The following is a 52909-nucleotide window of genomic DNA, read 5'->3' as shown; positions in this document are numbered from 1 at the left end:
GAAGATCCGTCGCTATTTTTTAGAGGAAAAAGTGGGTCCCTATCCTTGCGAACCACCGGGTCCCTATCATGCGTACAGGTGGGGCCCTATCATGCGAACTCCAGGCTCCCTGTCATGCGCGCTGACACTGATGGCCTGTGTGCCAAAGCTCGGATTAATCTTTGTCCCTGCGATTGCTGCCGCTGAGTTGATGTCCGCATTCACAATCTCATCATCCTTAATCTTCGCACTCGTCACCGAATCCGTCGTCAAATCCCCCGCTACAATACTATTCCCAAGATTCAACTTCGAGTAGACTATCCCCGCAGTGTCACTGATATCCACATTTGCAATCGTGCCATCAAGAATGTTAGTTGTGGTAACAGAACCTGCACCCAAACCACTTGACACCGAGGCCCCCGAAGCCCACGAAAAATTTCCAACTCCATCATTGGTGAGTACACCCGAGGCATTATCCGCAGGCAACGTGTAAATCACATTACCCGTCATCGCTCCACTCGGTTGAAGCGTGACACTATAATCACTTCCTCCCTCTTTTGAATTAATCTTGATCGAACCACTACTCATCCCCCCCGTACCAAAACTCACTTGCCCGCTCACTCCCAGGGTCCCTGCCACCGTGGTGTCACCTGACGATCCCGTCACTACAAATTTATTCGTATTGACTTTAAGATCCTGACTCCCAAAGTCCGGTGATATCTTCGACCCCGCTATCGCTGCATTGCTGGCGATATTCGCATCCACAATAGTCGTATTCGCTATCTTCGCTGAAGTCACCTGGGCATCCCCTATCTTTACCGTCGTCACTGCATCATCCGCAAGCTTCACAGTCGTTACATTCGAATCGGCAACCTTTGCCGTCGTTACTGCATTATCCGCAATCTTCGCGCTTGTCACCGCGTTATCATTAATTTTTGTGGTGCTTACCGTCGCGTCATTGATCTTTGCTGTTGTTACATTTGCATCCAAAATCTTCGCTGTGGTCACTGCACTATCATTGAGCTTTGCAGTTATCACCGCAGAGTCGTTAATCTTTGCACTGGTCACCGCTGCATCATTAATTTTTGCTGTAACCACTGCAGAGTCTGCCAATTCAGTTGAGGAAATCCCTCCCACTGCAACTCCTAAAGTGACAGCCCCACTCGCTCCTCCCCCGCTCAGGCCTGTCCCTGCAACAACTCCGGTAATCCCTCCCGCTCCAGCATTTGACCAACTCAATACTCCGTTTCCATTGGTGCTCAATACCTGCCCCAATGTTCCAGCATCCACAGGCAAGGTTAAAGTATAATCCGCTGCCAAGGGAGGCACTGTTAGAGTGACTCCACTGGAACCCTCATTGCTGTTTTCTTTAATCACCACTATGCCCGCCGAACTCGATCCGTTACTCACAGTCAAACCCGCATTCAGAGTCGTGACCCCAGTTACTAACAAACTACCACCCACTGCCGTATTTCCAGAACTTCCAGTCACTACAAATTTATTCGTATTAATTTTAAGATCTTGATTTCCAAAATCTGGGTTGATCTTCGACCCCGCTATCGCGGCATTCGTATCGATGTTTGAATTCTTAACATCCGTTCCAATCTTCACCGAAGTCACCTGAGCATCTGCTATTTTTGCAGTGGTAATTGAGTCATCGGCTATTTTTGCGTTGGTCACATTTGAATTCAATATCTTCGCCGTCGTGACGGCATCCTCTGCCAGATTTGTACTCCTCACCGCTCCAGCGTTAATTGTGGGATTAGGATAAGTTCCCGTCAGATCTCCGCCAGCCGATCCTCCGGGGGCAACACCACTGATAGTTGTATTTCCCGCAGCCGTGAGTCGACCTTGGGAATCGACGGTGAAAGTTCCCACCTGGGTAGCAGAACCATAGCTTCCCGCCGAGACCGTTGTATCAGCCAGTTTTGACGCAGTCACCGCGCCAGTTGCTATCTTTGCGTTGGTCACTGCATTGTCTGCAATTTGAACCGTATCCACACTGGGAGTTGCCCACGATAAAGTTCCAAAACTGTTGGTGGACAAGAACTGGCCGTTTGTTCCATCGGCACCGGGTAGCGTAAAAGTAACATTGGAAGTCATTGTGCCAGGGGCTTTTAGGGCCACATAATAACCGTTGTCGTTGTCATAAAAAGCCAGATCAACGGCCGCTGCACCTGCACCAGAGCCTTTAATGCCAATGAGACCATTGGTAAAAGCCAGTAAAGGATCATTCGTTCCCGAGGCGTTAAAGGTCCAACTAAAATCCGAGTTGCCTGAACCAAAAACAGTGTTTCCAATCTCGGTGGTATCCAAATTAAAGGTGATCGTGTCCCCGCTGCGAACCGTATCAATACCATTGCTGCCTCCTGCTAAAAGGACTGAGGAGCCTGTTGGCCCTGCCGTTCCATCATCTGCCATGAGGGCAGTAATTCCAGAAGTGGCTCCTGCTCCGCAGCTGAGCAACCCGCTGGAGCTGGTGCTTAAGGAGCTACAACCAGAGCCCGAATTGGTGTAACTGCCCAAAGTCACTGTGCCAGCTGCGTAGAAATTTCCGCTGTTGTCTACGGTTAAAAGGTCTGTCGAAGCATCTTTTTTTACCGCAAAGAATTTTCCAAGTGCTGTAGAACTTGCGGGTTGAACAAGAAAAGCGGCAAATGCTGAAGAGTTGCCTATCGGAGAGTTTGAAGCAATCACCTGACCGCTATAAGTATTGGCCCCCGACCAAGAAAAGTTGGAAGAAGTAGACAACTGTAAAGTTCCGTCTAAAGCTGTTAAACCTGGGCCTGCCAAAGTAGAAGCGATGCTTGTAGTACTGCTTAAATTGCTACAGCTGTTGGCGGTTTCTGCCACATCTGCTACGTTTGCGTGGATAGAATAAACTCCCATCTGATATTCACTTCGCGGGGTCATTTCAGAATCATCCGCCACCTGGGCCGACAGACAAAGGCCCGTCGCGGCCCGGATGGCCGCCTGCTTTTCGGCGCTTAAACTGGAAAGATCCAGGCCGCTTTGGTAAATTCCTGAACTGAAACTCAGATTCTGCACAAAGGTTGCCAGGGGAGTACTATCTCCACAAGCCGCATAAAGTCTAAAGGTCATTTGTATCGTAGAATTCAACTCGTTTCCCCTGCTGTCCACGATGTAGCCCTGCACGGGCAAGACAGTAGCTGAAGCAAAAAGCGGATTTGCTGTGAACAGAGAATATAAAAACAAAAGGCAGTAAGACTTTTTTATTTTTTTGAAATTGAGCATAATTCCACTTTCCTAATCTACTTTTTGAGACCCTAAAGTATTGGTTGGTAAAGTAGCCTTCACCGATGCTACAGAATTGACTTTCCTTTTGTGCAATTCTAAAAAAGGATCCATTTGCTGATAGTGCTCACTCGTCTGTTTTCCTTGAATTCCCATGGCATTACTGACAGTAAGCCCCCCATAGTTTTCAGACTGCACCACTTGTACCTGTGTGCCGGTGGAGGAACCGAGAATGCTCTGACTCTCAGTTGCAGTGGTATTTTGATGATCGGAGTCCAACTCCCCCCCGCAGGCAGCCAGAAACAAGGCAGACGATAATAGCAAGAATAGCAGGTTTTTTGCCAAGCCTCTCATAAGCAGCTCCCATCTGTTATCAAGACACAACAACGCACTGCCATCATGGATATAAACGGATGTTAGTGTTTAAACTTGAGGGATTTTTCTTCTGATGAGCTAAATTTTAAATCAAAATCAAAACGTTGATCAAATTTATCCCTTTACATAAGGACGTTATTATACAATCATATCCCTATATAGAGGGACTAAATATGATTGAACTTATCAAGATTCTTCAGGGCGAATTTCAGGAAAAAGATTTTTCAGGCTCCATTCCTCGGGAGGTAGATATTCGATCCTTGAGTGGGCGTGTGAGTGTACTGATGGGAATGCGCCGTGTGGGAAAAACTTATTGTCTTCATCAATGCATTGATCGCCTGCTTAAAAAAGGCATTTCAAAAACACGGATCTTATACATCAATTTTGAAGATGAACGATTGCTCCCCTGCGATGCCATGATGTTTGGGCAGTTGGTTGAAAGTTTCTTTACCCTCTACCCTGAAAATCATGATCAACGTTGCTACCTTTTTTTTGATGAGATACAAAATATTGACCATTGGCCTGTTGTCATTCGACGATTGCTTGATCAAAAAAATATTGAAATAACTATCACTGGCTCTTCAGCCAAGATGCTCAGCAAAGAAATCGCAACCTCTTTGCGTGGGCGCGCCGTCGCCACCGAAATTTGGCCCTTTTCCTTTCATGAATTTCTTCAAGCTCAGGGAGAGGAGTTTCCTGGAAAAGTTTTGGGACCTAAAAAACGAGACCATTACCTCCAGCAGTTTCAGAATTATCTCCGCACCGGAGGCTTTCCTGAAGTCGTTATGACTGAAGGCGAACATCATAAAATAATTCTTCAGGATTATGTGAACACCGTTGTTTACCGGGATATTGTGGAGCGGCATGGGGTGACCAATCTCACACTTCTCAAACAATTCATTCGCACACTCCTCAAATCTACAGGCGCTCGTTTGGCAATTCAAAAAACATTTCGTGACTTTAAAAGTCAGGGCTATGCCGTCAGTAAGAACACTCTGCACAGTTATTTGGAGATGATTGAAGACGCTTATTTGTGTTTTGCGGTACCTTTGTTTACTGACTCCATTCGAAAACAAAACGTAAATCCAAGAAAAATCTATACCATTGATACAGGGCTCGTGCTGGCTAACACTCTTCAGTTCAGTGATCAATATGGGGCTCTTTTTGAAAATCTGATCTATCTCGACCTCAGGCGTCAGGGCTGTGAAGTTTATTATTTTCAGATGGAAGATCAGATTGAGTCCGACTTTGTGGCAAGTTTTCCTGACGGTAGAAAAGAAGCTTTTCAGGTCTGTTTTAATCTTGGAGAAAAAACCACTTTGCAAAGAGAAAAACGAGGAGCCTTGGCAGCTCAATCCAAGCTCAAAATCAAATCTACAATTGTGGATCCTTTGTCCTATATCACTCAGGAGTGGGTGAAAGGATAAACCCTTGACAAGAGTTGGATTTTTTACCTAGGGTGCCGCCGCTCACAGTTTTTTTATTACTCTTAACCCTTTGGACTAATTTTTATGAAAAAATCTACTTATTCGGCGAAAGCCGATGAAGCTCAACGGAAATGGCTTTTGGTTGACTTAAAAGGAAAAATTTTGGGTCGAGCAGCCACAGAAATCGCGAACATCCTTCGTGGCAAGCACAAAGCCACTTTTACCCCCCATGTAGACACGGGAGATTTTGTCGTGGCTATCAATGCGGCACAGATTAAACTTACCGGAAACAAGCTCCTGGATAAAAAATACTACAATCACTCCACCTACATTGGTGGGATGAAAATTAAGAGTGCCGAACAGATCATGGAACGAAAACCCGAAGATCTTATTCGTCGAGCTGTAAAAGGAATGATTCCGCACAACAATTTGGGTCATCAGGTCATCAAAAAATTAAAGATTTTCTCGGGAGCCGAGCACACTCATGCTGCTCAAACTCCTGTAAATTATGAATTGAAAAATTGACTCACTCCCCTCTCCCCAACCCTCCCCCTCCAAAGGGGGGAGGGGGCTGGATAAAAAAGGAAAAAATTATGGCAAGCCCCAAACGATTTTATGGTACCGGCAGAAGAAAAAATGCCACCGCTCGTGTGATTATCAATCCCGGTACTGGAGTTTTCAAAGTAAATACCCGCGAAGGGCTTGAAAGCTATTTTGGCCGACCTACCCTGCGCATGATTATCCTTCAGCCTTTTGAATCTACCGGTAATGTTGGAAAGTTTGACGTCACCGCTAGTGTAGAAGGCGGAGGGCTTTCCGGCCAGGCGGGGGCCTTAAGACACGGAATCGCCCGAGCTCTTTTGAGCTTAAATCCCGACTATCGTAAACCCCTTCGAAAAGGTGGCTATCTGACTCGTGATAGTCGTAAAAAAGAACGTAAAAAATACGGTCTGCACGGAGCGCGTCGTTCAACTCAGTTTAGCAAACGTTAATTTTGTTTAACACTGATTACAAAAGCCTCCGATTTTCATCGGAGGCTTTTTTGTTTATTCCCCCTCTTAAGCTAAGAGGGGGTCAGGGGGCGTTATGGTAATTGGATTCAAAGTGGCCATAACCCCTCCCGACCTCCCCTTAGCTTAAGGGGAGGTGAAGCCATGAAAAACATCGCCATCATCGGAGCTACCGGTTACACTGGAATAGAACTGGTTCGAATTCTGCTGGGTCACCCGGAAATAAAAATCACCCAGGTCACTTCAGAAAAAAATGCCGGAGAAAATTTCTCAAAAGTTTTTAGTGCCTTCCAAAATTTACTCGATCTAAAACTTGAAAATTTTAATGCCCAACAATGCGCGCAAAAAGCAGAGCTGGCCTTTGTTTGTTTACCTCATCACTCCGCTCAAAAGGCCGTCAAAGACCTTCTGGAGGCTGGCGTAAAAGTGATTGATCTTTCCGCTGATTTTCGACTCCACTCTCAAAGCGTTTACGAAGAATGGTATGGGAAACACGAACATCCCCAACTCCTTGCAGAAGCGGCTTATGGTCTGCCGGAGTTGTTTCGAAATCAGATCCAGGGCAAGAGGCTCATTGCAAATCCAGGCTGCTACCCCACCAGCGCGGCACTGGCTTTAGCTCCTCTCATTAAAAATCAATTAGTGAAACTAGATTCTTTTATTATTGATAGCAAGTCGGGCACCTCGGGTGCCGGACGTACTGCCAGCACCGACATCCTTTTTTGCGAGGTGAATGAAGGATTCAAGGCTTACAAAGTGGGCTCGCATCGACACACACCAGAGATTGAACAAACTTTGTCCTTACTTTCAGGATCTAATATTCAAGTCACCTTCACCCCTCACCTGCTTCCTTTAGACCGAGGGATTTTGAGCACGACCTATTCGCAAAGTTCTAAAAAAATCGACAGTGAGGAACTGCATCAACTCTTTCAAAAATTTTATGAACACGAATATTTTGTGCGAGTGAAGCCCTTAGGCACTTTCCCCAATGTAAAAGAGCTGCGAGGCACAAACTTTTGCGATATCGGCGTTCACGTCGAGAAAAAAAATGGCCGCATCATTGTCATTTCGGCCATCGACAACCTCAGCAAAGGCGCATCAGGACAGGCTGTGCAGAACATGAATATTTTGTTTGGTTTTGAGGAAGCTTTAGGCTTGAAAATTTTACCCTATCTCCCGTAAGGTAAAAAATAATTTTAATCTTTCCAAAGTTCTCCTCCCCTTAAGCTAAGGGGAGGTCGGGAGGGGTTATGGCCACTTTGAATCCAATTGCCATAACGCCCCCTGACCCCCTCTTAGCTTAAGAGGGGGAAAAAGAATCTATGAAAACAAAATTTATCTTCGTGACCGGCGGTGTCGTTTCATCCTTGGGCAAGGGCATCGCTGCGGCTTCCATCGCCGCCCTGCTTGAAAATCGTGGGCTTAAGATTACGATGCTCAAGCTCGACCCTTATATTAATGTGGATGCGGGGACCATGAATCCCTTTCAACATGGGGAGGTCTTTGTCTTGGATGATGGAGCGGAGACTGATCTGGATTTGGGGCATTACGAAAGATTTACCCATTCTCAACTTTGCCGCGACAACAATATTACCACCGGAAAAATTTACCATTCGGTCATCGAAAAAGAACGCAAGGGAGAATACCTCGGCAAAACCGTGCAGGTCGTGCCTCACATCACCGACGAAATCAAGGCCTCCCTGCTGCGCGTATCCAAGGATGTCGATTTGGTGATTGTGGAAATTGGCGGAACGGTGGGAGATATTGAATCTCTGCCTTTTCTGGAGGCCATTCGTCAATTTCGATACGTGGTCGGAGAAGAAAACGTGTTGTATGTGCATCTGACCTTGGTTCCCTACATTGGAGCCGCCGGCGAATTGAAAACAAAACCCACTCAACACAGCGTGCAAAAGCTTCGTGAAATTGGTATCCAGCCCGATCTGCTTTTGTGCCGTACCGACCGCCCGCTCTCCAAAGACATCAAAGCAAAGATTGGAATGTTCTGTAACATCTCCCCCAACGCCGTTTTTAATGCCCCGGATGTGGATTCCATTTATGAAGTCCCTTTGGTGTTTCATCAGGAAGGTGTGGATGAAAAAATTGTGGAGCGTTTGAATATCTGGACCCGCAAGCCTGAACTGAAGGAATGGAAAGATCTGGTTGATCAGATTAAAAATCTTTCACAAAAAATTACCATCGCTATCGTGGGTAAATATGTAGATTTGGTAGATAGTTATAAAAGCCTGAATGAGGCCCTCAAACACGGCGGCTATAAGAATGCGGTGCAAGTGAATCTGAAATATATCGACTCCGAGGAACTGGAAAAAAATGAGGCGACAGAAGTACTGGAAGGCATTGATGGCATTTTGGTACCTGGAGGTTTTGGAGATCGGGGCATCGAGGGGAAAATCGCTGCCGTCAAATACGCCCGCGAAAATAAAATTCCTTTTTTTGGAATTTGTCTGGGGATGCAGATCGCCTGCATCGAATTTGCGCGCAATGTGGTGGGACTGGAAAAGGCCAACAGCCGGGAGTTTGATCCGGAATCCCCTCATCCCGTCATCGATTTGATGGAAGGACAAAAAGCCATTCTTCACAAAGGCGGCAGCATGAGACTGGGGGCCTATCCCTGCACCCTGGAAAAAGGTTCTCTAGCGGCCCAAATTTACGGAGAACGCGAAATCTCGGAACGGCATCGTCATCGTTATGAATTCAACAATGCCTATCGGGAAAAACTCAGCCAGAAAGGTTTTAAATTTTCAGGCCTGTCTCCCGATGGATCTTTAGTGGAGATCATCGAATTGCCCGGACATCCCTACTTTGTCGCCTGCCAATTTCACCCCGAATTCAAATCGCGTCCCATGGCCGTGCATCCCCTGTTTGACGCCTTTGTGTCCCATTCGCTGGCCTATGCGAGGAGAGAAAAGTGGGAAGATTTGAAGAAAGATAAACGGGAAGCGACAATAGCGACCCCTGAGGCTTCTCAGATGAAGAAAGTGACAACGAAAAAGAAATGATCTTCCCCTCTCCCCTCAAGGGAGAGAGGGCTCATCGGATAAACTACAATTTTAGTTTCAAATACTCCGCCGCCTTCTTTGCATAACTCAAAGCCGACAACTCCAAAAATTGAATTTCCTGCGGGGTCAAATCCCGCTTCACTTTGCAGGGGCTGCCCAAGGCCAGCACTCTGGGAGGAATAATGGTATTTTCTGTCACCACAGAACCCGCCCCCACAATGCTGTTTTCACCCACCACCGCATGGTCCATCACAATAGAACCCATTCCAATCAAGACCCTGTTTTTGAGTTCACAACCGTGCAAAATTACTCGGTGACCCACGGTGACTTCCTCTCCCACCAGCGTCGGAACACGCCCTGTAGAAGTATGACACAGGGAAAGATCTTGAATATTACTGCGTCTGCCAATTTTAATGGGAAGGATATCTCCTCGCAGCACGCAGTTGAACCACACACTGGCTTCCTCTGCGATTTCCACCTGCCCAATCAAGATGGCTCCTGTGGCAACAAAGGCACTAGGATGAACTTGAGGTTTTTTTGAATCGAAAGCGATAAAAGAATTCATAAACAGGACTCCCCAAAAAAGCGCCCACCGAATCGGCCAACACATCAAAAACATCACAACTGCGGCCCGGCACATAAAATTGATGCACCTCATCGCCAATGCCATACAAAATGGTCAAGAGCATGGCAAAGGCATAGGCCTCTCGAAAGGAAAAATTGTAATTTCTAAAGCAGCGAAAAAACAAAAAGCCCATGCCGCCAAAGGCTAGAATGTGGGCAATTTTATCGTGCGAAACGTGTAGTGACGGTTTTGCAGAGAGAGAAAAAATAAGCAGGCAGTAGAGAAGGATGGGGAGGATGTTGTAAATTATTTTTTTGGGGGACATTTGCATTTCCCCCTCTTAAGCTAAGAGGGGGTCAGGGGGCGTTATGGCAATTGGATACAAAGCGGCCATAACCCCTCCCAACCTCCCCTTAGCTTAAGGGGAGGAGAAAAATCACATCTTATACTTCCCAAAATCTTCAGGAGACAAGTTTTCTAAAATTTCTGCCCATTTTTGTTTTTTACTTCCCTCTTCATCTGCCGTTTTCGAAAGATCGATACGTCGCGATTTTTCCATGACCTTCTTATCCACATAAATAGGGGCCGCCAGGCGCAAAGCTAAGGCGATGGCATCCGAGGGGCGAGAATCAAAATCTACTTTTTTCCCCGCGTGTTCCAAAAAAACACGGGCATAAAAGGTGTTGTCTGCCAAATCATTCACTTCCACCTTGAGCAGTCTCACACCAAATTCGTTCATCATGGAACGCATCAGATCATGGGTCATGGGTCGGGAAAGCTGGATTTTTTCGAGTTCCGTGGCGATGGCTGAGGCCTCAATCAAGCCTATCCAAATAGGCAAAGCGGTTTTCTCCCCCAAATCTTTTAAGATAATAATGGGCATGTTGGTAAAGGGATCAATAGTCAATCCGGTCACCTTCATTTGAATCAAACCTTCCACTTCTTGATCGAGAACTTGTTTTGACTTCATAAATCTTCCTTACGAAACTTTTTCACCAATTAAGGCACTTTGCGAGGCCTGGGTGATTTTCACGCGTACAAATTCGCCCATGCAGGAATCTGCTGACTCAAAATGAATCAGGCGGTTTTGAGAGTTGCGCCCTTGCAAACTCCCCCCCAACTTCGAAGGGCCCTCTACTAGAACATCAAATTCTTTGGCAACGCAAGACTCATGAATTTCCTGACTAATTTCAAGCTGTCTTTTTTGCAATCTTTTCAAGCGTTCTTCTTTCACTTTCAGGGGGACATCGTCTTCAAAATAGCGCCTTGCCGTCGTATGCGGACGAGGCGAATAATGAAAAGAATAAGAAAAATCAAAACGCACTTCTTCCAAAAGTTTCATCGTCTCTCCAAAATATTCCTCACTTTCCCCCGGAAAGCCAACAATAATATCGGTGCTCAGCGCCACTTCGGGGCAAACTGATTTTAACTGATAGACGATTTCCAAATATTCTTCGCGTGTATAGGTGCGATACATTTTTTGCAGTATGGCATTGGAACCCGATTGAACCGGCAAATGCAAATGTTTTGCTAAAATAGGAATATCCCGAAAAGCAAAAGTCAAATCCTGTTGGATGTCTTTTGGATGGGAGGTGGTAAATCGCAATCGCTTCAAGGCAGTCTGGCGCGAAATCTGATAAAGCAATTCTGCAAAAGTAAGTTCTCGGCTTTCTTTATTTTGCTGCTTGGTTCCATAAGAATTCACGTTCTGCCCCAGCAAAGTCACTTCCTGTACGCCTTGATCCACCAGACGTTTTACTTCCTCAATAATTTCAGTACTGGAACGAGAAACCTCGCGTCCACGCACAAAAGGAACAATACAAAAGGAACAAAAATTATCACAACCCTTCATGATGGTGACATAGGCAGAGGCCTTTGTTTCCTGTGCCTCGGGCACCAGGCTCACAAACCTGAAATCGGCAGGCTGGATTCGAGCAGTTTGGTTGACTTGCTTCTTTTTGCTTTCCAACTTTTGAACCAGCTCGGGCAAGCTGCCCACTTGATCGGGACCCAATACAAAATCGAGATAATGAAAACGCTGCAGCAGGTCTTTCCCGTCCGCTTGCGCCTGGCAACCGGCTATCCCCAAAAGAGTGCCCGGTTTTTTCTTCTTGTAAGAATAATATCGCCCCACGGCAGAATACGCCTTGTGCGAGGCCTTTTCACGCACCGAACAGGTGTTGATGAGAATCAGATCCGCATCCGCAGCATGGGTGGTGGAACTATAACCCAAAGGCGCCAGCGAACGAAGCAATCGAAGAGAATCGTCCACATTCATCTGACAGCCATGGGTTTCGATAAAGACTTTCTTGCTCATTTTGGCTTGATAGAAAATTTGATTTCTCTAGGCAAGTGCTTAGTCTTGAAGCGTGCACAGCAAATTCTTTGCCCCCTCAAAATGGGCATCGTTTTGGATGGAGTGTTCCAGAAGAGGGATGGCCTCCTCACGCCTGCCCGACAGCAGGCGTTGCCGCGCCGTGTGATAGAGCACCAGGGGAGAACGGGGAAACTGATCGTAGAGAAATTGAATCCCCCTCTCAGCCTTTTGAGGATCGCCCTCATTGAGTTGAGTCACGGCATAGGTGAACAGTGCCTCAAAGGCCCCAGGTGAACATTGAAAGGCCTTGGTGGACCAGTACATCTTTTCATCGTGAGAGGTTGCGCGATCCGCGCGAGCCACCGCATAAAGGCCAGCATCGTAGCCCGCCAGCAGGATTTGAGAGATGAGGATGAGGAAGAATAAAATCCCCCTTAATCCCCCTTTTACCAAGGGGGAAACAAGGCAAGACGCAAGTTCTGACTTTGAAAAGGCACCCAAGAGTATCGCCACAGAAATCGCGGTCGTCAGTCGTGAAAGGGGCATTTGATAATTGGTATCGAGCATCCAACTCCCCAGCGAAATGGTAATCCCCGCAAGACCCAAGAGGATTCTTTTCTTCTCGGCTTCTGTCGTTTGATCGGAGCACAAAGACTGGTATCCCTTAAAATAAAGACTTCCCCAAAAGAGAAAAAATAGAATCGCGCCGAGAAGCCCCAGCTCTGTCAGCTGATCCAGAATTTCATTGTGCGGGTGCATGAACCAGATTTTTATGGAACTCTCCGGATGAAGATCATATTGAAAATCAAATTCCGGATAAGAAAAGCGATAGCCTCCCAGCCCCCAACCCAACAGGGGCCTCGCCTGAAACATCCTGAAGGAAGCAATCCATGGATAGCCTCTGCCTGAGGAAACGCTGTCCAAGGTGGCAATGGAGGGATTCTTGATGAGGGTCAAAACCTTGCTCCATCGCTCCGCTGTATTTTCTCCGCGGCTGCTTTGAGGGTTGATCTTGTGAAGCACGACAAGGATCAAAAGCAGGAGGGTAAACAGCCCCAACATCTTTTTCCAAGAAACAGACCTGGTTTTTATCAGAAGGATGGTGCTGACAAACCCCGCACCAGCCAGCCCCACCATGCTCGATCGGGTGCCGGAAATCCAAAGCCCCGCCAGGGTCAGAAGCAACGCAATCCCCCAAAGAATTTTTCGGGAGACAGATTTTGATTCAGACAAAAGATAGACAGCCATGGGTACATGCGCGGCCATGAAGGTTCCATAATAGCTGAAATGCCCGATAGGATTCATGCTGGGCGGCAAGAGATGAACGATGCGCTGCCACAGGCTATAACCATGCAGTTCAAAAAGACTTAAAACAGCAATGAGGGCAGCGGAAACCGTAGAGAGCGTCAGGAGCACGCACCATTGCTTTTCATTCAATTGCACGAGGGCATAGGTGCCGATGGCCCAAAGAAATAAGCGACTGAGCTCCAGCACCCCTTCGTAAGAAGCCGCTCCGCGAAAAATCGAAATCACCGCAACACCCGCATAAGCGGCCAAGAGCCACTTGAGAATGGACGGAATAGGAACGAGGCGAGGGAATTTCAAAAGAGAAGCCAGGGCGATCAGCCCCAGGCCTTGGTAAAAGATGAAATTCTTGAAATCATCCGCAGGTCTTGGCCAGGCACCGCAATAGGCCCAGTGGAGGAGAAGGATCCAGAGACCGAGGAATAATAGTCGGAGGGGGGAGATCCTGGGACTTGAGGTTTGTGGCAGCAGATTCATAAATCGAACACTCTTCGCAAAGCCTCAGTAACAGAATTCATATCTGGCTTCTCACCTATTTTTTGTTCAATTTCCCGGTCCAAAACCGTGGCAACGTTGTCCATGACAATAACTGAATCCGTCAAGATACCCATAAACCTACCCTCCGAAGTATCCCTTCCAACCATGACACGCGTTGGACCCTTTCGATCAAGATTACTGGTAATCATCGCTACAACACGCTGAGGCAATCCCGTTTCAATCTCATCAGATTGAACAACCAAAGCCGGACGCTTCTTGGCAGACTGCAAATCAGAATTTGGATAAAGTACAAGTACCACGTCACCACGTTTATAGGGCATCGTAAGCCTCCATCCCAGGGGTATTCCAATCCTCTCCAAAAGACTCTAGGCGAGAACGGGTTTCTGCCGCTTGAAGTGTCGTCCATCCTTTTGACGAAAGATCCACTTCACCAGCAAGCACCTTTCCCCTTTTCTCAAGCAGGAAGCTGATAAAATCATCTACCTCCCGTCGAATGTCAGGCGGCAATTTCTCGATTTTTGTCTGAAAATTCTCCACAATTCCTCCTCTGTATTTGCATCAACGCTGCCTGGCCAGAATGCCACTTCTATCGGATAACGTCAAGATCGCATGGGCAAACAACAAAGGCCGAATCGAGTGATTCGGCCTTTGTATTTTGAAATCAGATCTAGGGGGCTCCTGGGGCAGTTGCATCAGAGTAGACTGGCCCGGTGTGATCGGAATAAGATCCACTGCTTGTGCGGCAGGCTGCTTCATCGTACATGTTGCATTCTCCTCTATAACCACCTGAAATACGATTGCTTCCACTACAACCTGCATGGAGAGAGGTACAAGCAATAAAGTTATGTCTATCATCAGTTCCCGGGATACTCCCATCCGGATCTGCCTTAATTGTGAAGTCAGTTATTCTGCCGTCGAAGTAAATGTGAAAAGTGCCGCCATTAATCATATGATCAGAGGAGGGTATACTAACACAGTGTCGAAATTCATTTCCGCTCCACACTGCCCCACGTGATCCCTCAATTAGAAGGCGGAAAGGTTCAGAAATCTCAGAATGGGGATTATAGATAGCAGACATCAAAACTTGCATATGCCCATCACTGGGATTTTGATTTGAGGGATAATAAGAAATTTCAACATCACCTCCCAGGCTAATGCTTCCTGTATCTGAACTGGTGGGCCTAGTTGGAAGATTCCAACAGCTCGATCCCCCAGCGGGTGTAGTCGGCGTAGTCACACCCGTTCCACCTCCCCTGTCAGCCAATCCTGACCCTACTACCGGACCCCAATGATAACCTTGCGTGATTCCAGGGGGCGCTTGTCTCACTACTCCTGAACCACCTCCACCACTCTTAAGCCCAGCTCCATTGGAAGAATCTGTTGCAGGAGGCGTATTTGCGGGAGGGGCTTGTACGATAGGCGTTGTTTGGGGTGGTGCTACGGGTGCTGGCGCAGGTGCTGCTGTCACTGCTGCTGGCTTGCTGAAGCTTGAGATCCATTCTGTAAATGCTGATCCGGAATTTGCTTTTTGGAGCGGCTTTGTCTGTGCAAAAGCTACTTTACCCCCCCCGCAACAACCAGGCCAAGCATGGCCATTAGCGTGAGTATTTTATTTTTCATCTTCATTCTCCTTTTTGAAAAGGTTTATCTGAAACCACCACTTTGTATTTTCGGCTCGTGCACCGAATAAAGTTGCGGAAAATCGACTCACAAAAATAGAGCAAATGCTGTTCCATGCTCAATTGTATCGAAGTATAAACAAGGCTTAACGGCCGTGATTTGAAAGGAGTCAAAATTTACTGAGGGAAGTCAAAAGGTTGACGGGAGGAGATGAACAGGTTTTATCTGTGAGCGGATTTTAGGGCTCTTGTACTTCAAGAAAATCAAAACGCTTCCTGTGTTTTCGATCATAACTCATAGATTTTACAATCGATAAAGAATTCTTGCATCAGAACTCCTTTATAGTATTGCCTGTTGAGAACCATGAAACTTCCTCAAAAAATCATCCTCACCGAAGTGGGCCCTCGTGATGGGCTTCAAAACGAAAAAGAATTTTTGAGCACTCTCCAAAAATTGGAATTCATCCAAAAATTGACTGAAGCCGGATTTCATCAAATTGAAGTCGCTTCTTTTGTGAGCCCCAAATGGGTGCCGCAAATGGGTGACAGCGAAGAAATTATAAAAGCCCTTTCCCCCTCTGCTGCAGTGAAAAATATTTGCCTGGTGCCCAATCAAAAAGGTCTTGAAAAGGCCCTGGAGCTGAATGTAAAAAACATTGCTCTTTTTACGGCCGCCTCTGAAAGCTTTACCAAAAAAAACATTAATAAGACGATTCCAGAATCGCTCAAAGATTTTGAGGCCATTGGGGTGCAAGCCAAAAAAAATAAAATGTGGGTGCGAGGTTATGTCTCCACCTGCTTTGTTTGCCCCTATGAAGGCAAAATTAAGGCAGAAAAAGTATTAGAAGTGGCTAAAGCCTTAATCAACTTGGGAGTCGATGAAATTTCTTTAGGCGACACTCTGGGTGCTGCAGTGCCCACTCAAGTGGAACACCTATTAAAACTTTTAATGCCTAAGATTTCTAGCGATCAAATTGCACTCCATTTTCACGACACCCGAGGAACCGCTCTCGCCAATGTTTTAACAGGTTTACAATTCGGAATTTATCGCTACGATTCCTCCGCAGGGGGGCTGGGGGGCTGTCCTTATGCCCCGGGGGCTTCCGGAAATTTAGCAACGGAGGATTTAGTGTATATGCTGAATGAAATGGGAATAGAAACGGGAATTGACTTGGAAAAATTAGTTGAGGCTTCCCGCTTGATGAGTGGTTTCTTGAAACGGCCCTTGACCTCGAAGTATTTGCAAAGCTGTACGGCCTCCCCAAGAAAATGAATAGACCTCTGCTGAAAATTACTTCTTATCCAACCCAAATGCCGTATGCAAAGTTCTCACCGCAAGCTCGGTGTATTTATCTTCAATCACCAGAGAAATTTTGATTTCAGAGGTGGAGATCATTTGGATATTGATCCCCTCTTTGGCCAGAACCTCGAAGGTTTTAGCCGCGACACCCGCATGGGATCTCATTCCTACGCCGATGATAGAAACCTTAGCGATATTTTCATAGCTTTCCACTTTTTCGGCGCCAATATCTTTGGCAACTGCATTGACAATCTGAAGGGCTTTTTTGAAATCGGCTTTGGGAACTGTGAAGGTCAAATCGGTAGCTCCCTTTTCACTCACATTTTGAACAATCATATCCACATTAATATTGGCCAAAGCGATAGGGCTGAAGACCTTCATGGCCACACCGGGTTTATCGGGAACCTGGCGAACAGCAATTTTAACTTCATTTTTATCATAGGCAATAGCAGTAACAACAACACTTTCCATAGTAGAATCCTCCTGACAAACTAATGTCCCTGGATTTTCGTTGAAAGATGACCTTACATGAATAGGCACATTGTATTTAGCTCCAAATTCAACCGAGCGAATTTGCAAGACCTTGGCGCCTACAGAGGCCATCTCAAGCATTTCCTCGTAAGACACCTTTTCTATTTTTTGCGCCCTTTCGCAAATGTTGGGGTCGGTGGTATAAACACCATCCACATCGGTATAGATTTCACAGCTATCGGCCTTCAAAGCTGCAGCCAACGCAACTCCGGTGGTATCTGATCCGCCACGACCTAAAGTGGTAATGTGCCCTTCGGAATCGACGCCTTGAAAACCGGCCACCACAACAACCTGCCCCTGAGATAAATATTTTTTTAAAATTTCAGCATCGATAGATAATATCCGCGCCTTGCTAAAGGCGTTATCAGTTAAGATTTTAACTTGATGGCCTTGAAGCGAAATTGCTTCTCCGCCCAGCTGATGAATACACATCGAAAGAAGCGCCGTGGTTACTTGCTCGCCGGTGGAAGCAATCACATCCAACTCACGCTCGTTGGGCATTTCACAGGCGTGATTGGCCAAACCCAACAAACGATTGGTTTCGCCAGACATCGCACTCACCACCACTACCACTTGATTTCCTGCCCTCTGGGTTTTCAAAACCCGCTGGGCAACATTCTTGATTCGGTCAATATTGGCCACGGAGGTCCCTCCGTATTTTTGAACAATAAGTGACATAAACCCCCCGATATAAAAATTGGACAGGGGGGCACTAGCAAAAAAACAAAATCTTTTGCAAGAGTCAAAAAATTTTTCACTGAATTGAATCTAGCCCAACAGCATTGCACTAATGAAAAGGAAGAGTGAAGAAAAGAGCGGAATGACGAAGTTGTCATCCACTTTATCGGCAAAAAACTCGGAGGATGCAGCGGCAAGACCGCCACAGAGAGCCAAAATCCAAACACTGCCATGAAAGGCAGGGTCTAGAATGGGATAAAGAAAAGTAAGCATGAAACAAGAAGTGAAAAAAGCCAAGCTCCCCTCTACAGAAAGATTTTTCACAAAAGGCGTCCTGCCAAAATAAACCCCAACGACAGAAGCCATCGTGTCTCCAACGGCAAGGTACAAAATAGAAAGTACCGCAATAGGCATGGGGAACAAACAACAGACAATAAAACTAGCAACCGAATAAAAGGTTTGTGAATTCAGACGAGTGGCCTCTTTTTTACGCATCATACTCTTCAAATCGTGAAGCACTCTCTGGTTGAAGCGGGGAAACACAAAGCGCATGCTGTCACAGAAAAGGCTGTATAAGGTGAAACCTCCAAAAACGGCCATTTTTTGGTTAAAAGTTCCACGCGAAAAAAGATAGATGGCGATAATACCAAAACCCGCCAACACATGCCACATCTTGCGAGCCCATTGAATTTTGCTTTGCTCCCCTAACGACTCTAAACTTTCAAAACCCAGTGTTTGAGCGGATTGGGAAAACATGGACTTGGCATCAAAGTGCGCCAAGGTAGAACGAAACTGAGAAACTCTCTCCACCACTTTCGAAAACGAAAGCCGGCTTTGCTCACTATGAAGATCTTGAAAACGCTCCGCCAAAGATTCTCTCACACAATGCGCTTGATCCAGGATTTGATTGAAATATTCCGACAAAGAAGTATCTGAAAACTTGGATTGACCTAGATGGACTTTTAAATTCTCAAGCTCTGTGGAAATGCTCTGATGGAAGCGGTCGAAGGTATAACTAATTTTCTGCAAACGAGGATATTTTCCGGAAAGAATGGCTTGATGAAAATTATCTAAAGAACGCGAAAAGCGCTCTACCACATCTTTCAGTGCATTTTGTGCAACAAAACACTGCATTAAAATTTGTGCTTCTGGCATGCGGAGTCACTAGAAGATCAATAAGCCTTTGTCGAGTAATTATTGGGCTTACTGGAAAAATATCTCACGATCTCCCAAAAACCCGGAAATGAGGTCAGCACCGACTCCACCCCTTCAATGGTCATCGGCCCATCAGCCACCCATGCGGCAATAGCCATGCTCATCGCAATGCGATGATCTAAAAAGCTTTGCACCCTTGCGCCCTTCAGCAAGGCCTTGCCTTTTATTTTCAGGCCGTCTTTTATTTCTTCTACACTCACTCCCAATTGCGAAAGCAGATTGCACATCACTTCAATTCTATCACTTTCCTTCACGCGCAATTCGGCTGCATCTGAAATAATAGTTTCCCCTTCGGCTTGTGAAGCGGCGATGCAGAGGATGGGGATTTCATCAATCAGCCAGGGAATAATTTCGCCTTGAATGGGCGTGGCATGAAGTGGAGCAAAAGAAACTCGAATATCGCCCATCTCTTCACCTGCCAAAAGGCTTTCCTTTTCAAAAGAAATTTTGGCCCCCATTTTTTTCAGCACCCCTGCCGCAGCGGAACGCGTGGGATTAAGATTAACATCGGGGATAAGAATCTCAGAACCCGGCACAATACTCGCCGCCACTATAAAAAACGCGGCAGAAGAAAAATCTCCGGGGATTTTCCAAAGTTCGGGTAGGGTGATTTTTTGAACCGCTTGGATACTCACTTTTAAAGAGTCTGCCTCTACACACATTACAGCCCGCAATATCCTCTCCGTATGATCCCGCGAAAGCGAAGGCTCCGTCACACTCGTCTCCCCTTCTGCCCAAAGCCCCGCCAACAACAGCGCCGTCTTTACCTGCGCTGAGGCGACGGGGCTTGTATAATCAATCCCTTTCAAATGGCCGCCTTTCACCGTAATTATTCGATGAGCTGTCCCCTCCCCTTCTACGCTAAACTGCGCACCCATTTGCGACAGAGGCTCCATCACCCGTTTCATGGGGCGCTTATTGAGAGAGGCATCTCCGCTGAGTTTTGATTCAAAATTTTGCGCGGCCAGAATTCCCATCAACAGGCGGGTCGTAGTGCCCGAATTGCCACAATACAAAATTTCACTCGGTTGTTTTAATCCCCGCAAACCCACCCCCTGCACCCTCCACTCGTCGCCTTGCTTTTCAATGCAGACTCCCATTTTGCGAAAACAATCAATGGTGCAAAGCACATCTTCGCCTTCCAGCAGATTTTGAATCCGAATTTTCTGCTCGCTGAGCGCCGAAAAAATAATGGCCCGATGAGAGATAGATTTGTCTCCGGGGACTTGGAGGGTCCCGGTGAGGGGAGTTTTAGTGGGATGTAGGGTAATGGTGTTCATATCTTTCCCCTCGGAGAGGGTAAAATCACTTCTCTCACCTTCTGTCCCTCTCTCAAAAACCTCTCCAAGCCCCTCGCATCCCGCTTCTTCAAAACGCACTTCAATTCCAGAATCTTTTTCTCAAACAAATCCAGGCTCCTCAAAATCTGCACTGAATTACTCAAAGCAATATCCCGCCACATCGCTACAGGGCTCGCTGCCAAGCGAGTCATATCCCTCAAGCTTGAACCTGCAAAATCTATTTTGGAAAGTAATTTTTTATGATTTAAAGAGGATGCCAAGGCAAAAGAAATCAAATTAGGGACATGAGAAAAAGCAGCAAAAAGTGCGTCATGATCTTTAGCCTTCATCACTTCTACTTTTGCACCCATTGCTGTGAGTAGTTTTTTTAAAGTGTTAAAATTTGCAGGATTGGATTTTTCTTCCGAAGTCAAAATCCATTTTTTATTCTTAAACAAACCCAGCTGAGCCGCTTTCATACCCGATTTTTCGGTACCAGCTATAGGATGACCCCCTATAAAATTCTTCAACTTTAGTTTCTTTGCTTGATCAACAATCTGCTCTTTCGTGCTGCCTACATCTGTAATGATTGTATGTTCTGAAACATTTTTTTTAAGCGGCAGCAAAATTGTTTCAATTATTTTTACCGGCGTGCAAATAAAGACGATATCCGCCGTCTGCAAAAAATCTCCCAGCTTTTTGTAAGCCACATCCACTGCTTTTTGACGGAGGGCTTCTTCGCGATTTTCAACACTGGTGGAAATGCCAATGACTTGGGAGGCCAAGCGATGCCTTTTAAACTCTAGCGCCAACGAACCGCCGATGAGACCCAAACCAAGGATGGCAACAGTGGGTTTGTTTTTCATAAGATTAAAACTTCCTCAAAATTTTATAAGCTGAGCCTTCCGCTCCCAACACACTTTCAAACAAGGAGGGGGCTTTAAATTCGAAAATCCCAAAATCTGTTTTTTCATATTCCTGAATCAATCTTCCAAGCAAAACATTTTTTTGAACTTCCTTCATCTTCGCCAGTGTAATATGGGGGCTAAAGGCCTTGTGATATTGCTGTACTTGCTGCCCATCCAACTTTTTTTCAAGCTGCAAGGCCTGATGCTTTAGTTTGAGGGTGTCCCCTTTGACGCCCAACCACAACACTCGGGGACGAGACAGGTTGGGAAACAAGCCCAGGCCCTGAAAGGAAAGTTGAAAGGGGCCAAGTTTGGAAAACTCTTCTTCAAAAACAGGAATGAGTCGCGCTTGAAGAAAATCCTCCGAGACCTCCCCCAAAAAACGAAGCGTCAGATGCAGACGCCCTGGTTTAACCCAGGCAAAATTCCGCAGGCGCTGATGCAAGGGAGAAAAAACTTGATAGATTTGCTGTTGCAAATCGTCGGGTAATTCATAAGCTAGGAAGAGTCTCATATATGAAAGTTGTCCTCTACCATCCTGAAATTCCACAAAACACCGGCAATATAGGCCGGCTCTGTGTGGCCACGCAGACGCCATTAATATTAGTAAGACCCCTGGGATTTTTTATCGATTCCAAACAAATCCGGCGCTCCGGTCTTGATTATTGGGAGCAGCTCGATTTAACTCTAGTCGACTCTTTGGACGAAGTGCGAGAAAAAAATAGAGAATCCCATTTATGGTTCTTAAGCACTCACGGTAAAGTAAATTACACGCAAGCCAACTACCGATCCAACGATATTTTGGTCTTTGGCTCGGAGGGCTCAGGGCTAGGCCCAGAAAATCTTGAGAAATATTCAGAAAACTTACTCACCGTTCCCATGTGGGGGCCTGTACGAAGCCTGAATTTAGCCACTTCAGTGGGGGTGGTGTTGTATGAGGCCTATAGGCAAATAGTAAACTCATGAATAAATTATTTTTAATTCTTTTTCTTCTCTTCCCCCTCCCCCTCCACGCCCATGTGGTGCAACAATCGTCGTCCGAATTAAAAGTAGAGGGCAAAAATCTGGAATGGACCCTGCAGGTTCACCAGAATAATTTTGAAGAAAAATTCAGAGGGGCCACTTCCGAGCAAATCAAAGATTTCATTTCGCGGAGGGTGAAGATCATTTCAGAAAATAGGGACTGCATTTTTGATTCTCTCCAAGCACAACCTCTGGCAGCCGAAGAAAAAACCCAACTTTTGATCCATTTGCATTGCCCGGTGGACATCAAAACCCTGGATATTTCTTTTGGATTTTTTTGGGGCGATATTTCTCATCAACACCTGATGAGTGTCTGGATGTTGGGAAAAACTTTTTCCCATACTTTTTCAACTAATGACAGCGAATGGACTCTTAGTTTTTCGAGGTGGAATCTGTTTTTCAACTTTCTCAAAACCGGGCTTTTACATATCTGGACCGGGCTCGATCATCTGCTGTTTGTCTTCACTCTTATTTTTGCTGCAAAAAAATTTCGTGAACTCCTATTAGTGATCAGTGCCTTTACCCTGGCCCATTCGCTGAGCCTTGCCCTGGCCACCTTTGACCTCGTCACCCTTGCCCCTAAAATCGTGGAACCCCTGGTGGCCCTCAGTATTATGGTGATGGCCTGTAAAAGTATTTTCCAAATTCCCTCCGGTGACCGTAGCTTGGGAAAGGGGTCCATACAATTTAAAACCACTTTGCTCCTCACTTTTTTCTTCGGCCTCATTCACGGCCTGGCTTTTTCAGAGGTGCTCAAAGAAACCCATTTGAGCGGCACAAATCTCATCGCTCCCCTCTTCTCTTTCAACCTTGGGGTGGAGTGCGGACAAATTTTAATCATCGCCCCACTCTTTCCTTTTTTTATTTTTCTAGAAAAGCGATTTTATGCCTTGAGCCGAGTAATAAAAAAAATGAGCTTGTCGCTCATTTTTTTAATCGCTGCGTTCTGGTTGGTTCAGCGGGTGTTTTTAATAAACAAATTCTAGTTTATCTTCCTTGGCCGAAATCTTCACCTCGCCGCCTTTGGCCAATTTTCCAAATAGGATTTCCTGCGAAAGCACGTGCGCAATTTCTGTTTCGATGAGCCGTTTCATGGGGCGGGCACCGTATTGGGCGTCGTAGCCTTTTTCGGCCAGATAGGCACGGGCAGCATCGTCTAACGAAAGGGTGATTCCTTTTGTGCTCAGGCGTTTTTCTAATTCCGCAATCATTTTTAGCGCTACTTTTTCGGCAACTTTTTTACCCAAAGGATTGAACTGAACCACGGCCGTGAGTCGATTTCTAAACTCCGGACTAAACAGGCGATCAATGGCTTTTTTGGACCTGTCCTCAAACTCCGCACTTCCAAAGCCCATCGATTTGGCCTGGCTTTCGCGAGCACCGCTGTTGGTGGTCATCATCAGGATGACCTGTTTGAAAGAAGATTTACGCCCATTGTTATCCGTCAGCGTGGCGTGATCCATCACCTGCAATAAGATATTAAAGAGGTCTTCATGGGCTTTTTCAATTTCATCAAGCAACAAAACACAATGAGGCGTGCGATGAATGGCATCGGTCAACTGCCCCCCCTGCTCGAAACCCACATAGCCTGGAGGAGAACCCAGCAAGCGTGACACCGTGTGCTTCTCCATGTATTCGCTCATGTCAAAACGAATAAATTCGATGCCTAAACGGGCCGCCATTTGCTTGGCGAGCTCGGTTTTTCCGACTCCGGTAGGCCCAGCAAACAAAAAAGAACCGATGGGCTTGTCGGCTTCACCCAGCCCGGCACGAGCCAGTTGAATAGCCTTCACCACTTGATCTACGGCTTCGTCCTGGCCATAAATGAGTTTTTTCAGTTCTTCGGCTAAATTTTGTAGAATTTTCTTATCATCCGTTTTCACCGTTTGCGTGGGCACCTTGGCCATGCGGGACACCACTTTTTCTATATCTTTTGGGGTGATAATAATCTTTAAGTTTTTTGAATGTTTAAGCTTAGCTTCTGCACCTGCTTCATCCATTAAATCAATGGCCTTGTCTGGCAAAAATCGATCGTGAATATATTTCACCGCTAAATCCACACAGGCCTTGATGGCTGAAGCAGAATAATGCACCTCATGAAATTTTTCGTAGTATTTTTTGAGGCCCTCCAAAATTTTGATACTTTCTTCTTCGCTGGGTTCGTCGATATCCACTTTTTGAAAACGGCGGCTTAGGGCATGATCTTTTTCAAAAATACTGCGATATTCTTTATAGGTGGTGGTTCCAATGCATTTGAGTTCGCCACTCGCCAGGGCAGGTTTTAAAATATTCGAGGCATCGAGGGCCCCGCCCGAAACAGCCCCGGCCCCAATAATGGTGTGAATTTCATCAATAAATAAAATCTGATTTTTTTTGGCCGTAATCGCCTTCATCACCGCCTTTAAACGCTCCTCAAAATCTCCTCTGAATTTGGTCCCTGCCAGCAAGGCCCCCATGTCCAAGGCATAAACGGTAGCCTCTTTCAAACAATCTGGGATATCCGAGGTCACAATCCGCTTCGCCAAACCCTCTGCAATCGCCGTCTTTCCTACGCCCGCATCCCCCACAAAAATGGGGTTATTCTTCCGACGTCGCGCCAGAATATGAATGGTGCGCTCTAATTCCAGAGCCCTACCAATCAGCACATCAATCTTGCCTTGCTTGGCTTTTTCGTTGAGATTGATGCAATATTTCGAAAGAGGGTCTTTCCCCTCCTTGGGTTTTGTACCCTCTTCTTTATCAGCGGGCAGAGAACGTTGAGGGAGATTCTCCGAGGAGTTTTCCAAATCTACTTTCGAAACCCCATGCGAAATGTAACGTAGCACGTCATAACGACTGATATTCTGCTGATGCAAAAAATAAACGGCGTGGGATTCAGGCTCACGAAACAGGGCCACCAAAATATTTCCACCATCTATTTTTTCTTTTCCAGAAGACTGCACATGCGTGGCCGCTACCTGCAGCACAAATTGAAAACCGATAGTGTATTGAGGATTTTGATATTGATCGGGAGGCAAAACGGGAATGGAGGTCTTAAGGAAATCATTCAGATCTTCTTGTAGTTTTTTCAAGCTGGCACCGGTATGGACTAAAATTTCAGAGGCAACAGAGTCTTCGGTAAGAGCGAAAAGTAGATGCTCCAACGTCACATACTCGTGATTTCTAGCCAGGGCTTCTTCGTAGGCCTTTTTAAAAGTTTTTTCGAGTTCCTCGGTAATCATCATGAAGATCTCTCCTCCATTTGCAATCCACAACCCCCCACTCCCATTTTAAAGCACTTCTCATACTTTTCAACAGCGAAATGATCTCAATAGAAGGAACGGGTATTAAAAACGAAAATAAAGGAGATTTTTACTATCCCTCCGACACCCTGCGGCATTTTTTTGTGCGTGTAGAAATACCTCACCCTGCCCTCTCCTACCCTAGGAGAGGGAGAAGAAGAATTTCCAAATTCTCTCTCCTAAAGGTTAGGAGAGGGTCAGGGTGAGGCATGAAAAGTTTTCGAAAGCATCCAACAAAGAAAAAATACAACAGGCATATGCCAAATAAACTGCATGAAGGTATAGCCCACCAAATCACGGGCCTTCACTTTCAAAATGGCCAGCAAGGGCAACATCCAAAAAGGGTTCACCAGATTAAGCAAGGCCTCGGCGGCGTTATAAATTTGTACCACCCATCCCAGGTGCATGTGATGCAATTTTGCGGCTTCCAGCACGTAAGGCGCTTCCATCACCCATTTACTTCCACCCGAAGGAATAAATATGCCTATTACCGTAGAGTACAAGGCAACCAAGAGAGGATAAGTTTGTGGGCTACTGATGTGGACAAAAAGATTTGCAACATAGCCTGTGATTCCTGTCCCCATGATCATCCCAAAAGTGACGGCATAAAAAGGAAATTGAATTAATACCCCACCGCAGGCAGGAACCGCCTTTAAAACAGCAGACCCAAAATTTTTAGGGCACCAATGCAATAAAAGCCCCAGTGTAATAGAAATCAGGTTGTAGGTATTCAGATCGAGAGCAGCCAATGCCCCCTTGGGAGAAGTTTTGAATTCATAAATGAGGTAAAAGCCCAACAAGGCTACCATGAACAGATTCAAGAGAGGACTGTATTCCAGCCATTCTCTTGGTCGATCTGAATGACTCAAGTGGAGAGGCTTTTCAGTAAGATCTACTCCGTAAAATTCTGCATTTCTCGCTTCGCTGGAGGGAGGGGTGGAAAAATAGGCGACGCCCAAAGACAAAAGAATCAAAACCACGGCCATTAAGGCATTTTGCCAAAGAAAAAGGGTTTGGACGAGAGGAATAAGCCCGCTGATGGCGAACAGTTTGGGTGGAATGCTTTCAAAGGTGGCCATCATGAGCGCTGCCGAAGAAGAAAGACCTAGCGCCCAGATGGCGCCCAAACCCAGATAGGCAGCAGCCCCCGCTGCACGATAATCAAGATCTTTTAAACGGCGTGCAATGGCCTTCACAAGCAAGGCACTAAAAATAAGACTAAAGCCCCAGGAAAGGAGTGACGTCATCATCGAAAAAAAAGCAATGAAGGCCACTGCCGATTTGGGTGTCTTAGGCAGACTGGCCAGTTTTTCAATCAGGCGATTAATCACCGGAGCCGTCGCCACCACATATCCACCAATGATGATCATCACCATCTGCATGGTAAAGGGAACCAAAGACCAAAAACCTTTTCCTCCTGCAATGGCCAGTTGAGCGGGCTTTTCACCAATACAAATTCCTAGAACAAAGGTAACGACGACCCCCAAAAAAGCAAACACCAGGGCATCGGGAAACCATTTCTCGGTCCAATTGGCCAAGGCAAGACCTGAGCGCTGTCCCAAGCGAACCATACTTGAAGGAGTTAATTTTTTTTCTTCCATTTTTTCTCCCATCGTTGCGGTTTCCGATTTTTGGTCGAGGACTGTATTTCCGCTGTTCGAATTTCGGACTACTTTTTTATATCTTTTCTTTTCTGTCATTCCTTTTTTTTGTAACTCCTTAATTTTTTTATTTTTTTATTATGAAATGTTTTTTGTTTTGCTTTGGCACCGGGCTTGCTTTCTCTCCAGGTAACATTTTTTAAAAAAGGAGCCCGTCATGAAAATCGAAAACATTTCACCCGAAGAACTCTTTAATGAGAGATATCCTGAACTTGATTTTTTGGATCAAATCCCCGACGAAGAATGGAATGCCAACCCAACTTCTTCCGGACAAGACCATTTCATTCCCCCGAATGAAGGCCTAGCTTGGTCAAGCACACAGCCCCTTGCCACTGAAGCAGAAAGCGCCCTCGAACTTTCCGAAAGCTATCTGGAAAGCATACGCATCACCTTACAAATGATGTCGGCAAGGCAGGTGGACCATGCCCCTGCAGCCCTAGAAGTGCGACAGCAGTTGCAAAGAATTCAGCAGGAGCTATCTCACCTCCCTTCTTCTAGCCATTTAGATGGCCATCAACGCAATCAGTTACGAGCCATTCGACTGGGCCTGGTCCAGGCACAAAGGCAGCTGGCCAGATCTGAAAGACTGGACCTTGGCACAAGTTTCATTCCCCAGGCTTTATTGGAGTCTCCTCAAATGCCCCGGGTCTTTCTAAGAATGGCTGAATTACGAGATCAATGCGCTCACTGTCATTCTTCTTCCGATGCCTGGCATTTAATAGAACAATTGCGACAATTGGAAAGCCAAACACAAGAGCTAGCCCCACAAATCATTTGGCAACAGGAACAGCAAACACAGATATTGAACGTCACTTCGCTACAGGACGAAATAAGAAATTTGAGGATGGAATTGCTGGGGAGAATTCGTAGAGGCAATTTTCAAGGCAGGGCCCACTGAAAATTTTGACATTATTGAGACACGAAGTAGATTGAGATGAGCGTTTACAAAATTTCCACGGTCTCTTTTAATTCCAGTGCTATTCGGGACAGATCGCTAGAGGAGGCTTGGGTTTCCAAGGCACTCGTGGTAACCGACTGAGCCACTTGGGCCACTCCGGTAATATTTTGTGCAATCTCGTGACTCCCCTTGGAGGTCTCTCCAATACTCCGGGCAATCTCGCTGCAGCTGGCATTTTGCTCTTCAATGGCAGAGGCTACAGTACTTTGCATGTCGTTGATCTGGCGGATGACGTGATTGATCCGTTCCACCGATTTTATCGCCTCGACGCTATCTCCCTGGATGATTTCAATGCGGCGGGAGATATCTTCTGTAGCCTTCCCCGTCTGTTTGGCCAGTTCCTTCACTTCGTTAGCCACCACCGCAAAACCCTTTCCGGCCTCACCTGCCCGGGCCGCTTCAATCGTGGCATTCAGGGCCAGCAGGTTGGTCTGTTCGGCTATGGAGCTGATCACCTTAATGACATTTCCAATTTCTGCACTGCTCTCGCCTAGTTTGACAATGGAGCGATTCGTCGATTGCGCTATCCCCACAGCCCCTTGCGCCACTTGCGAGATCTCGGAGGTATTTTTAGAAATCTCTCTAATACTCAAATTCATTTGCTCCACATTGGTAAACACCGTTTGCACATTCTTGCTCACCTGCTCCGCCGCAGCAGACACCACATTGGCCTGGGACGCTGTCTGCTCGGAACTGGAACCGAGCTGACAGCTGACAGCATTGAGTAAATCAGAAGAATTCACAAGCCCCGCTGTGGCCATTTCCATTTTTGAGACCACCTTCACAATCCGACCATAAACAAACGACAGGGGACCCAAACTCGATACAATCACTGCCAAGAAAGAAAATATAGCACTATAAAAAAGATTCTGCCCCTGCCCATGCAGATCTGCCAACATTGCATCGCGGTTGAGCATCAACGCATTCACAAAACTATCCACTTCTCCAATGCCCTTGCCGGTAGCTTGATCGAAATCTTTCATAAAAAAATCCCCTTCGGCCTGATCTCTTCCATAAGCCTCATACATTTTCGTTCCCGTAGACCACATTGCGGCCATATCCCTTTTTATTTGCGCCAGGATGCTTACTTTTTCAAAATTGTCCTCTGCTGTAAAAAGGCTAATCAATTTATCTACAGACTCATTGGCCTTGTTGAAATATTCCTTCCCATTTTTGTTGATGACATCGACATTTCTGCTGAGAGAGGCGTCTGTTAAATATTGCCAGAACATAACGGTTGAAAAACGCAGTGTTGTTCCTGCCGTTATTTTTTCCCCGGTAACAGTTATTCCCTCGATGTCCTCTTTTATGGCATGTATTTGATAGAGGTTGAACAGGGAGGAAAGCGTCATCATAAAAACGACTGCTGCAAATCCAACCGCAACCACATAACGCATTTTCATTTTGGATAATAAAATCATACCCTCTCCTAAGCTTGATGAAATCCCCCCCTCAAAGCTGCAGTACGGAGCAATAATGAAAAACTTGAGTTTAATTTTGAAGTTTTGACAAGGTTAACGAGGGGTAATGCCATTAGAATCAAAGAGCACTATGGGAAATGGGCCGCTCTGGCTTTCTTAAAATCTCTGGCTCTATAAAAACGAAAAATACTCCGCAGATTTTTGTCTCAAGCCGCGCCGATTTTCTGCATAATTGGGCATCACACTTTCAACTGTTTCCCAAAAAAAACGGGAATGATTGGGATGAAGCACATGACACATCTCGTGGAGAACCACGTAATCCAAAAGCTGAGGCGGAACCAAGATGAGGCGCCAGTTAAAACTCAGATGTTGTTTGTGGTTGCAACTTCCCCAACGCTGCCTTTGATTTCGAACACTGATTTTTTTTACTGAAACTCCTAAGTCCATTTGAAAACGATCAATACTCTCAATGATTTTTTCTCGAGCCTGCGCGTAGTACCACTTTAAAAGTTGAGCTCTTAAATGCGGCTCAATGCCATCTCCTTCTCGCAACAAGACAATCAGTTCCGTTCCGTTAAAAGAGACACTTCTTTGAGCAATACTGGCTTGTTGAATCTGCAAACAGATGCTTTGCCCCCGATAAGGAAGCTTAGCGCCCTGAGTCAAAGAATAGACCTTGAAATTTTCTTTGAAATGATTTTGTTTTGCCAAAATCCATGCTGCGCGTTTTTCAACAATTTCATCTAACTTTTTTTCGGAAAAGCGTTTGGGGATACGGAGTAAAACAGAAGAATTAGGCAGCACTTGAATCCCCACTGAACCGGTTCTGGAGGTCCGCTGAATACGATATTCAATTCTATGAGGGCCCATTTCAAAAAGTCTTAACATGACTAAACCTGTCCCACTGTCTCAACTCCCACTTCCAATCCCTTCCCTTAACCGCCAGGGCTGCTTTGTAATGAGAATGAACTGAAAGCTCCTGAATATACCACTCCGTATTTTGATTTAATCCCTCTAAAGACTCGGAAAAGCCCAACCCCAAGGCTTTGATCAGGGCTTCTTTTTGAGTCCAACAACGATAAAAAAAATCTGTCTGTTTTGCAGACGGCAAAGACAACAGCTGCTCTGCTTCACAAACAGAAAAAAAACGCCGAGCAATATTGGGAATATTGGGATTCTCTTTTATCCTTTCTACATCAATACCCAGAGAAGTATTTTTTGCAAAAGCAATCAAAGCCAATTCGTGAGAATGAGAAAGATTAAATTGCAGAGAATTTTTTGCAAGAAAGGGCTTTCCATACTCGTTTTCTGTAAAAACGAAGGGATATTCAGAGTCCAGATAATTTTTTAAAAGACATTGCAAGGCCGCATGGGAGACGACAAAACGTCTTTGATCTTCACGAGAATAAAACTTTTCGCTTCGAAATTTTTCTTTTTTGTTGAGATACTTTTTCAATCTTTCGAGTTCAGATTCCTGAACTTCTAAGGAAACACACCATAGATGAATCTGATTTTCGTCTAAAATAAAATCCATAATTGAGCCAATAACTTTTACGGAGCATTGTCCACAAAAGTTATTCGGAAGGAAACCGCTGACAAGCCTCCAGAAAAGCTTGTTGCAGATATTTTTGCACATCAAATCGTCTTATCGCCGGGTCTTTACGGGCAATGGCCTTCAAGGTGATATAGGCCTTTAGCAAAAAAGTGAATTCCGATCGGACGTAAAAGTGCGATTCGAAGGCTGCCTTAAAGCAGGCATCCAAAGTTTCAAAAATCTCATTCAACTCAGTAGAACGCTTAAATATTGCATCTAATTTTGCCTTCAGTAGGGCAGCGCTACTATTGGCACCGGCTTCTGTCATTGCCATCAAAATATTTTGAACTTCTTGCACGTCCCCTGACAAAATGTGCACGATGAGTTGCACCAAATTCTTTTTTGAGGCCTGACTCAAATGGCCCAGGCGTCCAAAATCGAGTAGAACCAAAGCCCCGTTTTCATCGATCAAAACATTATGAGGTTGAGGATCTTCAAAATAAAGCTCTTCTTCGCCAAAGGTATGCTGGGCCAGCATGTGGGCGACGGCGTCAAAATGTTGGATGCGGATTTTATCGCTTGGACATTCATCGAAAGGTGCTGCCTGCACCCAATCGAGAATGAGAATTTGAGCACGGCTGAGATTTTTATAGTAGCCAGGCATTTGCATATTTTCTGGCAATTGTTTGGCAAAAATTTCAGCATTTTGAAGTTCATTTCTAAAATCCAGTTCAACCCGATAAGTCGCTTCAAAATCGGCAAACAATTGCCTAGGGCTAAAGGGTAGGCCAAAGCGCTCTTTATTTTCATCCAATTCTTCTGCCATGGCCCTTAAGGCCTTCAGATTCTCATTGGCTCCCGTCAAAGTGGCGTTGGGAATGAGTTTTACCGCCACGAAGCGTGCTTCGCTTAAAGTAAGTTCTTCCATTTTTCCCTGGGGATTCAAATAAGAGACCTTGGTTCCTCCCTTTAATTTTGCCTTGTAGATTTTACCAATGGAACCCGCCCGCCTCATGTCATAATCGAACTCTTCAAATATTTGTTCAGGCAAGGCCCCATAAGTTTGAAGAAAAAGCTGTTGCACTTCTTCTTTTCGCGGGGCTTTATTTTGACCTCTAAATTTCTTTAAGGCCAAGAGATAGCTCTCGGGCAAAACGCCATCCAGCAAACTCAGGAACTGGGCGAGTTTCTCGTTTCCGGTCCTTTCCAAAAAGGAAACCAGGGATTGCTCGGGGCTTAACCCTTCCTCATTCAAACTCGTTACCAGATCTTCCTGCTGCCCAAGAGGCAGCTGTTTCAAATACGTCAACAGACTAAATTGAATAAGACCCGGGAGTTTCAAAAAATTTTGAGGCAACTGCAACGTCGTTTGAGAAATCTGTTCCCGAGCTTCTTGGGCCTGTTGAATAAAAACACTTCCTGCGGCTTCAAAATCCTGATGAAGTTTAGTCCCTGCGCGGGCTTCCACATCAAAATACAAAACCCAGATTCCATCGCTGATATCTACCGCACCTCTCGCCTGAGTAAGGCGTAGCGCCATTTGCGCAAGAATTTGTTCAGGTTTCAATTTTTTCTTACAGAGTTTGGGAAAGATTAAAAATGAAAAAATCGCTAGGTCCAAAACATCGCTACAGTCTCCATTCCATTTTTTAGTTTTTGGATCTTTCAAGTGAGAGAGTGCCGCCTGGTAAGAATGGAAAAAGTTTTCTGTTTCCTGTGGATTTTGAAAGAGAAAATAAATAAAAAAATCATCCGGTTTTTCCCCGGCAGCAAATTCGCTTAACCGAGAAATTAAACTCATGAAGGCTTCGCGGGCAGACTGTTCTTTCTGGCACAAATTCTTCAGATAAAATTGATACACATAGTTGCTCAAACGCCCCGCAAAATAGAGCCCGGCCACGGCCTTTTGTTCCAGGGCGTCCGGAATATTCCATTTCAAAATTTCCTGATAAAGAGGCGTGAAGGCTTCTGCAATGGATGCCTCTTCGGCCTGAACTAAAGTTTGCAGCCATTGCTGGGTAAAGGCATTTGGATCTTTTGCGGCTAAGGCCTGGCGGAGCAAGGAGAGTGTTTGGTCTAAGAACGCTCGCGCTTCGGCCTGATTGAGATTTTGCACCGCGTTTCGAAGCAGGGCTTGATGGATTTGGATGAATTCTTGAACTTCTCCTATTGCCAGGCTTCGTCTCCCCCGAGAAATCGGGGGGCCATTTTCACTCGCAGTTACAATGGATTCCCGATTACTCTGGAATGACGACGAGAGACAGGAAATATATTCCCCATAAGCACTCGCCGGATAATCTTTCGCGTAAATTTCACCCAAGCGATAAGCAAAACCTCCCAGATTATTTTGTCCCAGATGCTTCAATCCCCGTTGCGCTTGAGGCCCAAAAATTTGTAGCAAATGCTGGTGATGCACATAGCTTGCGCTTAAGCGGGCGCAAGCTGGCAAGTGATCTGGATGCAATAGCTCTGGCCGCTTTTTCGCAATCACCTGAGAGAGGGCGGACAAGGCCATCAGCAAACTCGTGTTGGCCGCAGGTTTCTTAGCATCCAAAACAAGTCCTGTGGTCGCAGAGTCGAGTTTTTCAATGAGATAGGCTTCTACTCGGGGATAATTCCACTCCTCGAAACGGTTCAAAAGAAAATGAAAACTTTTGGGGCTGAGATCCCACAATTGAGTCCAGCCCTGGGCCTGGCGGGGCAGCATGCGTTCTAAAAATTCCAGATAGGTATCTTCTTTTTCTTGTGCAGAAAGGGCAGTGTCTTGGTCTTCTATTAAATCAAAAAATTGTTTGAGTTGCTGATATTGTTGTTCGTCCGTCGCTAATTCCTGAGCGAGGCTGGATCCTCTTGCATAAGTTTCAAAGGCCGCATCACGGGCTCGGGCAACATTTAACCCCAAAGGATCTTCTTCTGAAAGATTTGTGGATCCGAGCAGATAATCCGAAACAGGTTGGATGGCCTGTTCCGCTCTCTCTTTTCCCTGCCTGGCCTTGAAGGCCTCTTGTTTTCCGCGCTGTAAGGCAAAGTAGCGTATGAGGAGTTGGATGACGCGAGAGCGGATTTGTAATAAGTCCTGCGTGTGAAAATGATTCCCCGTTTTCACGGGGATGACGAGCTGCAAGGCCCTCAACAAACTCTGGGGGGAGATCTGATTCTTGCGATGATCCAAATCATCCGCCACCGCATTTAAACAGGCCTGCATTTGATCAAAAAACTTTTTTCGTTTGGCCGCATCCGTTTTTTGAGCGCTGCCGGCGATGGCCTGGCTGCGTCTGAAATTTGTTTCAAACTCAAAGGCAAATTGCGCATCCAGACTCCTGCCCCACACGGGCACTTCCCCCTGTTCACAAAATTGAAAGAGACGGCGCTGGAGTGCCCGATAGGGGGCATCCTCCACAAATCCCTCTACTGCAGCACCTGCCAGCCATTGTCGCAGGGGATGTTGCTCATCCAAGCTTTGCCAGAACTCCGAGCCTTGTCTGAGCATCTTGCGAACTTGTGCCTCGTATTCGCTGCGAAGTTCCTGCTGCTTTTTGAAAAGCCTCTCAGCCGATTTTAAATCACCTTGTTCCAAATAAGCCCGAATCAATTGATCTCTCAATTTCAGACACAGCTCGACTTCAGGAAGTTCAGCAAATTTGACAAGACCTTCGTGTTTCAAATGGGCTTCGGCCCTCTTTAAAAATTCAGGCGCACGCTCCGGCCATTGTTGGGCAAGAGTGAGATAGCTATGGGCCATTGCATAATGGGGATGAAAGAAGTAGTGCCGCTTGGCCTCTTTGCCTGCAAACTCTTTCTCCATGGCCATTATCGCCTGAGCGAGTAAGCTGAAATCAGAAAAAGAAAATAAAGAGGACCAAATGGGATGTGCCAAGCAGATCCTCTCGTAATCTCTCAATTTCGCCTTTTCTAACCTCTCTAAAAAAGCGAGCGAGGCCTCCCTCAACGCAGGGCAATGAAGCAGGCCAGACAAGTAGCTGTAATTATCCTTATCCCATCCACGGGTTGATTGAGACTGAAGGCTGTGCTCACTCGATTTTGGGTCTGTGAATTTAGAGCTCCCTTGGGAGAGCAGCCTTAAGTAAGAGGCAAAACCCGACACAAAATGATAGCGTTTCGTTTCGCCTTTATTTTTTTCCTCTTCTTCTACGTCGGATACATTTGCTTTTTGATAGGCCTCTATTTCCAGGGCGCTGGGATTGCGGGTTTGTTGAAAAAGAAAAACAGGATCAGCAGGATCAACACATTCACCACTATAAAAATTTTCAGCTTCAGATCTTCCTACAGGTAAGGAGAAATAAATTTGTTTATTTTCAAAATCACCCCAATATCTTCCTCTACAGCGATATTCAATATCTTCCCAATAGGCCTTAAATTTTTCTTCAATCTCTAGGGCAAAACTTGGCCGTGATTGGCGTAGTTCTGCCATGAGGTTAAAAACGACGAGTAGAGTGTCGTCGGCATTGGAAAATGCTAAATGTTCTTTGGTGAAATCCAAAACCCTTTTAAGAATAAAGAAAAATGATTTTTTGGATACCGCACTTCGAAGTAAAATCGCCAGAAGCCGCAGCTGTAAGTGAGGAGAGTATTCTAAAGTTATATCCAAGTCATCAGTTATAAAAAAATCGGTATCCAACACATAGGCCAAGCTTCGCTCAAGGGAGGGCTTTGCCTCTTCCTCAAATCCCCGTTCATACAAAGACAGCCCCAATTGATACGAGAGCTTCATGGCGGCTTCGTATTGTTCCCCCTGCGCCAGGTTTTGAACGAAATCATTGGCCCGCAAAAAGGCCTCTTGAGCGGCTTCCAGGGGCAACTGCTCTCCCAGGGCGAGCAGGCTGTAAAAGTAACCGACATCTTTTGGATCTGCCCTTTCGACCAGGGCATAAAAGTGACCCAAAATAGCTTGGGCTTTTAGACTTGTTTCGGAATCTTTTGCAATGCGATTGGGGCTTCCCGAATTTTGCGGAGGGCAGAGGCTTTCGAAAACCAGATCTGTTCCCTGCCAAAAGGCCTCTGCAGAAGTTTGCCTGCCACCCCCAAACGCAACAGATAAATGTTGCCGCGCGCGGCCGAGCAAAGCTATAACGGCCGCAGGATCTTGTGCAGCCAGTTTTTGCAGATCCAGGCCACCTTTCATCTTGAGCTGCTTAAAATGATGGTCCACCTCAAAGCCCAATTGTCCCAGGCTGGAGGCGATGGCCAGGTTGCGTAAATATCCATTTCTAAAATCGGGCACGGCCATGGCAGCAGCCATTTTCCAACTCTGGCTAATTTCCAGACAGCGATATTCCTGGGAGTATTTTTTAAGCTCTTGGTAGATACCTTCCACCCCGGCGTCTTCATAAAGCTTCACCAGTCCTGGTCTTTCCCCTTTGGGCCACATTTTTTCGCGGGCCCTGAATTTCATTCCGCCCAAAAACTTTTTCAGGGCCAGCTCGCAGAGGACCTGCCCCGCGTGACCCCAGGCTTCTTCAAAAAAGAAACAGTCCATGATATTTTTCTGGCGTGCGAGGGCAAGTTTGATCGGATCTTGTCCCGAAAGATTCAAAGGATTTCGAATGTCCATTTTTCTGCGAAGGGTCTCATATTGCTTGGCGAATCCTTCTTCGAAGGCCTCAAAAGGCAGGGCATGGAAAAGCTCGTGGGCCAAGGTGCTGAAAGGGGCCCCGGGTGAAATAAAGACCCTCCCCGGGGCTTCTTTATTTGCCTCACACATTTCTTGTAACGAAGGGGTCGCATAAGAATTTTGTGGGCCTTCGTCCAAGTCGGCAAGAATAGAGATGAAAGGCGCCATCTTATCCAGGGCCCCTTTTCGCAAAATCCCCAGGCCTTCGGGTTCGGGGCCCAGGAGGTGATCCAGCAGTTTTAAGGCCAAGGGAATTTTGGCTTCAAGATCTCTCTGGGCAGTAGCATACTTTGAGCTGGCCGTGGCCTCCAAATTTTTCAATGCAGATTCATCTTTTGCCGCAAGTCTGCTCCTATCAAAGGCAGCCCCTTGGGCATGACGGATTTGAAATTGAATCACTCCCTGCCGTGCTCGATTGTATTCCTCAATATAAAAACTATAAAAACCATCCCTTAATATTCTATAGGCCTCAGCAGTTTTGTCCTTTTCGAACTCGTGTCCCTCTTCAAAAATTTCTGTCTCAAATAAAATGCCACAGATTTCCTCCTTAAAAGAAACATCAAAAGGCTCTTTTTTATCCTCTCCTTTAATTTCTCTTACAATCTCCAAAAGGGCATTCTCATCTACCCCCCAGGCCTCTGGAACCGAATACTCCTCTGCTTGTCTTAATTGTTCTTTCAAGGCTTCTACTGAGACAGGCTTTTCTTCCGAAGAGGGATTTAAGAAAGGGCCCTCATCTGCTTGATGGGAATAGAGCCTGGTGACTTCGTCTGGAAGGACAGTGCCTTCAGTCACTGCGCCGAGTTTTGCTACGGCAGATGTTGTACCAGCAGGGCTTGCAGAAGCGATGGCAAATACTGGAGCATCTTCTCCTTGTCGAGAGGGTGTTTCGGGTGTCACAAGATATAAATTTGGAGATTGAGTGAAACCATCCCCCACAGCGATAGGAAGGGCTTGAGTTTCTGCTTCTGAATCAAAAATGGCATTGTCGTTGGCAGGATTTGTAATCTCGTAGACTGGTAAACTGGTAGACTGGTGAACGGCGTTGTCATCTCGTGCAATCTCCCTCAAATCTTGCTGTTGCCGATTCAGTCTCATCGTCAGCGGATGCGCCAGATGATTTTGTGTGTCTCCTCCAATTTCATCAGTTGCATTGCTAATCCAGTTCCAGGTTTCTGAGGTCTGAGCATGGGGGTTTGCGCGAATAATTCCGGCACGGGTAAAAATATTTTCGAGGATATTTTGTGAAACCACTTCGATGCCTACATCTCCAAAAATAAAAGCCGCCCCGCGATGGACGAGGCTATGCGAACTTAAAATTTGACGTGCGGCCAGGCCTTCCAAGCCTTGCTCCACGAGATAGCCTCCTAGGCCCGAGGCGATTCCGACGCTCAAACCGATGCCAAACTGTCCCAGCAGCTCAGGCCATTCCTGACGTAGTTGGGTAGAATCCATGGAATGCAACTGAAGAAAAAAATTGTAGGCACATTGAAATCCGCCTTGTGCCCCTCCAGCCACTGCCGCAAGCAGTAAAGCAGAGGGACTAAAAGAACCCCGCGACAACTTTGAAATCACCCAGGTCGAAAACAAAGAAGAACCCACATTGAGAGGAAAGCTCCAAAACTCCTGGGCGTTTCTGGCTCCCAAAATGGAAGCCCGTCGAAGTGAGGCTTCAAAATCTCTTTCTCCAATACGATCGGGAAGTTCTTCTCTTAAAAAAATCCGGCCTTGCCGGGCGGCTTCTCCACCCCTCTCTACCAAGGCCTCTGCAATACCCTCCGCCATTGCATTATGCGAATCTTCCACAGACGATTCAAATACGTTTAAGGGATTTAGATATTGGGGAAGCTGCCTCAAAAAATGTTGAGTTTGATCGATTAAAGCGGCACCTAATTGAGCGGCCGCCTGGGAACTTTGAGCCAAGGCCGAAGAAGATCCCGTCAGCAAGGCCGTCAGCCCAAAGCCTACACAATCGTAAAATTGATGGAGACGAACACTTTGAGTGAGTTCCCGCGCAAGCCTCAAAGCCGCTGCTGTGGCTTGGGGGTCCGAAACATTTTGAAGGGAATGTGTCGAAGCAATAAACTCAAGCACCAGGCACCCTTCCCGGCTCTTTAAAAAATCTTTCAAAACAGGATCATTTGCAAACGAGGTTTGGGAGAGCTTTTGCAGGGCCTCTGCCAAATTTTGAGCTGAACCATCTGCGACTAAACTAATAGCTTCCCTAGACAAATTTCCCAAATGCTGTCGAAGCTCCGCTTCATTCATACTCAGTCTTGCTCCCGCAGGACGAGCGCTCTCCAGGGCATAAAAAGGACTCAAGGTGCTTAAAAGAGTTGAAAGATGTAAATCGTTGCGCCTTTGCTGAGGGGTCGAGGCTTGCTGAGTTGCAACGGAAGTCGAGCTTGAATTCGTATTCAAACGAAGGTCGGGGCCAGAATGATGAGGCGCGCGGCCATGCAAGTCCATGGCTCATTATCGGAAGAAGCCAGAAGGAGTTGCTAGGTATTTTGAATTAAATATTTTGACTTAAATTTTGACTTAAATCAGTTGTAACTCCCTCCCTGAGTGATTCCTCTTTTCGAATCTAAATATAAAGTGTCCGGGCAAATATCCTGTTCATGAGGCCACGCCACTGTGCCATCTACAACTTTTACCTGTTTAAAATACGCTTCTTCTTTTAATTCTTTAAAGACTCCAAAATTAAGCAAAAACGAACAATCGTAAACCCCTTTTTCATTATTTGTAAAAATGAGCTTTAATTTATAACCCTCCATTGGAGTAGCTTCTTTGATTCTAGGATTCATAAGTATCCTTTTACAAATACTTCTCAATCAAAATCTGGGCAATCTGCACGGCGTTGGTGGCCGCGCCTTTGCGGATATTGTCGGCCACGATCCAAAGATTGATTCCATTGGAGATAGATTCATCTTCCCGAATACGGCCCACAAACACCTCGTTTTTACCGACGCAATCGATGGCCAGGGGATATTTATTCTGGCTGGGTTCATCCACCAAAATGAGACCTGGAGTTTTTTGTAAAAGTTCTCGAACTTGAGCGACTGAAATTTTCTTTTTCGTTTCAACATTCACCGATTCGGAATGTCCACCAAACACGGGTACCCGTACGCAGGTGGCGGTCACTGCAATGTTGGAATCGTGCAATATTTTCTTGGTTTCATTCACCATCTTCATTTCTTCTTTGGTGTATCCATTTTCCAAAAAGCTATCGATGTGAGGCAAGCAATTGAAGGCTATTTGATGAGCAAATTTTTGTTTGGTGATCGGTTTTTTGTTAAATAAATCTTGAGTTTGCTGAGAGAGCTCATTCATGGCCCTTTTGCCGGCACCACTGGTGGCTTGATAGGTAGAAACCACGACGCGTTTGATTCCCACGGCATCCTGAATGGGTTTTAAGGCCACCATCATTTGAATGGTAGAACAATTGGGATTGGCGATGATGCCTTTGGTTTTATATTGGGCGATGTCTTCGGGATTTACTTCAGGGACTACCAAGGGAACCTCGGGGTTCATTCGGAAGGCCGAGGTGTTGTCCACCACTACTGCGCCGGATTTCCAGGCGATGGGGGCAAACTTTTCGGAGATGGACCCGCCGGCTGAAAAAAGAGCAATATCGATACCCTCGAAAGATTTTTCATCCAGCACTTCAACTTTGAGGTCTTTGCCTTGAAATTTTAACGTTTGGCCTGCACTTCGTTCGGAAGCAAGGAGTTTGATTTTATCAATGGAAAATTTGAATTCTTCCAATACGGCCAACATTTCATTTCCCACGGCACCCGTGGCACCAACGACGGCGACATTGTATTTTTCTTTTTTCATAGAGCGCTCCCTCAATTTATTTAAACAATGATTTCAAAGCCTCCAAAGCTTCTTCTTTTTCATTCAATTTTTTTTCATTTCTCTGAGAACCCAATTCAAACCAGTCACAAAAATTGGCTTTTTTCTTGTCTAATACCCGCTCGGCACTCATTTCATGGCATTCGTTATAGGCCGAAGTCTCATAAAAATTGCAATTGAGGCAACAATGCAAATCGACATCGCAATGCTCGCAAACAGCCTGCCTGGAGATTTTTTGTTCTTTCAACTGCAGTAAGTTTCCACAGGAATAGCAGGCATTAGCCATATGGACGGGCCCCTAGCACTAAGCATTTGACGCGACAAGGGTATTTTCAATTAACTCTTGCCAAGAGTTTAGGCATCCGCTAAGGAACGCCTTCTTAAAACTTGGAGATTTTTATGAAAGAAAATTTACACCCCCAATATTATGACGTAAAAATTGTTTGCGCCTGCGGAAGTATACTGGAAACCGCTTCTACTCAAAAGAGTCTTACGGTGGATATCTGTTCAAAGTGCCATCCGCTGTTTACCGGAAAGCAAAGATTACTCGATACCGAAGGGCGCATTGATCGCTTCAAAAAGAAATACGAAAAGGCCAATGCCGCAAAGACAAAAACCAAGCACTAGTTCTCAAAGAATCAATTTTGAAAGCCCGTCCCGTTTTAAACGGGATGGGTTTTTTTATTTTTAGGCTCATTTTTTATGTTCCATAAACTCGAAGCCGTTGAAAAAAAATTTGAAGAACTCACTACTCGTCTTTCAGACCCCACGATTACTCAGAATCCCAAGGAGTACCAAGCCGTTGCCAAAGAACAAGCTAGTTTGTCGGAACTGATCGCCTGCTTCCGGGCCTACAAGAATGCCAAAAAACAAATTGAAGACAACAAGCTTATGCTTCAGGAAAACGATGACGATCTAAAAAGCATGGCCAAAGAAGAACTGGCGCATTGGGAACCGGAACTCCAAAAACTGGAATCGGAACTTAAGATCCATTTGTTGCCCAAAGATCCTTTGGACGAAAAAAATATTTTTCTGGAAATTCGTGCCGGGGCTGGTGGAGACGAGGCCGGATTGTTTGCTGCAGAACTTTTTCGGCTTTATTGTCGCTACGCCGAGGGAAAAAAATGGCGAGTGGAAATCATGGATATGAACGACACCGGTGTGGGAGGCCTGAAGGAAGTGATCGCAGAAATCTCCGGAGAAAAAGTTTACAGTGATTTAAAATACGAAAGCGGCGTGCACCGGGTGCAACGCGTTCCCAAAACGGAAGCCCAGGGACGTGTCCACACCTCCACCGTCACCGTCGCCGTCATGCCAGAGGCCGAGGATGTTGAAGTGGATATTCAAGAAAAAGATTTACGCATTGATGTCATGCGGGCTTCGGGCCCCGGTGGGCAAAGCGTTAATACAACGGACTCAGCCGTGCGGGTCACCCATATCCCCACGGGGCTGGTGGTGGTCTGCAAAGATGAAAAATCCCAACACAAAAATAAGGCAAAGGCCTTAAAGGTTTTAAAATCCAGAATGCTGGAAGCCGAACGTGAAAAGCAGGACAAGGAAATCTCGGACAATAGACGTTCTCAAATTGGAAGCGGAGATCGCAGCGAAAAAATCAGAACCTACAATTTTCCCCAAAACCGGGTGACCGATCATCGCATTGGACTGACACTTCACAAACTCGACACGGTGATGGAAGGAAACATCGATGAACTCATACAAGCCCTACGCGCTTATTACCAGGCGCTGGCTTTAAAGGGAGAGAGTGAATAGACGTCTAATAAAACATCAACACCCCTCCCAATCCCCCTTTTCTACTTTTCTGGTTTTCTTTTTCACAGACTGATGATGCTTTGCCTCCAGCATTTTTTCTTTGGCACGTTTGGAGCGCTTTCTCTTCTGGCGCCTGATCTTCTCAAACTTTTGCTGAATGGCTGATTTTTCACCTAATATTTTTTGTTCTAATTTTTCACACAAAATTTTACGTGCGTAATAACGATTGAGTGCCTGAGTGCGGGTTTGCTGGCATTTGACTTCTATTACAGGGGCTCGCGTCGCCCCCTCCAGCGGCAAAGCCGCTGAAGCCTCCCCCTCAACGGCTATCGCCTTTGGATAATATTTCAACACCACGCAGGTAGAGACCTTATTCACATTTTGTCCCCCTGCCCCAGAGGATCTCACAAAATGTTCTTTTATATCTTCTTCTCGCAGGCCCAATTTGTGAAATCGTTCTTCCAATTCTTTTTGTTTGATGGGAGAAACGGGTAGTGTCTTCATTAATTTGGACTCCTCTAAAACTTATTGAATGGACTTCGAAATACCTTAGCCAAAAAGGCATTCCCTCCACTCGCCTCGAAGCAGAGCTTTTACTGGCTCATAGTTTAAACTTGAAACGCATTCAGCTCTACACCCAATTTGACAGGCCTTTAAGTGAAAAAGAATTAGCTGATTTCAAAATTCTTCTCAAGCGCCGTGCCGATCGAGAACCTTTAGCTTATATCCTCGGTAAAAAAGAATTTTATTCGATGGAATTTATCGTCTCAAAAGATGTTTTGATTCCTCGTCCAGAAACGGAACTTTTGGTAGAACAAGTCCTAGCCTCCCCTCTTGTTAAGAGGGGATTGAGGGGAGTTCACCCTATTCAAATCCTCGACATCGGCACAGGCTCTGCTTGCATCGCCATCGCATTAGCCAAATATCTCCCTCAAACTCAAATCACCGCTTTAGAGATCAGTGAAGCCGCCTTGAATATCGCCAAACAAAATGCCCAAAAACATGGGGTAGAAAACCAGATTGAATTTATCCAGGGGGATTTTTTGAAGTCAGAAGTCAGAAGTCAGAAGTCAGAATTTGATATCATCGTTTCCAATCCTCCTTATATCGCTAGTAGTGAAATCGAAAAGTTGGAACCGGAACTTCGTTTTGAGCCTCATTCTGCATTGGACGGGGGCATAGATGGCTTGGACTTTTATAAAATGATTTTACCTTGGGCCTTCAAACATTTAAGACCCGAGGGACATTTATTTTTAGAAATAGGATACAATCAGGGAAAAGATTTGACTGAACTTGCACAAAACTGTGGCTTTTCTAGCGCTAAGATTTTAAAGGATTTGGATAATAAAGATCGAATTTTACATTCTACACTCTCATAGAAAAGTTATTTATATATGGACAAAATCGTTATCCAAGGTGGACAAAAACTCAAAGGCAAAGTCAGAATTTCAGGTTCCAAAAATGCAGCCCTGCCTCTGATGGCGGCTGGTATTTTGGCGACTGGAAACATGCTGCTGCACAATGTCCCCGAGCTTCGAGATATTGTTACGCTTTCCAAACTGCTGGAAGGTCTGGGATTAAAAATCAGCACCTGGGGAAACCGGGTTAAAATTCAAACTCTAAAATTCAAGAGTCACATTGCACCCTATGAGTTGGTAAAAACCATGCGTGCTTCGGTTCTAGTTTTGGGCCCTCTTTTGGCACGTCTGGGAAAAGCAAAGGTATCGCTGCCTGGCGGTTGTGCCATTGGAGCACGTCCTATTGATCAGCATTTAAAAGCCCTGGAGGCGATGGGAGCCAAAATAAAAATCGAGCGAGGGTATGTAGAGGCAGAGTGCGTCAAACTTAAAGGGGCCAATATTGTTTTTGACATGGTGACTGTGACAGGAACTGAAAATATTTTAATGGCAGCCTGTCTAGCAGAGGGAACCACCGTTTTGGAAAATGCAGCGAGTGAACCCGAGGTAATTGATTTGGTTCAATTGCTCGTCAAGATGGGGGCAAAAATTGAGGGCGCGGGGACTTCCCGAATTGTCGTTGAAGGCGTCAAAGAACTTCAGGGAGCAGAATACAGTGTCATGCCCGATCGTATTGAAGCCGGTACCTTCATGATTGCCGGGGCCATGACTCAGGGGGAAATTCTCATCGAAGGAATGATTTTAGATCATGTAAGGGCCTTGGTTCACAAACTGGAAGAGAGCGGAACAAAAATAGAGCAGCTGCCCAAGGGAATTGTAAAAGTGACAGGTCCCAAAAAAATAAAAAGCGTGGATATCATCACCGCCCCCTACCCTGGTTTTGCCACCGATTTTCAAGCCCAATTCATGGCACTCATGTGCCTGGCTGATAGCGTTTCGACAACCACTGAAACTATTTTTGAAAATCGCTACATGCATGTGGGGGAACTCATTCGCATGGGAGCGGATATCAAGACCGATGGAAATCGAGCAATTGTAAAAGGGCTTTCCAAACTCTCTGGTGCACCCATCATGGCCACTGACCTTAGGGCTTCGGCCTGCCTTGTGTTAGCGGGCCTTGCGGCGGAAGACATCACCGAAATATCGCGCGTTTATCACATTGACCGCGGCTATGAAAAAATAGAAAAGAAGTTTAGAAAATTGGGTGCAAAGATTAAACGGGTGAAGTTGAGGTATTAAAATGAACTTTGAAGCAGAATTTGAATGGGATCAATCGAAAGATTTTGCAAATCAGGTCAAGCATCAGGTTTCTTTTCAAATAGCAAAATTGGCATTTAAAGATCCGAACAAAGTTTTGACACAGGATTTTTCACATAGTACCGATGAAAAACGTTACTATTGCCTAGGCAAAGTAAAAGAAGGGATTCTTACAGTGCGATTTACTTATAGAAAAAATAAAATCAGGATAATCGGGGCGGGCTATTGGAGAAAGGGAAAACAAATTTATGAGGAAAAAAATAAAATACACGAATGAAGACATGGGCAATCCGAAAATTATTGAAGATTTTCTCCCCCCTCCTCACAAAATTAATTTTGACACGCCAAGATTCGAGGTGAAAGTCAATCTTAACTCTCAAACATTGCAGTTTCTAAAGCAATTGGCCAAACGAAAGAAAACGAATCACCAAAAATTAATTCAGAAAATATTAGATTATTACACACAGGAATTCTCTCAGAGTCTGCTTTAATTTCATGAACCTCCTCAAAACCACCGATAAAAATTTTCAAAGCAAACTCCAAAAAATCCTCCACCGTTCTGCGTCTTCAAATAGAGAAGTGGAAACAAAGGTTGCGACTATTATTTCTCTGGTTCAAAAAAAAGGAGACGCTGCCCTCTTCCAACTCAGCAAAAAGTTTGATCAGCACGAATTGAATAAAAACACGATTGAAGTCTCCAATTCAGAAATTCGACAAGCCTTCAAACTGGTGCAGGCCGAGGAACACCGCGCGCTGGATCTTGCAGCTTCTCGCATCAGAGATTTTCACGAGCGTCACAGTCTCAAGTCGTGGCAATATAAAAAAGATGGATTGCTGTTGGGGCAACGGGTCAGCCCGCTGGATCGCGTGGGTATTTATGTTCCGGGCGGAAAGGCCACTTATCCTTCTAGCGTTCTGATGAATGCCATTCCGGCTCAAGTTGCCGGAGTGAAAGAAATTGTGATGGTAAGCCCCTTTCCAAGTGGGCAAATGAATCCTTATGTATTAGTCGCAGCCAACATTGCCGGCGTAGACCGTATTTTCAAGATCGGCGGGGCGCAAGCCATTGCGGCCCTGGCCTATGGCACTGCCAGCATTCCTCGTGTCGATAAAATTGTAGGTCCTGGAAACACCTATGTGGCCACGGCCAAACGCCAGGTTTTTGGACAAGTCGCCATCGATATGATTGCCGGGCCATCGGAAATCACAATTATTTCCGATGGAGGCTGCAATCCTTATTGGATTGCAGCAGACCTGCTGAGCCAGGCGGAGCATGATGAACAGGCCTCAGCGCTACTCCTCAGCTGGAAAGAAAAATATATTTTGGAAGTACAAACCGCTATCGAAGCCATCTTAAAAAACTTGCCTCGTGCAACAATTGCAAAAAAATCACTCCAATCGCATGGGGCTTTCATTCGGGTAAGAAATGAAAAGGAAGCCGCAACGATTGCCAATGACATCGCGCCTGAACACTTGGAACTCTCCGTAAAAAATCCAGAATCGCTTCTTAAAAAAATCAAACACGCCGGAGCCATCTTTTTAGGCTATCACAGCACCGAATCTTTTGGAGATTATTTGGCAGGCCCCAATCACGTGCTTCCCACTAATGGCACGGCACGTTTTAGTTCACCGCTTTCTACTTTTGATTTCCTGAAATTTTCGAGCCTCATCGATTGCAGTGCCGAGATGGCAAAGTCCTTGGGCCCTAGTGTGGTGCGACTTGCAGAGATGGAAGGCCTGCATGCGCACGCCTTGGCAATGAAGTTCAGGTTGTGATACCTCACCCCGACCCTCTCCTACCCTAGGAGAGGGAGATAAGAGAGACTCAGCTTTCAACAATAATCCGTATGCCCCCTCTCCTAAAGTAGGAGAGGGCTAGGGTGAGGTATTACCCTTGTCCCTCACTCGAAAATCCCTCAAATAATTGCCCTGCAACTCCAGCACCGAACCCAGAAAAAGTTTTTGCTGGTAACACTCAAAACTCAGCTGCGCCAAAGACAAAATGTCTAATTGAGATTTTTCCAAAGGAAGAATTTTGTTTTCTTGTACCCCCTGCTCTCTCAAAAAATAGGCATTGGCTATCGCCCCTGAACCCAGCCAAAAAACTTCCGAGAGAGAGATCTTTGATTCAAGGGCCACAAAAAAATCTTTAAAAGAGAGGCAAGATTCCTGAATATCTTTTTGAGTGAGCTGAAAATTTTTCTCAAAAAACTTTGCGTAGACTTCAGCATTTCGGGCATCTAAACAAACGGCCAAAGGGCTCAAGTCTCGATTTTGATAAGCCAGTAAATCCAGGCTGGAAAGCCGGACGATGGGAATAGAGCTCAGTGCAGCCAAGCCTTTCACAAAGCTGAGCACCACACGAATGCCCGTGTAGGAGCCCGGCCCTGTGCAAACCCCAATCGCGTCCAAGTCATTTACCTTCAGTTTAAATTTTTCTAAAATTTGGTGCGTGTTAAAGGCCAGGGCAGCACTGTGATTGGAAAAAGCCTGCCAGGAGTTGGCTTCCAAAACTTCATTGTCTTTTAATAAGACAACCCCCCCTTGAGAGCTGGTGGTGTCTAGGGCGAGAATGTACATAATTAACTCTCGCTTTAAAACTTCCCCACCACAAAATTGATCAATTTATGCACAACCTGCAAATTGCTCAAATCGTTGATGGTCACCAGGATCATCAACGAAAAAAGCAGAGCCATTCCCACCTGCATGGCGATCATCCTTGTTTTGATAGAAAGGGCTTTCCCGCGGGCCACTTCAAAGAGCATAAAAAACAAATGCCCTCCATCGAGCACAGGGATAGGGAGTAAATTCATCACCCCTAACTGGATACTTAGATAGGAAATAAAATAGAGGAAATCTCCGAAGCCACTTTTGGCAGCTTGAGCCGTCGCTTGAGCAATTTGAACGGGCCCTCCCAAGGCCCTGTAAGAAAGCTTAAAACTAAATAATTTCTTTAGAACTTTAAAGGTAAGCCCCAGCAATCCATTATACTCTTCTATTCCATTTTCTAGGGCCTCCGCGAAACTATATTTCACTTGGATATAGCTTCCTTCAGGGATTTTTTTAACCACCCCTAAAATCCATTTTTTATTATCCGAATCGTAGGTAGGAGCAATTGCCAGATTTTTCTTCTCTGCATTTCTCAATACCTCTAGCTGCGTATTTTTCCCTTGCGAAGCCGTGAGCAAATCACTCATTTCATCCCAAGAATTAATCGGAGTTCCATTGACAGAGAGAATTCTATCGTTGGCCTCTAGACCTGCACGAAGTGCTGGCGAATTGGGAGCCACCTCAGCAATAATGGGGGGGAAAACTATAAACAAAGGGGGCTCAATACCAAAAATCCCAACCAGATTATCTTTGTCAGCATCCAGTTTTACTTGGAAAGATTTTATTTCACTTCCACGTAAAACTTTTAACTCAAGACTTCCATTGGGATTCTTCTTCACAGTTTTCATCACCTCCAGCCAATGCTGGATGGGCTTGCCTTCTATCTCAATAATCTTATCTCCTTTCATCATTCCAATTTTGTCAGCGGGGGAATCCTTTTTGACCCCTATCAGCACACTTTCTTGATGCAAGTAAGAAGGTTCCTGATGCCCAACCATAAAAACCAAAGGCATCAGCAGCAAAGCCAAAAACAAATTCATGGTAGGACCTGCCAACACTACCAACACCCGTTTCCATAAAGGCTGTGCTGCAAAGCTGCGAGGGTCATCCAGGGGTTTTATTTTTTCCTCTTCTGGCTCTTCGCCCGACATCTTTACATAGCCACCCAACGGAAGTATGGAAATTTTGTATTCGGTCTCTCCCCTCTTAAAGCCAAAAAGCTTGGGGCCAAAACCCAGCGAAAATTGCTCCACACGAATTCCCGCCCATTTGGCAACGAGAAAATGCCCAAGTTCGTGGATAAAAATGAGAAGCCCCAAACCGACAAGAAAATATAAGAAGGTGATGATGGTCATAAAAAATATGTAGGAAAGGATTGGAGAATAGGCAAGATGAAAAGTAGAGACTGGTTTCAAACCCGTCTCTGCTTCATTCTTCTTAATTCTTCTGAGTTTGTTTTAACAAGTCTTAGTCTTTGCCCTTTTGCTCTTCTCCCCTGTCACAAAAGTCCGTAAAATATTTCTTTAGATAAAGAAGTTTATTCCGTTGGAGGTTTTATGATGAAAGTGTCTGTACTTCCACATCTGCATTTAAAATGGTTGTTACGCGTTTGTTTTGTGCTTTTTTTATTTGCACCTAACCTTGCTCAAGCAGCGACCAAATATTGGATTGGGAATGGGGACAGTTTTTCAGACGATACCAAGTGGTCTACTTCCAGCGGGGGCACTAACGATACAACAGCCCCAGGGCTTTTAGACGACGCCACCTTCGACGGCAATAGTGCAGATTGCGTGATCGATAGCAGTATTTCGGTAAGAGGAATCTATATCCAGTCCGATTATGCGGGTGTCTTATCTACCAGTGGGTTTCCCGCCATTACCGTCACCGGAACCCTGCAATTGCAAGGGGGTGAAACCCTCACCACTAGTAGTGGGTATCCTCGAGTAGCAGCAGGAACGGTAGTCTACAACGGGACATCCCCTTCCTACACCTTGAAGAATTGGAACTATGGAAATCTGATTATTAACGGAGGAGCAAGTTCAGTCTTCAGCCTCAGTGCCGATCTCGTGGTAGGCGGCGATTTGAGTATCACCTCGGGGATACTCGATTTGGCGGGGCATAATTTATCACTGGGTGGAACTTTCAACAACAATGGAACCCTGCGTCTGCAGGGTGGAGAAATCCTGGATCATGGAATGGTCGCCCTCTATCACCTGGATGAAACCAGCGGCACCTTCTACGACGCCACCCGCTATGCCAACGATGCCAGTGCGCATGGAATCGTAGGCTATGCGGCCACTGGAGAATTTAGCAGTAATGCGATTTCTCTCGATGGCCAAAATGGCGATTATATTTCTGCTGCCGATTCTCCCTCTTTAAGTCTCACCGGGCCTTTCACGCTTTCTGCCTGGATAAATCTTGCCTCCACAGGTCAGAACGCCGGCATCATTGAAAAGTATGAAGCCTCCGGACCCGATGGCATCAATGGATACAGGTTTAGAGTGAGCAGTGGAAAACTCGAAGCTAATACTCTGAGTGGAAGTTCTCTTGCCGGGGTCACAGGCACCACGACCGTTTCTGCCAATACCTGGCACCATGTGGCGGCCGTTTATGATGGGACAAACATTAAAGTTTACCTGGATGGCGTGTTAGATGGCTCCGCAGCCGATACTATCAATCCAACCGATGGAGCCAGTGAGCTGCGCATTGGAAAATATGGAATCGACGGCCTTGCAGGAGAATTGAACACCGTGATTGACGAAGTGGCGATTTACAAAGGAGCCCTGAATGCCTCGGATGTTAACGCTCTTTATGTGGCTGGCTCTGCCTCAGACAACAGCTTCCCCATGGATACACATTCGGGAACTGTCGAATACACTGGGGCTGCAGGAACCAACACCCGCAATTCACTGGCCGCCGGAAATAACTATTACAACCTCATCATCAACGCCGGGGATGATACCTTGAAACAGGATTCTATCCTCTATGTAAACGGGGACCTCAGCATCCGTAGTGGAGCCACCCTCAATAGTAATGACCAGGACGTTTATGTAGCTGGGAACTGGAGCAATAGCAGCACTTATACCAGCGGTAACAATAAGATTGTCTTTGATGGGAGCGGTGCCCAGAGTTTTGATCCAGGAACAGACTCCACTTATCAAAATATCGACGTCCTAAAATCTGGTGGAATCCTTTCATTGATCAATCATGATTTAACCCTGTATTCTTTTAGTACGGATAGTGGAGACACGGGAACCTTCGCACAAGGCTCCCAAGCCATGTCAATGGCCATACTCCAGCTCAATGGAGGAACCTACACCGGCGGATCAGGGACAATCACCACCGATGTTTTTTATCAAAATGCTGGTACTACTTTTACAGCCCCCTCCAGCACCCTATATGTGGACTGGGGCTTCTATCATCTGGTTGGGAGCACCTTCAATCACAACTCGGGAACCGTGGATCTGAGTGATTGTCAAACCATCGATGGCTCTACCACTTTCTACAACCTGACTGCTACCGCTGTCACGACCATGACCTTTACTGCGGGTTCCAAACAGACCATCGAACACACTCTCACACTTCATGGAGACTCCATTGCAAAAACTTTCTTGAATCTAAGAAGCAGTATCGAGGGAACTGAGTGGTTGATTGATCCCCAAGGCAGCAGAGACATCAGCGGTTATGTGGATGTGGAAGACAGCAAAAACACCAATGCAAGTAACATCACCTGTTATACGAATTGTATCGATTCAACCCACAACACCAAGTGGAGCTTTGTTACGCCTGCAATCAATGTCTCGAAGAGCAGTGTGGCGGTGACCGAAGGCGGAGCCACGGATTCTTTCACCGTCGTCCTGGCCTCTCAACCCACCGATGATGTCTCGGTGGCGGTAAGCCCCGAAGATAGCAGCTACGGGGTTTTGGTGTCGTCTTCTCCCCTCACTTTTACCACAGGCGACTGGAATATTCCTCAAACGGTGATGGTCACAGCCATTGACGACACGCGCTACGAAGGGGCTCATACGGACAGCATTTCTTTCAGCGTGAGTAGTAACGATGGAGGCTACAATGGAATGGCGGTTTCCTCTGTCACCGCCACTATCACCGACAACGATGCCCAGCCCATGATTTCCATTGATAGTCCCTCGGTAACAGAAGGCAATGTGGGGACAAAGAATTTAACCTATAGCGTCACCCTCTCCAATTCCAGCGTTCAAACTATTACGGTGGATTATGCCACGAGCGATGGCACTGCAACGGCGGGATCCGATTATACTGCTACTTCCGGGACCCTCACCTTTACGCCAGGGCAGACCTCCAAGACGATCGATGTGTCGGTGATTGGCGATTATGTAGTGGAAGTCGATGAGACGCTGACCATGACCTTGAGCAACCCCAGCAATGCGACGACCGTTCCCCCAGGCATCGGCACAGGGACTATCCTCAACGACGATACGGCAGGAGTGACGATCAATGAATCGGGAGGAAGTACCAATGTGACCGAAGGAGGTGCAACAGATTCTTACACGCTGGTTCTCACCTCTCAACCGACATCCAGTGTCACCCTCACTCCGAGCTCCTCCGATACCACCCATGGAGTGACTGTGTCTCCGAGCACCCTGACCTTTACGACAGGCAGCTGGAATACCCCTCAAACCGTGACCGTCACTGCGGTAGACGACAACCGTTATGAAGGCCCTCACAGCGCAACGATCACCCATGCCGCTTCCGGCGGGGGATACAACGGTGTGACTATCGCCTCCGTCACCGCCAATATCACCGACAACGATGCCCAGCCCGCCCTCTCCATTGCCGACAGCAGTCGTGACGAAGGCAACTCGGGTTCTTCCAGCATGGATTTTTCTGTGACCTTGAATCGTCCCAGCGTTCAAACCATTACGGTGAACTATGCCACCGCTAATGTTAGCGCGACGGCGGGTTCTGATTATACCGCCACTTCCGGCACTCTTACCTTTAACCCGGATGAAATATCCAAAACGATTAGCGTGCCTATTTTGGGAGATACCCTGTATGAGGATGATGAAACCTTTACACTTACCTTGTTGAGTGGGCCTTCGAATGCCACACTTGACAGATCCAGCGCAACCGGGACCATCCTCAATGACGACCCCCAACCTTCCGTGCAATGGACCAGCTCCGCCCAGGCTTCTGCCAGTGAATCCGGAACGATGACCGTGACCGCC

General features: G+C 46.0%; 45 protein-coding genes (1 of these 45 running past the window's edge). 18 read left to right on the top strand and 27 right to left on the bottom strand.

Annotated features, from left to right (window positions below; translation table 11 throughout):
• Positions 1 to 66: 66 nt before the first annotated feature.
• Complete coding sequence (locus tag HQM15_02330) at positions 67 to 3234, bottom strand: hypothetical protein (protein ID MBF0491602.1); 3168 nt, start codon at positions 3232 to 3234, stop codon at positions 67 to 69.
• A gap of 12 nt (positions 3235 to 3246) precedes the next feature.
• Positions 3247 to 3588 (bottom strand): hypothetical protein, encoded by a 342-nt coding sequence (locus tag HQM15_02325; protein ID MBF0491601.1) that lies wholly within the window; start codon positions 3586 to 3588, stop codon positions 3247 to 3249.
• Positions 3589 to 3782: 194 nt separating this feature from the next.
• Between HQM15_02325 and HQM15_02320 the strand changes: the two genes are divergently transcribed.
• The 5 genes from HQM15_02320 to HQM15_02300 all read left to right on the top strand — a co-directional run bounded on the left by HQM15_02320 (position 3783) and on the right by HQM15_02300 (position 9063).
• On the top strand, positions 3783 to 5036 hold the full coding sequence (locus tag HQM15_02320) for an ATP-binding protein (GenBank protein MBF0491600.1): 1254 nt from the start codon (positions 3783 to 3785) through the stop codon (positions 5034 to 5036).
• An 84-nt stretch (positions 5037 to 5120) separates the two neighbouring features.
• Positions 5121 to 5561: a 50S ribosomal protein L13 gene (gene rplM, locus HQM15_02315; GenBank protein MBF0491599.1), complete on the top strand. Its 441-nt coding sequence runs from the start codon at positions 5121 to 5123 to the stop codon at positions 5559 to 5561.
• Between the two features lie 68 nt (positions 5562 to 5629).
• Positions 5630 to 6028, top strand: a complete 399-nt coding sequence (rpsI, locus tag HQM15_02310; protein ID MBF0491598.1) for a 30S ribosomal protein S9 — start codon at positions 5630 to 5632, stop codon at positions 6026 to 6028.
• A gap of 162 nt (positions 6029 to 6190) precedes the next feature.
• On the top strand, positions 6191 to 7228 hold the full coding sequence (locus tag HQM15_02305) for an N-acetyl-gamma-glutamyl-phosphate reductase (protein ID MBF0491597.1): 1038 nt from the start codon (positions 6191 to 6193) through the stop codon (positions 7226 to 7228).
• A gap of 140 nt (positions 7229 to 7368) precedes the next feature.
• Entirely contained in the window at positions 7369 to 9063 is a 1695-nt protein-coding gene (locus tag HQM15_02300) for a CTP synthase (GenBank protein MBF0491596.1), read from the top strand.
• A 43-nt stretch (positions 9064 to 9106) separates the two neighbouring features.
• On the opposite strand, the gene HQM15_02295 is transcribed toward HQM15_02300, so the two are convergent.
• From HQM15_02295 to HQM15_02260, 8 genes are all read right to left on the bottom strand, one after another.
• Positions 9107 to 9628: a gamma carbonic anhydrase family protein gene (locus HQM15_02295; GenBank protein MBF0491595.1), complete on the bottom strand. Its 522-nt coding sequence runs from the start codon at positions 9626 to 9628 to the stop codon at positions 9107 to 9109.
• The gene (locus tag HQM15_02290; protein ID MBF0491594.1) at positions 9579 to 9953 is read right to left on the bottom strand and encodes a VanZ family protein; all 375 of its coding nucleotides are present in this window, start codon (positions 9951 to 9953) and stop codon (positions 9579 to 9581) included. Before HQM15_02290 ends, HQM15_02295 begins: the two co-directional genes overlap by 50 nt.
• Positions 9954 to 10064: 111 nt before the next feature.
• On the bottom strand, positions 10065 to 10598 hold the full coding sequence (locus HQM15_02285; GenBank protein ID MBF0491593.1) for a bifunctional nuclease family protein: 534 nt from the start codon (positions 10596 to 10598) through the stop codon (positions 10065 to 10067).
• 9 nt (positions 10599 to 10607) lie between these two features.
• Positions 10608 to 11945 carry a tRNA (N6-isopentenyl adenosine(37)-C2)-methylthiotransferase MiaB gene (gene miaB, locus HQM15_02280; protein MBF0491592.1) on the bottom strand — a complete coding sequence of 446 codons (1338 nt, stop codon included), beginning with the start codon at positions 11943 to 11945 and terminating at the stop codon, positions 10608 to 10610.
• A gap of 39 nt (positions 11946 to 11984) precedes the next feature.
• Positions 11985 to 13727 (bottom strand): O-antigen ligase family protein, encoded by a 1743-nt coding sequence (locus HQM15_02275; GenBank protein MBF0491591.1) that lies wholly within the window; start codon positions 13725 to 13727, stop codon positions 11985 to 11987.
• Positions 13724 to 14068 carry a type II toxin-antitoxin system PemK/MazF family toxin gene (locus tag HQM15_02270; GenBank protein ID MBF0491590.1) on the bottom strand — a complete coding sequence of 115 codons (345 nt, stop codon included), beginning with the start codon at positions 14066 to 14068 and terminating at the stop codon, positions 13724 to 13726. The genes HQM15_02275 and HQM15_02270 overlap by 4 nt, the downstream gene beginning before the upstream one ends.
• Positions 14058 to 14285, bottom strand: a complete 228-nt coding sequence (locus tag HQM15_02265) for a DUF2281 domain-containing protein (GenBank protein MBF0491589.1) — start codon at positions 14283 to 14285, stop codon at positions 14058 to 14060. Before HQM15_02265 ends, HQM15_02270 begins: the two co-directional genes overlap by 11 nt.
• A gap of 21 nt (positions 14286 to 14306) precedes the next feature.
• Positions 14307 to 14504: a hypothetical protein gene (locus tag HQM15_02260; protein ID MBF0491588.1), complete on the bottom strand. Its 198-nt coding sequence runs from the start codon at positions 14502 to 14504 to the stop codon at positions 14307 to 14309.
• A 398-nt stretch (positions 14505 to 14902) separates the two neighbouring features.
• Here HQM15_02260 and HQM15_02255 point away from each other — a divergent pair, with 398 nt between their 5' ends.
• The 3 genes from HQM15_02255 (at position 14903) to HQM15_02245 (ending at position 16640) form a co-directional block, all read left to right on the top strand.
• Positions 14903 to 15040, top strand: coding sequence for a hypothetical protein (locus HQM15_02255; protein ID MBF0491587.1), 138 nt, complete (start codon positions 14903 to 14905; stop codon positions 15038 to 15040).
• Between the two features lie 9 nt (positions 15041 to 15049).
• On the top strand, positions 15050 to 15352 hold the full coding sequence (locus HQM15_02250; protein ID MBF0491586.1) for a hypothetical protein: 303 nt from the start codon (positions 15050 to 15052) through the stop codon (positions 15350 to 15352).
• 379 nt (positions 15353 to 15731) lie between these two features.
• Positions 15732 to 16640 carry a hydroxymethylglutaryl-CoA lyase gene (locus HQM15_02245; protein MBF0491585.1) on the top strand — a complete coding sequence of 303 codons (909 nt, stop codon included), beginning with the start codon at positions 15732 to 15734 and terminating at the stop codon, positions 16638 to 16640.
• 18 nt (positions 16641 to 16658) lie between these two features.
• On the opposite strand, the gene HQM15_02240 is transcribed toward HQM15_02245, so the two are convergent.
• The 5 genes from HQM15_02240 to thpR form a co-directional block, all read right to left on the bottom strand.
• A complete protein-coding gene (locus tag HQM15_02240) occupies positions 16659 to 17876 on the bottom strand; it encodes an aspartate kinase (protein ID MBF0491584.1) in 1218 nt (405 codons plus the stop codon).
• A gap of 90 nt (positions 17877 to 17966) precedes the next feature.
• A complete protein-coding gene (locus HQM15_02235; GenBank protein ID MBF0491583.1) occupies positions 17967 to 19031 on the bottom strand; it encodes a hypothetical protein in 1065 nt (354 codons plus the stop codon).
• 17 nt (positions 19032 to 19048) lie between these two features.
• Positions 19049 to 20371, bottom strand: a complete 1323-nt coding sequence (aroA, locus tag HQM15_02230; GenBank protein MBF0491582.1) for a 3-phosphoshikimate 1-carboxyvinyltransferase — start codon at positions 20369 to 20371, stop codon at positions 19049 to 19051.
• Positions 20368 to 21237 (bottom strand): prephenate dehydrogenase/arogenate dehydrogenase family protein, encoded by an 870-nt coding sequence (locus tag HQM15_02225; protein ID MBF0491581.1) that lies wholly within the window; start codon positions 21235 to 21237, stop codon positions 20368 to 20370. Before HQM15_02225 ends, aroA begins: the two co-directional genes overlap by 4 nt.
• Positions 21238 to 21241: 4 nt before the next feature.
• Entirely contained in the window at positions 21242 to 21793 is a 552-nt protein-coding gene (gene thpR, locus HQM15_02220) for an RNA 2',3'-cyclic phosphodiesterase (GenBank protein ID MBF0491580.1), read from the bottom strand.
• Positions 21794 to 21795: 2 nt separating this feature from the next.
• On the opposite strand from thpR, the gene HQM15_02215 reads away from it, so the two are divergent.
• Positions 21796 to 22245, top strand: coding sequence for a tRNA (cytidine(34)-2'-O)-methyltransferase (locus tag HQM15_02215; GenBank protein MBF0491579.1), 450 nt, complete (start codon positions 21796 to 21798; stop codon positions 22243 to 22245).
• The gene (locus tag HQM15_02210) at positions 22242 to 23288 is read left to right on the top strand and encodes a HupE/UreJ family protein (GenBank protein MBF0491578.1); all 1047 of its coding nucleotides are present in this window, start codon (positions 22242 to 22244) and stop codon (positions 23286 to 23288) included. Before HQM15_02215 ends, HQM15_02210 begins: the two co-directional genes overlap by 4 nt.
• On the opposite strand, the gene clpA is transcribed toward HQM15_02210, so the two are convergent.
• The gene (clpA, locus tag HQM15_02205) at positions 23271 to 25526 is read right to left on the bottom strand and encodes an ATP-dependent Clp protease ATP-binding subunit ClpA (protein ID MBF0491577.1); all 2256 of its coding nucleotides are present in this window, start codon (positions 25524 to 25526) and stop codon (positions 23271 to 23273) included. The genes HQM15_02210 and clpA overlap by 18 nt on opposite strands.
• A gap of 254 nt (positions 25527 to 25780) precedes the next feature.
• Positions 25781 to 27154 carry a short-chain fatty acid transporter gene (locus HQM15_02200; protein ID MBF0491576.1) on the bottom strand — a complete coding sequence of 458 codons (1374 nt, stop codon included), beginning with the start codon at positions 27152 to 27154 and terminating at the stop codon, positions 25781 to 25783.
• 247 nt (positions 27155 to 27401) lie between these two features.
• On the opposite strand from HQM15_02200, the gene HQM15_02195 reads away from it, so the two are divergent.
• Positions 27402 to 28142 (top strand): hypothetical protein, encoded by a 741-nt coding sequence (locus tag HQM15_02195; GenBank protein MBF0491575.1) that lies wholly within the window; start codon positions 27402 to 27404, stop codon positions 28140 to 28142.
• Between the two features lie 44 nt (positions 28143 to 28186).
• Here HQM15_02195 and HQM15_02190 read toward each other — a convergent pair whose 3' ends face one another.
• The 7 genes from HQM15_02190 to HQM15_02160 all read right to left on the bottom strand — a co-directional run bounded on the left by HQM15_02190 (position 28187) and on the right by HQM15_02160 (position 40933).
• The gene (locus HQM15_02190) at positions 28187 to 29623 is read right to left on the bottom strand and encodes a hypothetical protein (protein MBF0491574.1); all 1437 of its coding nucleotides are present in this window, start codon (positions 29621 to 29623) and stop codon (positions 28187 to 28189) included.
• Positions 29624 to 29794: 171 nt separating this feature from the next.
• The gene (locus HQM15_02185; GenBank protein ID MBF0491573.1) at positions 29795 to 30511 is read right to left on the bottom strand and encodes a M48 family metallopeptidase; all 717 of its coding nucleotides are present in this window, start codon (positions 30509 to 30511) and stop codon (positions 29795 to 29797) included.
• Entirely contained in the window at positions 30495 to 31157 is a 663-nt protein-coding gene (locus tag HQM15_02180) for a 4'-phosphopantetheinyl transferase superfamily protein (protein ID MBF0491572.1), read from the bottom strand. Before HQM15_02180 ends, HQM15_02185 begins: the two co-directional genes overlap by 17 nt.
• Before the next feature lie 40 nt (positions 31158 to 31197).
• On the bottom strand, positions 31198 to 39258 hold the full coding sequence (locus HQM15_02175; GenBank protein MBF0491571.1) for an AarF/ABC1/UbiB kinase family protein: 8061 nt from the start codon (positions 39256 to 39258) through the stop codon (positions 31198 to 31200).
• Positions 39259 to 39335: 77 nt separating this feature from the next.
• On the bottom strand, positions 39336 to 39596 hold the full coding sequence (locus HQM15_02170; protein MBF0491570.1) for a DUF2442 domain-containing protein: 261 nt from the start codon (positions 39594 to 39596) through the stop codon (positions 39336 to 39338).
• 10 nt (positions 39597 to 39606) lie between these two features.
• Positions 39607 to 40629 carry an aspartate-semialdehyde dehydrogenase gene (locus HQM15_02165; GenBank protein ID MBF0491569.1) on the bottom strand — a complete coding sequence of 341 codons (1023 nt, stop codon included), beginning with the start codon at positions 40627 to 40629 and terminating at the stop codon, positions 39607 to 39609.
• A 16-nt stretch (positions 40630 to 40645) separates the two neighbouring features.
• Positions 40646 to 40933 carry a hypothetical protein gene (locus tag HQM15_02160; protein MBF0491568.1) on the bottom strand — a complete coding sequence of 96 codons (288 nt, stop codon included), beginning with the start codon at positions 40931 to 40933 and terminating at the stop codon, positions 40646 to 40648.
• Positions 40934 to 41046: 113 nt separating this feature from the next.
• On the opposite strand from HQM15_02160, the gene rpmE reads away from it, so the two are divergent.
• Both rpmE and prfA read left to right on the top strand, forming a co-directional pair.
• Positions 41047 to 41274: a 50S ribosomal protein L31 gene (gene rpmE / locus HQM15_02155; protein ID MBF0491567.1), complete on the top strand. Its 228-nt coding sequence runs from the start codon at positions 41047 to 41049 to the stop codon at positions 41272 to 41274.
• 75 nt (positions 41275 to 41349) lie between these two features.
• Positions 41350 to 42417: a peptide chain release factor 1 gene (gene prfA, locus HQM15_02150; GenBank protein MBF0491566.1), complete on the top strand. Its 1068-nt coding sequence runs from the start codon at positions 41350 to 41352 to the stop codon at positions 42415 to 42417.
• Between the two features lie 15 nt (positions 42418 to 42432).
• On the opposite strand, the gene HQM15_02145 is transcribed toward prfA, so the two are convergent.
• Positions 42433 to 42921, bottom strand: a complete 489-nt coding sequence (locus HQM15_02145) for a peptide chain release factor-like protein (GenBank protein ID MBF0491565.1) — start codon at positions 42919 to 42921, stop codon at positions 42433 to 42435.
• Here HQM15_02145 and prmC point away from each other — a divergent pair.
• The 4 genes from prmC (at position 42912) to hisD (ending at position 46868) form a co-directional block, all read left to right on the top strand.
• A complete protein-coding gene (gene prmC / locus HQM15_02140; protein MBF0491564.1) occupies positions 42912 to 43796 on the top strand; it encodes a peptide chain release factor N(5)-glutamine methyltransferase in 885 nt (294 codons plus the stop codon). The genes HQM15_02145 and prmC overlap by 10 nt on opposite strands.
• A 15-nt stretch (positions 43797 to 43811) precedes the next feature.
• A complete protein-coding gene (gene murA, locus HQM15_02135; GenBank protein MBF0491563.1) occupies positions 43812 to 45074 on the top strand; it encodes a UDP-N-acetylglucosamine 1-carboxyvinyltransferase in 1263 nt (420 codons plus the stop codon).
• A 1-nt stretch (position 45075) separates the two neighbouring features.
• Positions 45076 to 45369: a BrnT family toxin gene (locus tag HQM15_02130; GenBank protein MBF0491562.1), complete on the top strand. Its 294-nt coding sequence runs from the start codon at positions 45076 to 45078 to the stop codon at positions 45367 to 45369.
• A 218-nt stretch (positions 45370 to 45587) separates the two neighbouring features.
• Positions 45588 to 46868, top strand: coding sequence for a histidinol dehydrogenase (gene hisD, locus HQM15_02125; protein ID MBF0491561.1), 1281 nt, complete (start codon positions 45588 to 45590; stop codon positions 46866 to 46868).
• 99 nt (positions 46869 to 46967) lie between these two features.
• On the opposite strand, the gene tsaB is transcribed toward hisD, so the two are convergent.
• A complete protein-coding gene (gene tsaB, locus HQM15_02120; protein MBF0491560.1) occupies positions 46968 to 47672 on the bottom strand; it encodes a tRNA (adenosine(37)-N6)-threonylcarbamoyltransferase complex dimerization subunit type 1 TsaB in 705 nt (234 codons plus the stop codon).
• A 14-nt stretch (positions 47673 to 47686) separates the two neighbouring features.
• Positions 47687 to 49057: an RIP metalloprotease RseP gene (gene rseP / locus HQM15_02115; protein ID MBF0491559.1), complete on the bottom strand. Its 1371-nt coding sequence runs from the start codon at positions 49055 to 49057 to the stop codon at positions 47687 to 47689.
• A 201-nt stretch (positions 49058 to 49258) separates the two neighbouring features.
• On the opposite strand from rseP, the gene HQM15_02110 reads away from it, so the two are divergent.
• On the top strand, positions 49259 to 52909 hold the 5' portion of the coding sequence (locus HQM15_02110) for an FG-GAP repeat protein (protein MBF0491558.1). It continues 3405 nt past the right edge of the window; only the first 3651 of its 7056 coding nucleotides appear in the window; the start codon lies at positions 49259 to 49261; the stop codon falls past the right edge of the window.

The sequence above is a fragment of the Deltaproteobacteria bacterium genome (assembly GCA_015233135.1).
Lineage (GTDB): Bacteria > UBA10199 > UBA10199 > JADFYH01 > JADFYH01 > JADFYH01.
The sequence above is the reverse complement of the archived record's forward strand: the minus strand, read 5'-3'. Positions and strand labels throughout refer to the sequence as shown.

Bases quoted from the DNA above. Each gene is read 5' to 3' on its own strand.
- HQM15_02330 (MBF0491602.1), bottom strand. From the start codon at position 3,234: ATGCTCAATTTCAAAAAAATAAAAAAGTCTTACTGCCTTTTGTTTTTA.
- HQM15_02325 (MBF0491601.1), bottom strand. From the start codon at position 3,588: ATGAGAGGCTTGGCAAAAAACCTGCTATTCTTGCTATTATCGTCTGCC.
- HQM15_02320 (MBF0491600.1), top strand. From the start codon at position 3,783: ATGATTGAACTTATCAAGATTCTTCAGGGCGAATTTCAGGAAAAAGAT.
- rplM (MBF0491599.1), top strand. From the start codon at position 5,121: ATGAAAAAATCTACTTATTCGGCGAAAGCCGATGAAGCTCAACGGAAA.
- rpsI (MBF0491598.1), top strand. From the start codon at position 5,630: ATGGCAAGCCCCAAACGATTTTATGGTACCGGCAGAAGAAAAAATGCC.
- HQM15_02305 (MBF0491597.1), top strand. From the start codon at position 6,191: ATGAAAAACATCGCCATCATCGGAGCTACCGGTTACACTGGAATAGAA.
- HQM15_02300 (MBF0491596.1), top strand. From the start codon at position 7,369: ATGAAAACAAAATTTATCTTCGTGACCGGCGGTGTCGTTTCATCCTTG.
- HQM15_02295 (MBF0491595.1), bottom strand. From the start codon at position 9,628: ATGAATTCTTTTATCGCTTTCGATTCAAAAAAACCTCAAGTTCATCCT.
- HQM15_02290 (MBF0491594.1), bottom strand. From the start codon at position 9,953: ATGTCCCCCAAAAAAATAATTTACAACATCCTCCCCATCCTTCTCTAC.
- HQM15_02285 (MBF0491593.1), bottom strand. From the start codon at position 10,598: ATGAAGTCAAAACAAGTTCTCGATCAAGAAGTGGAAGGTTTGATTCAA.
- miaB (MBF0491592.1), bottom strand. From the start codon at position 11,945: ATGAGCAAGAAAGTCTTTATCGAAACCCATGGCTGTCAGATGAATGTG.
- HQM15_02275 (MBF0491591.1), bottom strand. From the start codon at position 13,727: ATGAATCTGCTGCCACAAACCTCAAGTCCCAGGATCTCCCCCCTCCGA.
- HQM15_02270 (MBF0491590.1), bottom strand. From the start codon at position 14,068: ATGCCCTATAAACGTGGTGACGTGGTACTTGTACTTTATCCAAATTCT.
- HQM15_02260 (MBF0491588.1), bottom strand. From the start codon at position 14,504: ATGAAGCAGCCTGCCGCACAAGCAGTGGATCTTATTCCGATCACACCG.
- HQM15_02255 (MBF0491587.1), top strand. From the start codon at position 14,903: ATGCTTCCTGTATCTGAACTGGTGGGCCTAGTTGGAAGATTCCAACAG.
- HQM15_02245 (MBF0491585.1), top strand. From the start codon at position 15,732: ATGAAACTTCCTCAAAAAATCATCCTCACCGAAGTGGGCCCTCGTGAT.
- HQM15_02240 (MBF0491584.1), bottom strand. From the start codon at position 17,876: ATGTCACTTATTGTTCAAAAATACGGAGGGACCTCCGTGGCCAATATT.
- HQM15_02235 (MBF0491583.1), bottom strand. From the start codon at position 19,031: ATGCCAGAAGCACAAATTTTAATGCAGTGTTTTGTTGCACAAAATGCA.
- aroA (MBF0491582.1), bottom strand. From the start codon at position 20,371: ATGAACACCATTACCCTACATCCCACTAAAACTCCCCTCACCGGGACC.
- HQM15_02225 (MBF0491581.1), bottom strand. From the start codon at position 21,237: ATGAAAAACAAACCCACTGTTGCCATCCTTGGTTTGGGTCTCATCGGC.
- thpR (MBF0491580.1), bottom strand. From the start codon at position 21,793: ATGAGACTCTTCCTAGCTTATGAATTACCCGACGATTTGCAACAGCAA.
- HQM15_02215 (MBF0491579.1), top strand. From the start codon at position 21,796: ATGAAAGTTGTCCTCTACCATCCTGAAATTCCACAAAACACCGGCAAT.
- HQM15_02210 (MBF0491578.1), top strand. From the start codon at position 22,242: ATGAATAAATTATTTTTAATTCTTTTTCTTCTCTTCCCCCTCCCCCTC.
- clpA (MBF0491577.1), bottom strand. From the start codon at position 25,526: ATGATGATTACCGAGGAACTCGAAAAAACTTTTAAAAAGGCCTACGAA.
- HQM15_02200 (MBF0491576.1), bottom strand. From the start codon at position 27,154: ATGGTTCGCTTGGGACAGCGCTCAGGTCTTGCCTTGGCCAATTGGACC.
- HQM15_02195 (MBF0491575.1), top strand. From the start codon at position 27,402: ATGAAAATCGAAAACATTTCACCCGAAGAACTCTTTAATGAGAGATAT.
- HQM15_02190 (MBF0491574.1), bottom strand. From the start codon at position 29,623: ATGATTTTATTATCCAAAATGAAAATGCGTTATGTGGTTGCGGTTGGA.
- HQM15_02185 (MBF0491573.1), bottom strand. From the start codon at position 30,511: ATGTTAAGACTTTTTGAAATGGGCCCTCATAGAATTGAATATCGTATT.
- HQM15_02180 (MBF0491572.1), bottom strand. From the start codon at position 31,157: ATGGATTTTATTTTAGACGAAAATCAGATTCATCTATGGTGTGTTTCC.
- HQM15_02175 (MBF0491571.1), bottom strand. From the start codon at position 39,258: ATGGACTTGCATGGCCGCGCGCCTCATCATTCTGGCCCCGACCTTCGT.
- HQM15_02170 (MBF0491570.1), bottom strand. From the start codon at position 39,596: ATGAATCCTAGAATCAAAGAAGCTACTCCAATGGAGGGTTATAAATTA.
- HQM15_02165 (MBF0491569.1), bottom strand. From the start codon at position 40,629: ATGAAAAAAGAAAAATACAATGTCGCCGTCGTTGGTGCCACGGGTGCC.
- HQM15_02160 (MBF0491568.1), bottom strand. From the start codon at position 40,933: ATGGCTAATGCCTGCTATTCCTGTGGAAACTTACTGCAGTTGAAAGAA.
- rpmE (MBF0491567.1), top strand. From the start codon at position 41,047: ATGAAAGAAAATTTACACCCCCAATATTATGACGTAAAAATTGTTTGC.
- prfA (MBF0491566.1), top strand. From the start codon at position 41,350: ATGTTCCATAAACTCGAAGCCGTTGAAAAAAAATTTGAAGAACTCACT.
- HQM15_02145 (MBF0491565.1), bottom strand. From the start codon at position 42,921: ATGAAGACACTACCCGTTTCTCCCATCAAACAAAAAGAATTGGAAGAA.
- murA (MBF0491563.1), top strand. From the start codon at position 43,812: ATGGACAAAATCGTTATCCAAGGTGGACAAAAACTCAAAGGCAAAGTC.
- HQM15_02130 (MBF0491562.1), top strand. From the start codon at position 45,076: ATGAACTTTGAAGCAGAATTTGAATGGGATCAATCGAAAGATTTTGCA.
- hisD (MBF0491561.1), top strand. From the start codon at position 45,588: ATGAACCTCCTCAAAACCACCGATAAAAATTTTCAAAGCAAACTCCAA.
- tsaB (MBF0491560.1), bottom strand. From the start codon at position 47,672: ATGTACATTCTCGCCCTAGACACCACCAGCTCTCAAGGGGGGGTTGTC.
- rseP (MBF0491559.1), bottom strand. From the start codon at position 49,057: ATGACCATCATCACCTTCTTATATTTTCTTGTCGGTTTGGGGCTTCTC.